Origin of the sequence: Polaromonas sp., from assembly GCF_012927485.1 — a bacterium.
Classification (GTDB): Bacteria; Pseudomonadota; Gammaproteobacteria; order Burkholderiales; family Burkholderiaceae_C; genus Polaromonas.
This window is the reverse complement of the sequence record NZ_JABBPC010000031.1, coordinates 1-53,706: the sequence shown is the minus strand read 5'-3', so window position 1 is coordinate 53,706 and position 53,706 is coordinate 1. Positions and strand designations below refer to the sequence as shown.

The window sequence follows — 53,706 nt, the reverse complement described above, 5'->3', positions numbered from 1 at the left end:
CACGCGTGCACCTGAAGGCCTGTCCAATCTCGAATACGCGCCTTTGTGCGAAATCATGGGCCGCGTACCGTTTGCGGCCGAGGTGTTCAACTGCTCGGCACCCGACACCGGAAACATGGAAACCATCGAACGCTATGGCTCCGAAGCCAACAAAGACCAGTGGCTGGAGCCGCTGCTCAAAGGTGAGATCCGCTCTGCCTTCCTGATGACCGAACCGGAAGTGGCTTCGTCGGACGCGACCAACATTCAATGCCGTATTGAGCGCGATGGCGATGACTACGTTCTCAACGGTCTCAAGTGGTGGTCGTCCGGCGCCGGCGATCCACGCTGCGCCATTTACATCGTGATGGGGAAAACCAATCCCGATGCCGGTCGCCATGAACAGCAATCCATGATTCTGGTGCCTGCCAATGCGGCCGGCGTCAAGGTGATTCGACCACTTTCGGTCTTTGGCTACGACGATGCACCGCACGGTCACATGGAAGTGCGCCTGACGAACGTGCGCGTACCTGTCGGCAACCTGCTGCTCGGGGAAGGTCGCGGCTTTGAAATCGCCCAGGGGCGGCTTGGCCCCGGACGCATTCACCACTGCATGCGCAGTATCGGAATTGCCGAGCGGGCTGTCGAACTGATGTGCAAACGCCTCAACACCCGCGTTGCATTTGGCAAGCCGATTGCACTCCAAACCGTCTGGCATGAGCGCATCGCCCAAGCCCGTTGCATGATCGAGCAGGCCCGCCTGCTGACGCTGAAGGCGGCTTACATGATGGACACCGTGGGCAACAAAGTGGCCAAGGCCGAGATTGCCATGATCAAGGTGGTCGCGCCCAGCATGGCATGCCAAATCATTGACTGGGCCATTCAAGCCCATGGTGGCGGTGGCGTTTCGGACGATTTTCCACTTGCCTACGCCTACGCCAGCCAGCGCACCTTGCGCCTGGCCGACGGTCCGGACGAAGTGCATCGGGCTTCACTGGCCAAGCTGGAGCTGGCCAAGCACTTGCTGAATCCCCGAGTGGTCAACATGCCAATAACGCGCGGCTCCTAAATTATCTGCGACGTTTTTGAACCGCGGGCGCTATTAAAATAATAGCTGCCTGCGCTATTTCTCTAGGGGCACTAAGCATTTGTAGGAGCGCGGTCAGAGTGATGACGATGGGGAAAACCTTCAGCAGCTGATTCGCAAGGATCGAGACAGATCGAAGCGGTATGCCCCGTCGCTGGCGGTTCCGTAGGGTGTATTCATGAAGTGTTTCAACGGTTGAGGCACCCCTGCGCCCGCCTCGCCCACGACCATCCTTTTTTGGAGCCGCTCCAACAGGTTTCGCACTTTTCTCGTACAGTACGATGACCAGAATGTACTAAAGGAAGCGTCCATGATTCAGCTTTACTCATGGGCTACGCCCAATGGCCACAAGGTTCACATCATGCTGGAGGAATGCGGCCTGCGCTTGGGCCGCGACTGGGAGGTCTTCCCGGTGAACATCGGCACAGGCGATCAATTCAAGCCCGACTTTCTTGCCATCAGTCCCAACAACAAGATTCCGGCATTGCTTGATCCAAACGGCCCGGACGGCAAGCCCATTTCCTTGTTCGAGTCCGGCGCCATCTTGCTCTACCTGGCTTCCAAAACCGGCAAACTACTACCCAAAAGCGACCGGCTTCGATTTCAGGTCCTTCAATGGCTGATGTTCCAGATGGGCAGTGTTGGCCCCATGCTCGGGCAAACCCACCATTTTCGCGTCTACGCGCCCGAGAAGATCGACTACGCCATCAACCGCTACACCAACGAGACCAAGCGGCTTTACGGGGTGATGGACAAGCAGCTGGCCTCCAGCAAATTCATCGCGTGCAACCAATATACGATTGCCGATGTGGCCATTTTCCCGTGGCTGCGTAGCTGGGAAAACCAAGGAATTGACTGGGCCGACTATCCCCACCTCAAAAAATGGTTTGATCTCATCAACGCCCGCCCGGCCGTACAGCGCGGCGTGAAAGTGCTCGCGGATCTGCGCCACCCCCTAACCGGCGACAAGGAGCGGGAGATTCTGTTTGGAAAGATGCAGTATCAAAAACGCTGACATCAGCAGGCAGATCGGGCGCCCCCCGAGATACAGCGAACGCAGCCAGTGGGCAACTTGATCGTCTTTTGCCGACTAAGAAATTTGGCCTCGGATCATGTGCCGAAAACGTCATGGAAAAGTCCAAGTCGCACTGAGGCGACCGGACGGTGCGCATTGTCCAGAAATTCGTTAGTCCTTGATCCCAGTTTGAGATTACAAAAAACTCGCCTTGCCGACGAGCAAGCGGGTTTAAAGTGTCTATGAGACGATGTGAAGGGCTGTCTTGGTCTGCCCGGAGGGGATCGAACCCCCGACCCTCAGCTTAGAAGGCTGATGCTCTATCCGACTGAGCTACGGGCAGTAAGCCTTGCGGCGATAGTGTTTGATAAAAAAATTCGGAGCGCTCCGAATTTCCGTTTCAAGCATCTTTATTATCGCAGGATATAAGCTGGTCGACTCCTGTCCCACAGCAGCATAAATGTGTCGCTTCAGCAGGCTTACCTTTCAATGCCTGATTCAAAATCCGGATCCTGCATCAGAACACCAAAGCCTGGCGACCTCAAGGCCGGTGACACCCGCCGAATTGATTCATACAGGCACGGACTACGTCGTTTCGACGCTGAAGTAACGCTGGAAGCGCCAGGCGGCGAACGGGCCCGCCTCCAACGCTAGCGCGGCGCGCCTGAAGTAGTCGCCGGCCCAGGCGGAGCCTGTTTTTATTTCAAGCTGACAAGCTCGCAATGACGTCAAGCAAGCGCGCAGCGATTTTGAAGATGACGGGCGGCAAAACCAACATCTGCAGTATCGGTATGACGCCGATACCGGAGCCCAGCAACAGTGGCATAGCCACCGTATAGCTCCAGCGGCCGAGGATATACACCGCAACCCATTCAATAAATACCGCCAAAGTGAACCCGGACAGAAGCATCAACATGTAGCCTGAAACTCTCGGCCGATCCGACCAATCTGATCGGCGCAGAAAAACCCGGCCAACGCCGAAAATCATCAAGACAATAATGCCGTCGCCAAGACTCGGGGCAATGCAATGCACGGCAACATTGGCAATACTGCCCTGCCCCGCATAAAGAGGCATCTGCGTCACTTCCCAAAAAAAATTGATTGCTACGGCAACCGCGAACGTGAGTGCGATTCTCAGTGCGGTTTTTGTCATAGCGCGATTCGTCATCTTTCGGATCTAAACATGAAAAGCGGGCAGCCAGCGCAAATTCGTGATGAAACTCCTGGGGACGGTAAGCCAAGCGCCGTAACGATCGCGTTTTGCGTCCGTTGAAATCCCGCCACGCCAGCTGGTGCGAAGGAATGGCCTTTATCTGTAAACCAGGCAGCGCAAATAATTACCGAGCAGCTACGCACTTCATGGTTTCAATACTTCAACCTGTGTTGCATAGTCATCTTAGGGGAAAAAGTGCTGACAGCTCGATTTTTAAATCGCGCTCACCACGCGTACGGCTCAATGTGTTTCGGCTCCTGGTCAAGAAAGGTCCCGAGGGCATGGTCGCAGGCGAAATTGCTACGGCGCTTGATGCGCCGCCCGGCAATTTGTCATTTCACTTTAAGGCGCTGGCACAAGCGCGCCTGCTCAGCGTCGAGCAAGAAGGCCGCTTTCGCCGCTATCGGGCCGACAGTCGGCGGCCGCTGTTGCTGAACCAAGGAGACGGCTGCATGAAATTTCTCGATCACCCTCCCCTGACATATTAGTTTTGAAGCGATCCTGCATAGTGAAGGGCTCCATTGGGAAGCACGATAAGAGCTGGGCTAAACCTCAATTTTTGAACACGAAACATGTTTCCAGCGACTGCGGTAGACCAATTTCATAGCGCGCCGAGCTTAACGCCATACTAAACGGGACACTCAGTACGTCTGTAGTTTCAGCGGCCGTTCTGGTGGCACTGCCAAGCCAGCAGCAGGAAATGCGGAGACGTTAAATCGATACATCGTGTACCCTCGGCTTGATTGCGCAAAGCATTCATTAAGGTCAATGATTCATGTGTGAACTTTTTGCGCTCTCAAGCGACAAGCCTGCCAACGTGACGTTTTCCCTGGGCGTTCTGGGCGGGCGCGGAGGACGACTGGGTCCGCACAAGGACGGCTGGGGCGTTGCGTTCAAGGAAGGTGCCGATTTTCGCTTGATCAAGGAAGCGGCGCCCGCGTCAAAAAGTGCCTGCCTGCGCTTCATCGAATCGCACGAATTTCGCAGCGAAATAGTGATCTCGCATATTCGTCTGGCCAGCCTGCCGCGCGTGAACGCCTACACCAACACACACCCGTTTGCGCGCGAGTTGTACGGGGCTTGCCATGTGTTTGCACACAACGGCAACTTGCCGGGCGTGATGGGCGATAGCCGCCTGACGCCGACCTGGAACTTTCCGCTGGGCGAGACTGACTCGGAACGGGCCTTTTGTGCCTTGATGGACCGCCTGCGTCATGCGCTGGCACCTCACGAGGTAATCACTCTCAACCAGAAGTTGCCAGTGATTCAAGACTGGGCGAATGAGCTTGCGCGGCACGGCGTGGCCAACTTCGTGCTGTCCGACAGCCAATACCTGTATGCGCACTGTTCGACCCGGCTGTTCTACATTGAAAGGAAATGTGCGGCGCCCCACGAGACGTTCGGCAGTCCCACTTTGCAAATTGCATTGAAACCGGTGCAGGACGGCGCCCAGCAAGTAAGCTTGGTCGCCACCCAGCCCCTGACTACAGACGAAGCATGGATCGCGCTGCCTGTCGGAGAAGTGGTGGTCTTTCAGCACGGCCGACGCCTGTTTGAAACCTAAAATCCGACTGGAGACGGACATGTCCACACTTATTCCGCATCTGTTTCATGATCACGCGCCTTCGCTTTCAACGCTGCCGGCGCTGGCAGAACGCATGCACCAGGTCCAGAACGGCAGTGACGCAGCGCTGTGGGTTTATATAGTAGGACCCGCCGAAGGCGCGCTGGTCCCGCAAATCGACAGTCTGGTCAAACAAGGTGTGCGCCTGACAACGTACATTGGACTGGCGCAAAAGTCCGGCTCCGAAGCGGCTCTTCGTGCGCGCGGCATCACGCTGGAATCGGCGGCGCTCGGCTTCCCTCGCTTCGCTGCCGAAGCGGCAACCGCGATCAGTTTTTGATTTATCAATAAACAAAATCTTCCAATGGCCGATTTGATGAGCTCCCTCCCAGCGACACCATTGGTAGTTGCTTCACGCCACGGTGTGTCGATCCAAGCCCTTAACAGCGACGCGCTTCGGCGCGCATTGCAGTCGGAAATTGGCGCGCCGGATCTCTTTGACCTGGCGCGCGAGCGCCGTCGCCTTGTCTTCAAGCCGTTTGCCGGCTTCGGCGGCCGGGCGGCTTACCGGGGGGGCAGCCTGACCCAGCGGATCTGGCAGAAAATCCTTGTCGAGGACTCTATCGCGCAGGCATTGGTCACACCGGGCGAACGCGTCATTTCAGACCAGAACCCGGCACCGGTACTAAAGTTTGACTTGTGCGACTACAGCTGTGACGGCCAGGTGCAATCGGTGACAGCCCGCCTGTACCAGGGCCAGACGTCCACCGTTCGAACCCCTGGCGGCGGCTTCGTGCCGATGCATGAAGGACCCGCATGATGTCAACGATTCTCGAAGGCGACTATGCGCACACTGCCGCTGCCGCAGACCATGAAAACCGCCTGTTCCTGGTTGGTGACGACAGCCACGTGCAGCCGCTGGCGTATGACCGCTACCTCGCGCTCGCCCGCAACGAGACCGCTATTCCCGAGTTCGCTCGTCGTCGCTTCATTCTGATTGACTGGAATCTGCGCGTCGTTGGCGGTCAAGCGCAGGATGTCGTCAAGGAGATCTGTACCTGGCTGGTGTTCGATGCGCAAGGTCGGCTGGACCTCCCTGCGGCGCTGGCAATCCACGGCGAAGCGGTACCGCACGAGGCGCAGCGGATGCAGGTCCGCGCACTCGTGTTCGGCGACGCCGTCAAGTCCCCGGGCGCCTCGGCGTCATCCTCTGGCGCATTGCCAGCGCCGCAAGGCTTGAGCACTGCCGAAGCAGCGCAACGGCTGGCCACCGAAGGACCTAACCTGCTGCCCGGCAGCAAGCCGAAGTCCACGGCTGCGATTGTGCGCGAGGTACTTACCGAGCCCATGTTCCTGATGCTCCTGGCTGCCGGTGGTATCTACCTCGCGCTGGGCGACCGCGCCGAAGCCCTGTTCCTGCTCGGCTTCGTGTTCGTCGTCATCGGCATTACGCTGATGCAGGAGCGCAAGACGCAACGTGCGCTGGAGTCGCTGCGCGACCTGTCGGCACCGCGCGCGCTGGTGATCCGGGACGGGCAGGAACTGCGGATCGCGGGGCGCGACGTCGTGCGCGGCGATCTGCTGGTGCTGCGCGAGGGCGACCGCATTGCCGCCGATGCACTGCTGCTGGACGGTCAGCTGGAGGTGGACGAATCGCTGCTCACCGGCGAGGCCGTTCCGGTGACAAAGCTGCCATCCACCAGCAATGTGGATAAACCCGTTGCAAAGGCCGCCGAGTTTGCAGTGACTGGGAGTAACGGCGCGGCAGCCTTGTTTGCCAGCACCGTCGTGACGCGCGGCCTGGGTATGGCCGAGGCGAGCGCCATTGCAAGCGCGACGGCGGTAGGACGCATTGGCGCCGACCTGGCGGCCACCCTGGAGCCACCCTCCGCATTGCAGCAAGCCTCGCGCAAGCTGGTGCGGCGGCTTGGCCTGGGCGCGCTGGTTCTGGCCAGCCTCCAGGTCCTGCTGGGATGGTGGTGGGACGGCCGGCCGATACTGGACAGCCTGCTGTCGGGCATCGCGTTTGCGATGGCCATCCTGCCCGAGGAGATCCCAGTCATCCTCACCGTATTCCTGGCGCTGGGCGCCTGGCGTATTTCAAAGCAGAAGGTCCTGACGCGCCGCGCCACGGCCGTCGAGGCGCTGGGCGCCATCACTATCTTGGCGGTGGACAAGACGGGCACACTGACCGTTAACCGCATGGCAGTGGCTGAGCTGGCAACCGTTGATGCGCACTTCACGCCGGACAGCGCCAGCGATCTGCCTGAACCCTTTCACGAACTGGCCGAGTTCGCGATGCTGGCCACGCCGGGCGACCCCTTCGATCCGATGGAAAAGGCGCTCCAGCAGTTCGGCCACCGCTGGCTGGCGGGCACTGAGCATGTACATGAGGGCCGACTCCCCGAGTTTGAATACGCGCTGTCGGGCGAGATCCTGGCAATGACGCGGGTGTTCGCCAGCGCCGATCCGACCCAACACCTACTGGCTACCAAGGGCGCACCCGAAGCGGTCGCCGACCTGTGCCACCTGAGCGCGGAGCGGCGCGAGCCGATCCAGCACCAGATTGAAGCGATGGCTGAGCGGGGCTTGCGCGTTCTGGGCGTCGCGCGAGGGCGCTGGTCCAACGCAGCAGTTGCCTCGGGTGCTGATCCGTCATGGCCGAAAAGCCAGCATGATTTTGACTTCGAATTCCTCGGTCTGGTGGGTTTGGCCGACCCAGCGCGTCCCGAGGTACCTGACGCGCTGGCCGAATGTCGACGCGCCGGTGTACGCGTGATCATGATGACCGGCGATCACCCGGCCACCGCCCGCGCGATTGCGCGTCAGGTGGGATTGTCCGAGCGACCTGAGGTGATCACCGGAGTCGAGATCGCGGCACTGGATGACACGGCGTTGCGCGAGCGGCTTAAACAAGTGGACCTGTGCGCCCGGTTGCAGCCCGTGCACAAGCTGCGGCTGGTGCAGGTGCTGCGCGCCGCCGGCGAGGTGGTGGCGATGACCGGCGACGGCGTCAATGATGCACCTGCGCTGAAAGCCGCCGACGTGGGTATCGCCATGGGTGAGCGCGGCACCGACGTGGCCCGGGAAGCCGCCGCCCTGGTGCTGCTGGACGACAGCTTTGCCCGTATCGTGGCTGCCATTCGCCAGGGTCGGCGCATCGATGACAACATTCGAAAGGCCACGCGCTTCGTCTTTGCCGTGCATGTGCCGATCATCGGGTTGGCGCTGGTGCCCGCACTACTGCAGTGGCCAGTGCTGCTGCTGCCGGTGCACATCGTGCTGCTGGAACTGTTGATCGACCCGGCCTGTTCCATCGTTTTCGAGGCCGAACCAGAAGACCGCGGCCTGATGGAGCGTCCGCCGCGCCCGGTATCCAGTTCGCCCTTTGCCGCGGCGCCGGTGGGTTATGCGGTACTGCAGGGTTTGGGCATCGCGGCGGTCCTCCTGCTGGGCTTCAGCTGGCTCGCAGGTCGGGACTGGAGCGCTGCGCAGGGCCGCAGCACGGTGTTCCTCGCGCTGGTGCTAAGCGTGCTGCTGCTTATCCTGGCCAATCGCGACCTGACACGCCCGGCACTGATGGGCGTCACCGCCGCCAATCCGTGGCTTGGGCGCATGGCGGCCGCAGTCGGTCTGCTCCTGGTCGCCGTGCTGGGCATGCCCTGGCTGCGCAACGTCATGGGTTTGGAGTGGCCCGGCACGGAAGGGCTGGCCGTGGCTATCCTGCTGCTGGCACTGTGCGGAATCTGGCTGGAAGGGGTTCGACGCGTCGGAGGGCGGTGGCTCGCAGCCCGGCCGGACCTGAAAACCTGAGGCCTTTGCGCGCATCACCATGCAGCGCCGAGACGAGGAACTGAAGCAAATGCCGCCTGACCAGAAACCAGCCTTCCTGGTCCCCGGCACGGCGGCGGCCTAAGCGCAAAAGGAATTGAACGATGACTGAAAATACCTTAAAAATGACTTTTGAAGTGACCGCCCATCGGCTTGACGCCCACGGCAGCCAAGCCGACTGCAAGGACGCGAAGATCACGCTCGACACCGACCTGGCCGGCCGGCGTGACGCCTTCAACCCCGCTGAACTGCTGCTGGCTGCGTTGTCGGCCTGCATGATTAAAAGCATTGAGCGCGTCACGCCGTTGCTGAAGTTCAACTTGCGCGGCGTTGAGGTCCGCATGCACGGGGTGCGCCAGGATGTGCCGCCGAAGATGGCGTCCATCCGCTACGAGATCGTGGTGGACACCGATGAATCCGACCAGCGCCTCAACCTGCTGCACGACAACGTCAAAAAATACGGCACGGTCTTCAACACCGTCGCACCCGGCACTGAACTGGACGGCGTGCTGCGCCGCCAGTCAAGCCGTGATGCAGGGGCAACGCAATGAGCGCTGCGCACGACCATGGGCACAGCCATGCGGCCGCAGAATTCAGCCGTGCCTTTGCCATCGGCATTGTGCTGAACTTCGCCTTCGTAGCCATTGAGGGTTTTTATGGCTGGAAGATCAATTCCCTGGCGCTACTGGCCGACGCTGGCCACAACCTGAGCGATGTGGCCGGCCTGGTGCTGGCCTGGGGCGGCGCGCTGGCCGGCAAGCTACGACCCACTGACCGCCACACCTATGGCTGGAAAAGGGCCTCGATTTTGGCGGCGTTCTTTAACGCCATGCTGTTGCTGGTGGCCATGGGTTCACTGGCCTGGGAAGCCTTTAATCGCCTGGGTGTGCCCGAAGCCACTGAAGGCTGGACCGTCATGGCCGTGGCCGGAGTCGGCATCGTGATCAACACCGCTACCGCCCTACTGTTTATGCGCGGCCCGAAGAACGATCTGAATATTCGCGGCGCCTTTTTGCACATGGCGGCCGACGCGCTGGTGTCACTCGGCGTGGTGATTGGCGGCGCGCTCTACCTATGGCAGGGCTGGACCTGGATCGACCCGGTAATGAGCTTGGCGATTGTCGTGGTGATCGTGCTGGGCACCTGGGGACTGTTTAAACAATCGCTGCATATGCTGTTTGACGGCGTTCCCGAAAGCATTGACATGGCGGTGGTGCGCGCGCTGCTGCTGCAGCTGCCGGGCGTTGCCGAAGTGCATGACCTGCATGTCTGGGCCATGGGCACCTCTGAAGTCGCCCTCACGGCTCACATGGTGTTGAAAGACCAGGGCACCGACACCAGCGCGGTATTACAGGAGGCCGAGCACGAATTGCACGAGCACTTTGAGATTCGCCATGTCACGCTGCAGCTGGAGTTGCCCGCTTATGCGGAGTTGTGCGGGTTGCGAGCGGGCGAAGGTTGCAGTTGAAAGCGCGGTATTTTTGAGCGCCATTTACGCAAGCTATACAAACGCCAAAGCTTCTTTTATATTTGAAAATTTATACAGTCACGGCCAACCTGCACCGGAGAAAGCCGACGCGTTCCAATTTTCGGATCGGGTCGCAGCGCAGTTCAACACCCAGCACCTGACCCGGATAAAAGAGGCCCTGATCCGCTTGGCGCCAGAGCGGTCCTGGTCAGCCGCCCAACGACCGCGGCCGGCACCTTCCTGAGTCTGTTTTATCTGCCGATGTTTTATATCTGGGTAGTGGACAGGAAAAAGCATGAACGGGGCGAGCGAACCAGGGCCGCGCCAGGAGCCGACGACTGGAACCGGCGCTGTACGCAATTTCATGTCTCGCCAATCCACCCTAATATTCTGTCGCTTGAGTACCTGCACACGCATTCCGCATAAGAACCAGCGAGCTATTTGATGTAAATTTCTCGGCATACTGCGTCTTTTGGCGCGGTTGTCCGTCTTCACCAGTATGAACACCCTTGCGACTCCTCTGAAATCCTGGCCGTTGCGGCAGCCGATTGCTTTCTTGATCCTGGCTGCGATCGTCTGGTTCGGCTTGTACCAAACGCTTGATCCTGCTGCTGAAGCCCTGGTCGCCGCTTTGCCGGTGGACCGCGCCAGCCATCTGGGCGGCGCCCTGCAATTCTTCTTCTACGACACGCCCAAGGTGCTGATGCTGCTGACAGGCGTGGTGTTTGTCATGGGCATGATCAACAGTTATTTCACGCCAGAACGCACGCGGGCGCTGCTGGCGGGCAAGACCGAGGGCGTGGCCAATGTGATGGCCGCCTCGCTAGGGATCGTGACTCCGTTTTGCTCCTGCTCGGCCGTGCCGCTGTTTATTGGCTTCGTGCAGGCCGGGGTGCCGCTCGGCGTGACCTTCTCTTTTCTGATTTCTGCTCCCATGGTCAACGAAGTGGCGCTGACGCTGCTGTTTGGCATGTTCGGCTGGAAGGTGGCCTTGCTCTACATGAGCTTGGGACTGGGTGTCGCCATCGTGGCAGGCTGGATCATTGGGCGTCTCAACATGGAAGCCCATTTGGAAGACTGGGTGCGCGACATGCCCAGGATAGCCGCTGAATTTGAAGACACGGGCATCTCGCTCGGAGAGCGCATTCAGAGTGGTTTCAATTCCGTGCGCGAGATTGTCGGCAGAGTCTGGCCGTATATTTTGGTCGGCATCGCCGTCGGTGCGGGCATCCACAGCTACGTTCCGGAAGACTTCATGGCCAGTTTCATGGGCAAGGAAGCCTGGTGGTCGGTGCCGCTGGCGGTAGTGATCGGCGTGCCCCTGTATTCCAACGCGGCTGGCGTGATACCCATCGTGCAAGCCTTGCTGGCCAAGGGTGCCGCATTAGGGACGGTGCTGGCATTCATGATGAGCGTGATTGCGCTGTCCTTGCCGGAAATGATCATTCTTCGCAAGGTGCTGAAAGTGCGGCTGATCGTCGTCTTTGTAGGCGTAGTGGCGACCGGAATTTTGCTGGTCGGCTATGTTTTCAACGCAGTGCTTTGAGCTCAAGCAACCCCATCTTAAAATTAAACAGGAGTCATCATGAACATCAAAGTTCTCGGAACCGGCTGCGCTAACTGTAAAAACACCATCGCCCTGATTGACCAGGTGGCGCAAGCCAAGGGCATTTCAGTGACGCTGGAAAAGGTCGAAGATCTGCGCCAGATCATGCGCTACGGCGTGATGAGCACGCCCGGCGTGGTCATCGACGGCAAGGTGGTGCATGCCGGCGGCGTGCCCAGCCGCGACAAAATCGAAAAGTGGCTGTCAGCCTAAACGAACCGAAGGAGATTGCCCCACCGCCTTGCGCCGCATGCGTGGCGAGGGCGCAACGATGATCGACGTTCGCGAGAGCGCTGAAGTCGCCGCCTTCGCTCGATGTTCCCGGCCTGATCAACATTCCGTTAACCCCGCTTGAGCCGCTTCAACGCCACGTATTACCTGCAGTACGCCGGGTATTCAAACGTCAGCAACAGTCCGCACTGTGCTCAATTAGGAAAGATATCCGTGGCCGGCTAGCGCGTTGACGGCGCAGGCGGCTGTGCTCCGGTGGGGCTGCCGAGCAACCTCAAAGCTCTTGGCGGTAGATAAAGTTCCGGATTTATCGGCTTGCCCTGTCGGCGGATCTCAAAATGCAGGTTTACGCGATCGGTGTCGCTGTTACCCATTTCGGCAATCTGCTGGCCTTTTTTTACTGTCTGATTTTCCTTGACCAGCAGTGTCCGATTGTGTGCGTAGGCAGTGATAAAGTTTTTGCTGTGCTTGAGAATCAACAAGTTGCCATAGCCGGGAAGGGTTGATCCGGAATAAACGACCAGACCATCGGCGGCTGCCACGACCGGGTCACCAGACCGCCCCGAAATATTAATCCCTTTGCCGCGCCCATCAAATTTGGCAATCATCGGTCCGTTGGCGGGCCAAACGAAGCCAATGGAATCGGCGGGCGCGTTCGACGCGGGCGGGAGAGGAGTGCTTGCCGACGGTGAAGCCAGCTGGGAATTGTCAACTGCGCGTTGGACCGGAGAGGTGCAAGCGATCTGACTGCCCATCAGCAAAGAAATTGAGACCGCGCGATAGCCAGCGCGCGTTGATGGCCAGCATTTAAATTGAAGCGACGCAGCAAACCTCATGGTCGTCCTCGTTGGGGTGTCAATGACCCGACTATATCGACTCGGATTACCGCATCATGACGCATCTGGGCCGCCGCGTCCCGACCCTGGCTGGCGAACCGTGAAAATCCGTAAGCTTGATGAGCCCGCATGACGACTTGGACACCGTCGTACTGTGCACGAACGCTCGCTCACTGGCCTGTTTTTGGCCGAGCGGTGCAAATCCGGCAGCAAGCTGATGTCTTCTTCAGGCACCGATTTAGATTTTTCAGCCTGTTGTGTCACCGGTCTTTAAGGCAACAATGCGCGGCCATTTTGGATGGATCTCGACACAAAGGGTGAAATTGCCAGTGTGCAGCGCGGGATTAGCGCGCCATGACGCGCCGCGACAGGTAGCTCAGGGCGTCGACCAGCGTCACCAGCGCGATCATCGCCAGCAAAATGGAACTGGTCTCGTCCATCTGGAAAAGGCCCATGTAAAACGCCAGCATCTGCCCCAATCCGCCCGCCCCCACCACCCCCAGGATGGCGGCTGCGCGAATGTTGTTTTCCCAACGGTACAGCGTGTAGCTGAGCAGTTGCGGCAGCACCTGGAAAAATGTGGCGTAGCAAAACACTCTGCCTTCACCGATACCGCGTAGCCGGAGCGCGAAGCCTGGGCCCTCGGGAACGTTTTCAATCGCCTCGGCAAACAGCCGTCCAAGCACGCCGGTCGTGTGCAAGGCCAGCGCCAGGGTGCCGGCCATGGGTCCTAGCCCCGCGGCAATAAGCAGCAGCGCCGCCCATACCAGTTCGGGGATGCTGCGCAGCGCATTGAGCAGCAAGCGGGTGAGTCCTTTGTAGGGCGCCCTGTCCTGGGCATGAGTTTGGCTTGCGGGCAAAGCCAGCAGAAGGCCGAGTATTGCCGCGATCAAGGTCCCAAGCGCCGACATGGCCAGCGTTTCCAGCGTGGCGCCTAGCAGCTTGCGAAGGAAAACGACTTCGCCGGTGGGATGCATCAATTCGCCGGCAAAGCGCCCCATTTTGCGCAGCGCACCGACCGAAAAAAATTGCGCCCACTGTAAATCCAGCGACCAGAAACTCAGCGCCACCAACGCAGCCACTCCGCTCACCAGCCAGCATACTTTGCAACGTGCACCAAACAGAGCCGGTGGCATGCGATACACCTCGTTGCCTGCTGGTGCAGAAGGACGCAAGTCATTCATGGCGGTGTCCTGCTTCAACCCAAAGCCTTGCGCAGCCAGGCGCTGGCTTTGTCCGCAAACCCGACCAGTGCCATGAATACGAGCAGCATCGTACTGACTTCGGCGCCGTTAAACATTTTCATAGAGGCGTCCATCTGTTGCCCCAAGCCACCTGCGCCCACAAAGCCCAGCACCGCCGACGAGCGGATGGCGCACTCCCAGCGATAGACGCTGTAGCTGGTCAACTCGGGCGCGTTCTGCGGCAACAAACCATAAAAGAAAGCCTGCAGCCGACCCGAGCCATTGCGTAGCAGCGTCACGGTGGCGTGACTTTCCCCACTCTCCAGAATTTCGCCGTAGACCTTGCCGAGCATGCCGCTGTAGGTCAGCGCAATGGCCAATACACCTGCGGTTGGCCCGAGCCCGACCACGCGTACAAAGACCAGTGCCCAGATCAACTCGGGTACGCTGCGCAGCAGGATCAGGATCCATCGCACCAACTGGCGCACTGCAGCTGGCATGAGCGCCATGCGTCCGCTCAAGGCCGATACCGACAAGGCGCGTACCGACAACAGCGTCAGTGGCACAGCCAGCAGCAGCGCCAATGCCATGCCAGCGGTCGCAATCGCCACCGTGCGCCACGTTTCGCGCGCAACGAGCCACAAGAATTCCGGTTCTACCTTGGGCGGCACAAAATCGCTGAGAAACCTGAGGGTGGACTTGAGCGTGCCCGGCTCGATCATTAGCCAGGGCTTGAATTCGGTCAGCACCAGCGCGGGCCAGAGCAACAACAGTGCGGCCAGTGTCCAGAACACGCGCCCGCGCCAAGCCGGGTCGCGCCGTTCGGGGCGCGAGGGTAAGCGAGCAACCGTGCTGGTCATGGTGAAAGGGGATGCCGCAGGCCCGTCAGCGGCAGTTCATGACCCTAGGCGGCAGAACGGCAACGGGCAGATCCGGTGCGGCGGGGCCGGGGCCGGTAAGCTCGTGCAAATGCTGGGCATAGAGCGCCCTCAGACGCTCGGGCGTCACCTCGGCCGCCGACAGATCAAACGCCAGTGCTCCGTCACGTAAACCGACAATGCGCGGAAAATGCTGCAACGCCATCTCGACGTGATGCAAGGTGCAGACCAGCGTGGCACCGCGCTCTTGCGCGGCCTGTGTTAAAGACACAAGGGCCTGCAACCCGCGCGTCGGGTCCAGCGCGGAAAGCGGCTCATCGACCAGCAGCAAGGTCGCCTGCGTGACCAGCGCACGGGCCAGACCGACGCGCTGACGCTCGCCGCCGGAGAGCCGGTCGACCCGGGCGAATAGTTTGTCGCTCAGATCGAAGCGCGCCAGCGCGGCATCGGCCTGCGTTATTGCCGTCGGATAAAAAAGGCTGCGAAGGCTTTGCCATAGTCCGATCTGCGGCAGGCGTCCGGCCAGTACGGCGGTCACAACACGTTGACGCGGCGGCAAGGGTGGCACCTGTGGCGCCAGAAAAAGCTCGCCCCGCAGCCGCTGCAACTGGCCGCGCGGCAGTTTCCAAGGGTCGCGCGCGTTCAGCTCCAGACAGCCGGTCGAAGGCGGCAGTGCACAGCACAGCAGATGCAACAGCGTGGTCTTGCCTGCACCCGACGGTCCGATAACGGCGACCTGCTCGCCAGAGGCCATCTGCAGCGACAGGCCACGCAGCGCGGCAGCGGTAGTAGCCTTTGCGGCGGGATGCCGGGCAGACACGTCCCGAAGACTAATTTTCATAACTAAACAGGCCCGCGTCCGATGACCAAGCTAGGAAACAAGCCACTTACTTCAGCAAGCCCGCACTGCGGGCAGCGGCCTCGATGCCCTGGTAATTCTCCGCCTTGGTCGGGATATAGCGCGTGGCACGGTTAAGGTCGAGAATTTCCTTGCCCTGTGGCGTTGCCGGGTCGATATCTATCAGCGCCTTGGTGACTTTCTCACGCAGGGCCACCGGCATGTCGGCATGCACGGCCCAGTTGTAATTGTAGTAACCGGGGGTGGTGTAGAAGACATTCACCTCTTGGGTATCGACCCTCTTTTCCTGAACGAACTTGTTCCACACCGTGATGTCCAGCGCAGCCGCTTCGACCTTGCCGTTGACGACGGAGGCAATCGTGGCGTCGTGCGCGCCCGAGTAAGCCACGCGCTTGAAGTCCCGTTCCGGGTCGATATGCGCCTGGAGTAAAAAGCTGCGCGGCATCAGGTGGCCGGAGGTGCTGGATTGCGAGCCGAAGCTGACCTGTTTACCTTTCAGGTCGGCCAGCGTCTTGATGCCGGAATTGGTTTTGGCAATAAATACCGACCGGAATTTAGTGTCTTCTTCGCGTTGGGCAATCGGAATGATCTTGCCGCCCGACCGGTGCTGCGCCTGGATGAAGGTAAAGCCGCCGAGCCAAGCCATATCGACGTTCTTGTTAACCAGCGTTTCAACGGCTGCCGGGTAGTCGCTCACGGGGGTGAATTCAACCTTCATGCCAAGCTTTTGCTCCAGATATTTGACGATCGGGCCGAACTTCCGCGCCTGCTCGGTCGCCGCCTCTTCAGGAATCGTTGTAATCCGAAAAACCTGCTGGGCCTGAGAGACTCCGGTAATAGCCAGCACAGTGCAGGCAGCCCAAATTCTGAAGGCTTTACAACGGGAAAATCGGATCATGAAAGGCTCCTGCCAAAGCGGCAAAAATGTGATGGGCGATGTTAACCCGACAACGAAAGTCCTTGTGCGCAGCACAACGGGAGCCCCTGCTACAGTAGCCGGTAGCTTGCTTGATCTACGCCATCCAGACCAGGGGCCGGGCCAAGTTGCGGGTCCCTTCAGGCTGAATGCTCCATGCGCCGCGCTGTTGTAATTAGTCGTTGAACCATCGCATCCGCTCCACACCGCGTTACACGGGCCGGCACAAACCAACTTATGAATTAAGACTGAAATGCAATCACAGGAACAACCGGTCCTCAGGGATATCGTGCTAGTCGGTGGCGGCCACAGCCATGTCGGTGTGCTCAAAAGCTTTGGCATGAACCCCTTGCCGGGTGTCCGCCTGACCGTAATCTGCCGGGACACAGACACGCCCTACTCGGGCATGTTGCCGGGCTATATTGCGGGGCACTACAGCTACGACGAGGTCCACATCGACCTGAATACGCTGGCTGCATTTGCCGGCGCGCGTTTTTTTCGCGACGAAGTGATCGGGCTGGACCGGGCTGCCGGCAAGGTGTTGTGCCGGAATCGGCCCCCGGTCGCGTACGACCGACTGTCCATCAACATCGGGTCGACGCCGCGGATGAACCAGGTTCCGGGCGCGGCCGAACACGCGGTCGCGGTCAAGCCGATTCACCTTTTTAATGACCGCTGGCTGGCCTTGCTGCAGCGCGTGCAGCAACATGCGGGCAAAACCCGCATTGCCATCGTCGGCGCGGGCGCTGGTGGAGTCGAACTGACGCTGGCCATGCAACACCGCTTGCAACACGAATTGCGCGCGCTCGGCCGCGCTCCCAGTGACCTGAATTTTCACCTTTTCAGCAGTGGTTCAGAAATTCTGCCTACGCACAACCGCCGGGTGCGCCATACCTTCGAGCGCGTGCTGGCTGAACGTCAGGTGGTACTTCACCTCAATAGTGAAGTGACCCAGGTTTCCGCCCGGGGCCTGCAAACAGGCGACGGAACCGTGCTGGAGATGGATGAAATCGTTTGGGTCACGCAAGCCAGCGGCGCACCGTGGTTGCGCGAAACCGGGCTGGCGCTTGACAGCGCGGGGTTCATCCAGGTCAACGACCACCTGCAAAGTCTGAGCGATCCGTCTGTCTTTGCAGCGGGCGACATCGCCACGTTGATGAGCCGCCCGCTGGAAAAGGCCGGCGTGTTTGCGGTACGGCAAGCCAAACCACTGGCGGCCAACCTACGCCGATCGGTGCAAGGCGCACCCTTGGTCAGCTATCGGCCGCAGCACCAGTGGCTGGCGCTGATCAGTACCGGCGACCGCCGCGCCGTGGCCTCGCGGGGGGCTTTAAGCTGGAGTCTGGGCGGGGCCTTGGTCTGGCGCTGGAAAGACTGGATCGACCGCCGCTTCATGGACAAGTTCCAGTCCTTTCCCGCCATGGACGAAACGGTGATGGGGAAGGCCGTGGCGTCAGACGTAAAGCTCGATCAGGAAGAAGCCGCGCAGGCGATTTCTGCGATTGCCATGCGCTGCGGCGGCTGCGGCGCCAAGGTCGGTGCGACGGTACTTTCGCGCGCTCTGGGTGCCCTGCGGCCGATAGAGCGCGACGATGTGCTGATTGGCCTGCACGCACCGGACGACGCCGCCATCGTGCGGGTTCCTCCGGGCAAGGCCATGGTGCATACGGTGGATTTTTTCCGCGCCTTTATTGACGACCCCTACCTCTTCGGCAAGGTGGCCGCCAACCATGCGCTGGGCGATATTTTTGCGATGGGCGGCGAGGCACAATCCGCGACCGCCATTGCTACCGTGCCCTCCGGACTGGAAGCCAAGGTCGAAGACGTGCTGTTTCAAATGATGACGGGCGCGGTCGAAGTGCTCAATGAAGCTGGCTGCGCCCTCGTGGGCGGTCACACTGGTGAGGGCAAAGAGCTGGCGCTGGGTTTTGCCATCAACGGGCTGGTCGATGAAGACCTGCACACGGTGATGAAAAAGGGCGGCATGCGAGTCGGCGATGTGCTGATTTTGACCAAGCCCATAGGCACCGGCACGCTGTTCGCCGCGCACGCCCGGCTGCAAACCCGGGGCCGCTGGATTGATGCAGCGCTGGCCTCCATGATCCAGTCCAACCGGCTCGGCGCGCAATGCCTGCAAGCCCACGGCGCGACCGCCTGCACCGACCTGACCGGCTTTGGCCTGCTCGGTCATCTGGTCGAGATGACCCGGCCCTCCGGCGTGGACGCCGAGCTCGACCTGACCGCGCTGCCGCTTCTGGAAGGCGCTGCCCAGACCAGCGCGGCCGGCATTTTAAGCTCGCTGCAGCCGGCCAATGTGCGCCTGCGCCGGGCCTTGCGCAATCAGGCGGAAGCGATGCACCACCCCAACTACCCGCTTATTTTTGACCCACAAACCGCAGGCGGCCTGCTGGCCACAGTGCCCGCTGACCGGGTCGATGCCTGCATTGCCGCGCTACACCAACTTGGCTATGGCAAAACAGTCGCCATTGGCCGAGTGCTGGCGCAAGGCGATGCGCTGGAGCCCATTGTTCTCAGGTGCTGACCGGAATGCATGGGGTTTCGCTCGCAACGAACCGTCGCACTCCCCATCACCTTCACCGGGTGTGAACCGCTAACCCCCGCCGCGGGCGCGGAATTCAGGATCAAGAGGAAATTGGCTGGCGCTGCGCCAAAGCAGACTGCCCTTCGATTTGAAAAGCCTACTGCGTCAGGCGGAGCCGATTGACCTTGTAAGGTATCCATGAATCAGGCGGCCGGCACCACCACACAAAGCCGATTACCCATATGGGCTACCCGACATTACCCTTTACGGTGATAGACGCACCGTGACCCCTATTCAAAAATCAGTGTGAACGGCAGACACGCTGGCTACGGCGTAACAACGGCTGGGCTTGCCCCCAAATTGCCGGCTGCAATCAGTCAACCAACGGAGACACGACATGGAATTCAACAAGGAATTTGACGCGACTGGCATGGCCTGCCCACTGCCCATCGTAAAAACCAAGAAGGCGCTGTCCGACATGACCTCTGGGCAGGTGTTGCGCGTCATTTCCACCGACCCGGGCTCGGTGTGCGACATGGCGGCCTTCGCTGAGCAGACCGGCAACGCGTTGCTGGAACAAGGCAGCGAAAGCAGCAAGTTCGTGTTCTATCTCAAGAAGGCCTGAGACACCGACCATCCACTTACCCCGGAGCACACGCATGGCAACAAAAAAAATGGCGCTTATCGCCACCAAGGGCACGCTGGACATGGCCTATCCGCCATTCATCCTGGCTTCAACGGCGGCAGCGCTGGGCTGGGAGGTCCAGATTTTCTTTACTTTCTATGGTCTGCAACTGCTGCGCAAGAGTTTGAACGGTGTCAAGATCAGCCCGCTGGCCAATCCCGCGATGCCGATGCCGGTACCCATGCCGGTCATGGTGCAAATGATGCCCGGCATGGAATCCATGGCGACGATGATGATGAAGAACAAGATGAAATCCAAGGGCGTGGCATCGCTGCAGGAGTTGCGTGACATCTGTCTGGAGGCGGAGGTCAAGTTCGTCGCTTGCCAGATGACGGTGGATCTGTTTGAGTTTGAGACCAGCGAGTTCATCGAGGAGGTGGAGTATGGCGGGGCTGCCACCTTCATGAAATTTGCGGGTGAATCCGATGTCTGCCTGTTCATCTGACAGTGGCAGCCGAATCAGTCGTCGCCTCTAGGCCCTGGCGTGCGAACCTGGCACAGCAGATCTTCAGCCTGGAGTTCATTGTCCGCAAACATGATTTTGATTTTTCCAGGGGATTCCGCCATCTGGGCCGCACGCAGCGACTTGGCCTGTTCTGATGCTTGCGTAAAAGCCTCGCATTCGGACAGTTTTTCCAACTGGGCGAATGGTTTTACGCGGTAAATGTAATAGGGCATGGATAACTCCGTCGGGTTGAGAGCGAGATTTCAGATGTAATGTTTGGAAGCGCGCCGACGCCCCGGCAATGCTTTCTGAATAATGACGCCGCGCACGGCGCTCAGATCGACCAGCGGCGCATCCGCAAACGCCGGGTTCAGCGGGTGCAGCACCCAGCCTGTGCCAGCCTGTACGAGTTGCCTGAAGGTCCATTCTTCCCGATGCCAAGCCAGCACATAGGAGCCGTCCCGGGCCAGTCCGTCGGGCTCGATGATGATGATCTCGCCTTCGTTGAACTCTGGCACCATGCTGTGCCCCAGTACCCTCAACGCAAACGATTCGCCGCCGGCGCAGTCCGGCACGGCCGCATTTTGCGCTGCGGATGACGCATCGGCGTAGGTAGTGCCCGGCGCTGCCGCTGGAAGCGTAGGTCGGAGCTTGTCAAACGGGTTGAGTGGCATGGCTTTACAACAACTGGATGGCTATTTGCGCCGCCGCCACGCCGGCCGAGCGCAGTTCTTCGTGCAATGGGTTGATAAACTCCGGCGGCCCGGCCAGATAAAAGTCGCAGTCAATGTCAAACAAATCCGCCCGCATGGCCTGGGCGATCTGCCGGGCTCCGACGCTGGCATCCGCATGCGACACCAGTTCGTATTCAAACTGGTCCAGGGCTTCAGACCAGGCACGGCACTGATTGCTGCAGAAATGTCCGTCGCTGGTCGTGGCCAGCCAGAACAGTGAAACCGAAGGCGCAACGTCCAACGACAGCGCATGTTCGATCAGGCTTTTGATTGGCGCAAATCCGGTGTCGCAAGCAGCAAACACCAGCGAGCGGTGTCCGTCGGCCAGAACAAAATCACCGGTCGGCCCCAACACTGTGACGGCAGCACCGGGCTGGATGTCGCCCGCGAACAGATGCCGCGCCAGTGCATCAGACGCATCGCGCGCAATGAAAAAGTGCAGATTGCGGTCGTCACAGGGGCAACTGGCCAGCGGGTAAGCGGTCTGCACAGTGTCGTGGCCCGGCAAGGTCCAGCCCAGCAGCACCGATTGTCCGGCCAGAAAGCGCAGCCGGTAGCTACTCGGGGTTTTCAAGTGCAGCAGTCGCGTATCGGGTGCCAGTTCGGTGACCGCGCGCACCTGGGTCACGATGTGTTGTTCAGGGATATCGTGCGGGTCGCTGGCCTCCAGCATCTCGAGCGTGAGTTCGCTGCTGGCGGCGGTGTGGCAGCACATCAGGGTGTAGCCCTGGGCTTTTTCTGCTTCCGACAGGGTGTAGTCCGAGTGCTGCGTTTTAACCACTTCACCAGAAATCACGCGCACCTTGCACATGCCGCAACTGCCGTTGCCGCAACCGTAGTTGAGCTTCAGTCCCGCGTGCAGACCGGCCTGCAGCAGATTGGCGTGCCCCTCCACCGAGAATTCGTGCCCGCTCGGGCGAACCGTGACCTGTGCCGTCATGACTTTAAGCGAGGTGCCCATCACCTCCCGCAAATCGACTGGCTCGGTCGCCAGCACCTGCGTCAAACCCTGGGTGACCTGCTGTTCCAGCGCCCGCCAGGCGGCGTCGCCAGGATGCTGTACGGCCAGATCTCGAATACGTTTTTGCAGTGCGATCACCAGGCTGCGGTAGCGCTGCACGTGTTTGCGCAGGTCGGCGAGATCCTGGCTTTGCGCAGCCAGCCGCCGCGTTGGAACTTCCTGACTGGGCAGCCTGACGTCGCGCACTTGTTGCGGCAAAACCCCGCGCGCCAAACCGAGTAATTGGGCGGCGCGCGAAACGTCAAACGGATGGGCCATAGTGCTTTTATGCTAATTATTTAAGAGCTAGCGACGCCATTTTTTAAGGACAAGAGGCCTGGTTGCCCTGTAAAGCGGAGAAAGTACCGGGTTTGACAAGCGTGGCGCACGAAGCCGTTCCAGATAGCGGGCGCGGTACAGCAGTCGAGGCTGCAAGGGATCGTCAACAAAGCCTGAACGGTCATGCAGCACGTTGTTGCACACCAGCCCCATGCCAGGTTCAAGCGTCACGCGAAACATGTGCGGTCCGTCACGCTCAAGCAACCGCGCCAGAAACGCTGCGGCCGCGCGCGTGAGCGCATCGTCTTTCCACTGCACGCTGCGCGTGCGCGCCGTGTAACGCATGTGCAATTCGCCGCTGTGCGGATCTATAGAAAACACCGGCCCCGTCTGCTCGGCACGCGCCACCCCGTCTTCATCCAGCCGTTCTGGAATGGTCATGGCGTCGGGTTCCATCAACGCGTGCACCCAGTCCGGATTGGCTTCGCGCACGGCGATGTAGGCCATTTCATGATCCATCAGCGCGTTCTCACCACCTGTACTGGCGCAACGCACGCAATGCAGCACCATGGCCCGGATGTGACGGGATTGCGGGCGGTAATAGCCATCGGTATGCCATTTGATGGGTCGATTGGTATAGGGAATAAAGGCGGCGCGATCACCCACCGGGGCGGCTACCTCGATTTGCGAAATGCCGTCTTCGTCGGCCAGCCAGTTGCCATCGAGTCGGAGCAGCCCCAACTGCTGCGCCAGCCGGCGCGGGATGTTTTTGTCCTGGGCACGCACCGGGCTGCGGTAGACCGCCATATTGGCCGTGGCGCAGCGCTGCAACAGCGCTTGCAGTTCGGCATCGCTGAGGGCACGGGGGTCGGCCACGTCCACCACCAGGTCCTCTGCCCTAAACGGATGGCTAGCGCGTTTGGAATCACGCCAGCGTTGGTAGGTGGCTTGCGCATCCAGCTCGAAGGGAGTATCCACCATGGCTGGGGACTCAGTCGCCGGATGCGCCGGCACGCGCGGCGCGCGGCGCACGCACTTCGGTGGACAACACGTCCTGCATGGCGTGTTGAATCATGTGCAATGCCTCAGGCACTTCGGTGGCCATGATTTGATCAAGCACCCAGCGTTGGTCCTTTTGGGGCATGAGCGCCTCGATCCGATGGCCGAGATAGCGCACAAAGCCAAAGTCCGGCCCTTGCGCGTCAAAACCGAAGTCGGCGTAATGGTCTGCCAGCGCATTGAACAGATCAATGAACACCTCGTAATGACTGGGCTGGCCTGCCGGCGGTTGGCCCAGCAGGTCATCCTCGTTCTCCTGCAACACCTCGGCCACGCGCCGGACCAACGCGGTGATGAACTCGGCTCGTTCCTCAGGCCCCATGCGCTCGAAAGCCATGCGGTCCACTACCTGGGTCAGGAACACCAACACTTCACGCGTGAAGGCAAAGTACTGCAGCCCGATGTCAATATCAAAGTGCGCCGAGCGCATCTGCTTGAGCATGTTCTGGGACACGCGCCAGACGATAAAAGCCATCGCACTGGCGGTTTGCTGCGCACTTTTGGCGGTTCCAGTGCGGAACCACTGACTCTTGATTCTGATGTTGGCCATATCAAACCAGCGAACGTGGGGGAGTCCGTCCGCCGCGCTGGGCCGCCCCAAGCAAGGCCAGCCCCCTTGGGGGGCAGCGCAGCACACGCAGTGATAAGCGTGAGGGCTGGCCGCCGCGCCGGGCCGCCCCAAGCAAGGCCAGCCCCCTTGGGGGGCAGCGCAGTACACGCAGTGACAAGCGTGGGGGCATCAATATCCACCCTTGCCCAGCGGTTGTGGCAAGGCGGCCACCTTGGGCCCCTGTTTGGCGGGACCGATGGGAAACAGGTCGTACAGGTATTTGCTGTCCACTTCAGGGCGGATGTCGGTCATGCCCTTGAGCATGTTGCGAAAGCTCGGCGTGTGGCCGTGTTCCCGGTATTGGTCGCGCAGGTAGTTCACGACCTCCCAGTGCGCATCGGTCAGCTCGATGTTTTCTGCCAGCGCGATGACGCGTACCGCCTCGTCTTCAAAAACGGGCTCCAGCAAATAGCCCTGATCGTCGGTCTCAAGTTCCAAGCCGTTGATGTGATAGCCCATTTTTTGTTTCCTTTTTTCCCAGTTCCCAAGAAGTCCCTACACCGCAGCGGCCGACTTGTGCGGCACAAATAGGCCGCAGCCCAGCAAGCGATACGGTCCCAGGCCGCACTGTTGCAGACGCAGCGATTGATCCGCGGGCAGCGCGTGCAGCATCAGGCTGAAAGTGTCCAGCACGCGGCCCGACACCCGCATCCGCTGGTGCTTGCCGCACACCCGCTCGCCGCCGATCGCCAGTTCGGCCAGTTCATGGTCCATCGCGGCCATGAATGTCATTTCGTCTGCACTTTCCGCTGCCACCCTGTAGGCATACAAGGTGGCATGGGGCTGCAGTTCGCGCCGGTGCGGAACGCCCAGATGCAGCGGATGGCCCTCTACGCTGAGGTCAAGACCTGGCAACGCGATCAGCGCATCCAAACGTCGCGCTCCCACCCGCAGCAACAAACGCGCGCGCCCGGACAACAGGGCTGGCTCGTCGCTACCGGGTACCAGCTTGATAGGGTGTATCCCTGCCAGTGCGTCGGTTTCCAGCCAGGGCAATTGTGCGCACAGGGCCTGCTGCAGTGCCTGTGCATGGTCACGCGGCAATGACTTCCCGTCGATGGGAAACACCGCGTCCGTTACCGCACCACTGGCGCTATTCCAATCCGTCATACCGGGTCGCCTGCAGCGCCGGCCTGGGGCTGCGTCTGCGCCCACCGCAGCAAGGCTTCCCCCCAAAAGCGGGCCGTTTGAGGGTCGATCTCAAACACCGTAAAACGGCTCTTTTCGCGAATGCGCGTGCGCAGCAGGCTCATGCCGCCGGCTGCATAGTCCAGCTGCTGCAATTCGATAACCTGCCCACCCAGCGGAACGGTCAACTTTTCAAGCGGTGTGATGGTCGTCATGGTTCTATTTGGCGCAATGACTGCGTTGCCGTCTATTACCGGCATGGGTGGGGGCCTATAGCCCCAATGGGTAGCACTCACTACTCAACGAGGGTGATAGCGCGCGCAGCATTGCGAAACGTACTATTTGTCTCAGCGCTGGCCGAGAAGTGAGCCCCGAAGAGGCAACCCGTCAACCAGCCCCTTGACCAATCGGCGCCCCCATTCGCCCCTGACAGGAGACACACCATGAGCAAAAAACCGCACGACACTCCCATGCTCGACCAACTGGAGGCCGGCCCATGGCCGAGCTTCGTCACCGGTCTGAAACGTCTGGCAAAAGACAGCGACTACATGACCGACCTGTTGGGTCAACTCGAACACTCCTACAAAACCCGCAAGGGCTACTGGAAGGGCGGCACAGTGGGCGTATTTGGCTACGGCGGCGGCGTCATTCCGCGTTTTTCCGAAGTCGCCGAGATGTTCCCTGCCTCCAAGGAGTTCCACACGCTGCGCATTCAACCACCGGCGGGCATGCACTACAACACCGATGTACTGCGCAAGATGTGTGACATCTGGGAGCGACACGGCTCCGGCCTGATTGCTTTTCACGGCCAGTCCGGCGACATCATGTTTCAGGGTGCCAGCACGGCCAACGTGCAGGGCGCTTTCGATGAGCTGAATGAACTCGGATTTGATCTGGGTGGCGCCGGCCCGGCGGTGCGTACCTCCATGTCCTGCGTCGGTGCCGCGCGCTGCGAACAGTCGTGCTTTGATGAAGCACGGGCGCATCGTCAGGTCGTCAATACCTTTCTGGACGACATGCATCGCCCGGCGCTGCCGTACAAGTTCAAGTTCAAGTTTTCGGGTTGTCCGAACGATTGCATGAATTCGATCCAGCGCGCGGACATGGCCGTAATTGGCACCTGGCGTGACAACATGCGCACCGATGAAGTCCTGGCACGCAAGTGGTTCGTCAAGCATGGCTTGACTGAACTGGTGAACGATGTGGTCAGCCGCTGCCCGACCAAGGCCATCCTGCTCAAGGAGACCAAGGAGGTCTCCAACTGTCCCAAGATTTCCAGCGTCGCCCTGAACGACACGCAGTCGCTGGAAATCGACAACGCCAATTGCGTGCGTTGCATGCACTGCATCAACGTCATGACCGGCGCGCTGGCCACCGGCATCGACAAGGGCGTGACGATCTTGATGGGCGGCAAGCGCACGCTCAAGATCGGCGACTTGATGGGCACGGTGGTGACACCCTTCATGCCGATGAAAACCGATGAGGATTACCAGGCACTGGTCAAGCTGGGCCAGAAATCGATCGACTTTTTTGCTGAAAACGCGCTGGAACATGAGCGCACCGGCGAGATGATCGAGCGCATCGGACTGGTCAACTTCCTGGAAGGCATCGGGCTGGAGATTGATCCCAACATGGTTTCCACACCGCGCACCAACCCCTATGTCCGCACGGACGGCTGGGACGATGAAGTGGCAAAAATCAATGCCCGCAAAGTAGCGGCCTGAGATCGACTCACAGTCTCTGACAAACACAGGAAGACCCACATGGCAACCATGCGCACCCCCATCGAAAGCGGCGTCCCGGACAACAAGCAGTACCTGCATCCGCTGATGCTCAAGAATTACGGCAACTGGAAATACCACGACCGGCCCCGACCCGGCGTGCTGCACCATGTCTCATATACCGGCGACGAAATCTGGACGGTACGCGCCGGCACGCAGCGCCAGTTGGACCTGTACAGCGTGCGCAAGCTGTGCGACATCGCCGACACCTTTGCCGACGGGCACGTGCGCTTCACGATCCGCAGCAACATCGAGTACATGGTGTCCGACCCACTGCGCGTGGCCCCGCTGGTCGAAGCTCTCACCCACAGCGGCTTTCCGGTAGGCGGCACCGGCAACTCGGTATCTGCCATCGCGCACACCCAGGGTTGGTTGCACTGCGACATTCCCGGCACTGACGCCTCGGGGGCGGTCAAGGCCCTGATGGACGACCTGCACGCCGAATTCATTCAGGAAGAAATGCCCAATCGGGTGCATCTGTCCACCTCCTGCTGCGAGATCAATTGCGGCGGCCAGGCCGACATTGCCATCATCATCCAGCACACCAAGCCGCCCAAGATCAATCACGACCTGGTGGCCAATATGTGCGAGCGGCCCACCGTGGTGGCGCGTTGCCCGGTGGCTGCCATCCGGCCCGCGATGGTGAACGGCAAACCGTCACTGGAAATTGATGAGGCGAAGTGCATGTGCTGCGGCGCCTGCTACCCCCCCTGCCCTCCGATGCAGATCAACGACCCCGAGCACAGCAAGCTGGCGATCTGGGTCGGCGGCAAGAATTCCAATGCGCGCGGCAAACCCACCTTCATGAAGATGGTGGCCTCGGGAATACCCAACAACCCACCGCGCTGGCCAGAGGTGTCGGCCATGGTCAAGAAGATTTTGTACACCTACAAAGAAGACGCCCGTTCCTGGGAGCGGGTGTCGGACTGGATCGAACGCATTGGCTGGCCGCAATTTTTCGAAAAATGCGACCTGCCGTTTACCAAATACCTGATAGACGACTGGCGTGGCTCGCGCGCCAGCCTGAACGCCTCGACCCATATCCGTTTTTAACCAACACCGGAATTGATGCCACCATGAAATTCGGTTTACTTGTCAGTGAAGGTCCGTACACGCACCAGGCATCCGACAGTGCCTACCAGTTTGTCATCGCGGCATTGGACAAAGGGCACGAGATCCAGCGCGTGTTTTTCTACCACGATGGCGTCAATAACGCGACCCGACTCACCGAGCCGCCGCAGGATGACCGCCACGTGGTGAACCGCTGGTCGGCACTGGCTGCCGCGCACAAGGTCGACCTGGTGGTGTGCGTCGCGGCGGCATTGCGCCGTGGCATCACGGAAGAGGTTCTGGCGCCGGGTTTTCGGATCTCTGGCCTGGGCCAGTTGGTGGACAGCGGCATCAAGGCGGATCGCCTGGTCACGTTCGGCGACTAATCGACTACCGAAAGATACTCAAAATGAGCGAACAGGAATCTGGTCAGCCTCGCAAACCCAAAGTGAAGAAATTCATGTTTGTGAACCGTAAGGCGCCGTACGGCACCATCTATGCGCTGGAAAGCCTGGAGGTGGTGTTGATCACCGCCACCTTCGACCAGGACGTGAGCCTGGTTTTTATCGACGATGGCGTCTATGAATTGCTCAAGGGCCAGCAAACCCAGGGCATCGGCGTCAAGAACTTCTCGCCCAGCTACCGTGCGCTGGACGGCTATGACGTGGAAAAACTCTATGTCGATCAGGCCTCACTGGATCAGCGCGGCCTGACTGAAAAAGACCTATTGGTGCCGGTAGAAGTGCTCACTGTCCAGCAAATGGGTCAGCTCATGCAGCAACAAGACGTGATCCTGAGCTTTTGAAGACGAGGAAATTCCATGTTGCACATCATTAATAAATCCCCTTTCCAAACCACCACCCTGGACAGCTGTTTGCGGATGGCGCAACCCGGCAACGCGCTACTGCTCATCGAAGACGGGATTTACGCCGCCACCGAGGGAAGCGCAGCGGAGTCCCGCGTGCGCCAGGCCTGCACCACCCTCAAGGTCTACGCCCTGCAACCCGACATGGATGCGCGTGGCGTAACCGGCAAGCTGATCGACGGCGTCACGCTGGTCGATTACCGCGGCTTTGTGGAATTGGCGCTGGAACACAGCACCTCGCATTCCTGGCTGTGAGGCGGACGCAGTCTGCAACCAATTTTTTATCTGGAGAACACCATGAGTTTTGAAATCAACGGCACGAACTACGACACCGACGAAGAGGGTTACCTTCTGAACCTGTCTGAATGGACCACCGAGGCGGCCGAGCATCTGGCGGAAGAAGAAAAGGTACCGCTCACCGCCAACCACTGGGAAGTCATCAACTTCCTGCGCGAGTACTACAACGAGTACCAGATCGCGCCCGCCGTGCGTGTGCTGACCAAGGCCATTGGCAAGCAGTTCGGGGAGGAAAAAGGCAACAGCAAATACCTCTATGACTTGTTTCCCTACGGCCCGGCCAAGCAAGCCTGCAAGATTGCGGGTCTGCCCAAACCCACCGGCTGTATCTAAGCCAATCGGTCGCCGCCCGCCCCTCCTGAAACGACGTTCAACCGCCGCTCCTGCTCATGTCACTCCTGACAATCTTCTATGCGGTATTGTTTTACGGTGCCAGCGGGGTGTTCGTCATCGGCGTGGCGCTGAAAATTCGCAGTTACGCCAAAACCCCGGCACCGCTGAAGATACCCACCACGCCGGCACCAATGACAGCCGCCGGTGTGGGCTGGCGTATGGCGCGGGAAGTTGTATTTTTCGAGAGCCTGTTCAAGTCCAGTAAGTGGACCTGGATCTTCGGCTGGACCTTTCATGTGGCGCTGCTGCTGGTGGTGTTGCGCCACCTGCGCTATTTTCAGGAACCCGTGTGGCTGCCGGTTGTTTTGATTCAGCCCTTTGGCACCTACGCGGGTTTTGCCATGGTGGCAGCCCTGAGCGGCCTTTGGGCGCGGCGTTGGCTGGTAGACCGCGTGCGCTACATCTCCACCCCGTCCGACCATCTCATGCTGGCGCTTTTGTTAGCCATCGGCCTGAGCGGTCTGGCGATGCGCTTTTGGGCACATACCGACATCGTGGCCTTGAAAGCCTTTGCGCTCGGGTTAATGCGGCTTGACTGGCAGCCCCTACCCTCCGACCCGGTTTTACTGGTGCATCTGGCGCTGGTGGCACTGCTCATGATCATCTTCCCCATCAGCAAGTTGCTGCATGCACCGGGCCTGTTTTTCAGCCCCACCCGGAACCAGGCCGACAACGCCCGCGAGGTGCGGCACCTCTCGGCCTGGGCCTCCGCGCTGGACCAGCAACCTTAATCACACCCCCACCATGGCCACCGCTGCATTCGACACCCCCAAGCTCAAAAGCTATCCGGTCATCCCGCTGGTGCAGGTGGGGGCTATGTCGCACCTCAAGCCTTTTATCGCGTCTGCGCCGATTCAAAAGGCGCTCGGATTTCCGGAAGAACTTGTAGAAGACTGGCAGTCCAAGGCGATTGCCAAGATGGGCGAGTTGCTTGGCAAGTACCGCTCGCTGCAGGTCTATATGGACGCCTGCGTGCATTGCGGGGCTTGCTCTGATAAATGCCACTATTTTCTGGGCACGGGAGACCCCAAAAACATGCCGGTGGCGCGGCAGGACCTGATGCGGAAAATCTATCGCCGCTACTTCACTTTTGCCGGCAAGTATTTTCCCAAGCTGGTGGGCGCGGTAGACCTCACCCGCGAAGTACTCGACGAGTGGTACACCTATTACCATCAGTGTTCGGAATGCCGTCGCTGCTCCGTGTTTTGTCCCTACGGCATCGACACCGCCGAGGTCACCATGGCGGCCCGCGAAATCATGGCCTCAATCGGCATGGGGCAAAAGTACGCCAACGAAATTATTGGCAAGGTGCACCGCATCGGCAACAACCTCGGCATCCCCGGGCCAGCACTGGAAAACACGCTCGAAGGCCTGGAAGAAGACACCAAGGCTGAGACTGGACTGGACATCAAGTTCCCGCTCAACGTCAAGGGTGCTGAAGTCCTGCTGATCACCCCCTCCGCCGACTTCTTTTCCGAACCCCATGTGGAGAGCCTGATCGGCTATGCCAAGGTGTTCCACGCAGCGGGGATCAGCTGGACGCTGAGTTCACACGCCTCGGAGGCCGGCAATTTCGGTATGTTCATCGGCAACTACGAGCAGATGCGCACTATCTCACTGCGCGTGCGTGAGGCCGCGCTGGAATTGGGCGTCAAGCGCATCGTGGTCGGCGAATGCGGCCACGCCTGGCGTGTCGCCTACAGTTTCTGGAACACCTTGATCGGCCCGTTTGATTATCTCGATCAACGCTACCCGGTACCGCAGCACATCTGCGAGTTCACCGACGACCTGATTCAGCGCGGCGCGCTGCGCTTCGACAAGGATGCCAACGACGAACGCATCATCACTTTCCATGATTCCTGCAATGTCGCACGGGCTTCGCGCATGGGCAATATGCCGGGTGGGCAGTTCGTCATTCCACGCCGGATCATCACGTCGGTGGCCAACCATTTTTATGACATGGCGCCGCAAACCATTTATGAAAACACCTTCTGCTGCGGCGGTGGCGGGGGGGTGCTAACGGACGATTTGATGGAGTTACGCGTCAAGGGTGCCTTGCCCCGCATGGAAGCCTTGAAGAACGTGGTGGACGAAAACGGCGTCAATTTTATGGCCACCATCTGCGCCATTTGCAAAGCGCAATTCACCAAGGTATTGCCCTACTACGGCTTCAACATGAGCATGGTCGGCGGCGTACACCAGTTGGTCAGCAAGGCGATCCGCCTGGGCGACAAATAGCCCGCCCGCTCGCTGGCTGGCTGCAATTAAAAAATATCAGGAGACCCCCATGACTGCATCCACAGCATCCGCTTCCGTCAAACCGCTTACGTTCCGTCGCTACAAGGATGGCGACGACAAGGTGAGCTCATGGCAAAAAGAAATCTTTGATGCAGGCCACTCGCACAAGTGCCCGACCTACATTCAAAGCACCCCCCCCTGCCAGGGTAGTTGTCCGGCGGGCGAAGACATTCGCGGTTATCTCAATATCGTGCGCGGCATCGAGAAGCCGCCGGCGGGAATGGTGTGGCAGGAATACGCCTTTCGCCGACTGACCGAAGCCAACCCCTTCCCCTCTGTGATGGGCCGCGTTTGCCCGGCGCCCTGCGAATCGGGCTGCAACCGCAACCAGGTGGAAGACTTTGTCGGCATCAATTCGGTGGAGCATTTCCTGGGTGACTACGCGATTGCTAACAAGCTGGCCTACCCCAAGCCGACCAGCTTGACCGGTAAAAGCATTGCGGTGATCGGGGGCGGCCCAGCAGGTTTGTCAACAGCCTACCAACTGGCGCTCAAGGGCCACGAAGTCACATTGTTTGACGAGCGCGCAGAGCTCGGCGGCATGATGCGCTATGGCATTCCGGGTTTTCGTACGCCGCGTGACGTGCTGGACGCCGAGATTCAGCGCATCCTCGATTTGGGCGTCAAAACCCGCCTGAACTGCCGCATTGGCACCGACATCAGCATGCCGCAGATTCGCGCAGAATTCGACGCCGTCTTTCTGGGGCTGGGCGCGCAAGCCGGGCGGGCTCTGCCCGTTGAAGGCGCTGACGCACCCAACTGCGTCACAGCCACTTCATTCCTCGAAGCCTTCAACGACGGTCGTTTGCGCCATGTCGGCAAGCGCGTGGTGGTGGTCGGCGGCGGTGACACCTCCATCGACGTCGCCACGGTGGCACGTCGCCTGGGTCACATCGACAAGGTTCATGAATCAGATCGTCCGGAGCACGCGATAGCGGGCCAGGTAGCGCACGACGTGGCGGAGGCCTCGGCGCGTCAAGGTGCTGAAGTGACCTTGACCACTATTTTTGCCATCGACAAGATGCAGGCTACCCGGCACGAGGTGGAACATGCCCTGTCCGAAGGCATTGCCATTCGTGGCGGCATGGCCCCGGTGGCGGTAGTTTGCGGACCGGATGGTCGCGCCATCGCCTTGCGCGTCATGCGCTGCGAGGCCAGGATCGTGGGCGGTCGCCTGGAGATCAAGAACATCGAAGGCACGGAAGAAGACATTCCCGCTGACCTGATCGTCTCCGCCATTGGTCAGTCGGTGGATTTCACTGGACTGGAGGAGTTCAACAACGGCAAAGGTGCCATCAACAGCGACAAGAACTACCAAGTGCAGGGGCAGCCCGGCTTCTTCGTGGGCGGCGACGTGGTGCGCCCGCATCTTTTGACCACCGCCATCGGCCACGGTGCCATTGCGGCGGACGGCATCGATCGCTTTTTGCACAGCGAAGCGCTGGAAAAACGCCCCAAGATCGACGTCCATGCCTTCGATCTGAAACGCAAGATGCTGGAAAAGGGCTACACCTTCAGCGAAGTGCATGAACCCATTCGCGGCACGGACAAGAACACTGCGGCCATCCACAATTTTGACAACCGCTCGGACCGCTATGTGATTTCTCACAAGGAGTTGTTCCTGGGGCACTTTCCGTTTGTGGCGCGCAACCGGCGTGGCATCGTCTTGCTGACTGCCGAGCAGGCATTGAACAACTTTGAGGAGCGCCTGCAACCGCTGCTGGAGGCTCAGGCGATGGCCGAGGCCAAGCGCTGCATGAGCTGCGGCCAGTGCTTCGAGTGTGACAACTGCGTGGTCTATTGCCCGCAGGTGGCGGTGTTCAAGGTCCCCAAATCCAAGGCCACCATCGGGCGCTACGTGGACACCGACTACAGCAAGTGCATTGGTTGCCATATCTGCGCCGACGTGTGCCCCACCGGCTACATCCAGATGGGGCTGGGGGACTAGCGCCATGCACGGATTTGGCATAACTCGACTCACCATGGCCTGTCGTTGCTACGGTGTGGCTTTGTTGCTGGTAGCCGGTCCCGCAGCGTGGGCGGAGGCATCGGCACCGCATGCCGCTTCAGGGCGTGTGCCGCAACCCGTGATCGAACCCGCCCGTGGCGGCCAGTGCGTGGGAGACCCGGCTTTCATGCGACGCAACCACATGACTCTTCTCAAACATCAGCGCGACGACACGCTTCGCGGCGGGATTCGCACGGAAAAGTACAGTCTGAAAGCCTGCATTGCCTGCCATGCCAGTCAAACCAGTGGCAGTGTAAATCTGGCAAGCAGTAATTTTTGCCAAAGTTGTCATGCTTACGCCGCGGTAAAAATTGACTGTTTTGAGTGCCATGCCAACAAACCACCCGCAAACTCCTTCCCTTCGCTGGTGTCCCATGGAATGCCAGGCGGCAATCCTTTGAGTCTGCAATTGCGACAGCTGGTGGTGCAGCAACAGGTCAAGCCATGAAACCAGACCTGACGCTTCCATCCAGCGAACTGACGGAGACGAAGACCGAAAGCAGCCGACGTGGTTTTCTCGGCGTAGCCGCTGCCGGTCTGGCCGGCGTCTTGATCGCTCCAGGCGTTCGGCTGATCGAGATTGCGCAGGCCGCCCCCAAAGCCAGCGCTAGCGCCATCAGCGCCGGTGCCAGTAGCAAGGTCCGCTGGGGCATGCTGATTGACAGCGGCAAATGCGCCAGTGGTTGCAACGACTGCGTCACCGCTTGCAGCACCGAGAACGGTCTCTCGGGAGGCACCGGCACGACCGATTCGCAATGGATTCGCAAGATCGAAATCAAGGAAGTACGCACCGGCAAAATCCAATCCCTGCCGATGATGTGCCAGCATTGCGCCGAGCCCCCTTGCGTCGATGTATGCCCCACGGGCGCCTCCTTCAAGCGTGCCGACGGCATTGTGCTGGTTGACAAACATACTTGCATAGGGTGCCGCTACTGCATGATGGCCTGCCCCTACAAGGCCCGCTCCTTCGTACACGCGCCCCAAAACAACCAGAAGCCGGATGTACCGCGTGGCATGGGGACCGTCGAAGCCTGCACCCTGTGTGTGCACAAGGTCGATCGCGGTGAGCAACCGGCCTGCGTCAGCGCCTGCTCAGCCGCAGGTCACGGCGCGATTCTTTTCGGAGACCTCAACAATCCGGAGAGTGACATTTCAAAGCGGGTTGCCAGTTACCCGACGCGCCAGATCCGCGAAAACCTGAATCTGAATACCGGTGTGCGTTACAGCGGAATTTGAAGGCAAAGGGTCTTATTCATGAAAATCACACTGCGTGAATTGCACGGCACCAGCCCCGGCTACTACCTGCTGCTGACCGTCCTGTCGCTGGTGACGCTACTCGGCCTGGGCGCCGCCTGGTTCATGGAACACCATGGCCACATCGTCACTGGCATGAACAACCAGACAGTCTGGGGTCTGCCGCATGTGTTCGCGGTGTTTCTGGTGGTGGCCGCATCGGGTGCGTTGAACGTCGCTTCGATGGCCTCGGTATTTGGGAAAACCGAATTCAAGCCCCTGGCGCCCTTGTCCGGACTACTCGCGCTCGCGCTACTGCTGGGCGGCTTGACCGTGTTGATGCTTGATCTGGGGCGACCGGACCGGCTGATCGTGGCCATGACTTACTACAACTTCAAGTCCATCTTTGCCCTGAACATTTTTTTGTACTCAGGCTTTATGGGTTTTGTCATCGTTTACCTGTGGACCATGATGGAACGTCGAATGAACCGCTTCACCTCTCTTGCGGGGCTTCTCGCCTTTGTCTGGCGCATGGCGCTGACCACCGGTACCGGCTCGATTTTTGGTTTTCTGGTGGCTCGGCAGGCGTATGACTCGGCGCTGCTAGCGCCCCTGTTCATCGCACTGTCGTTGAGTTATGGCCTGGCTGTTTTTCTGCTGGTGATGATGCTGGCTTGCCGGGGCAGTGGTCGCCCCCTGGGCGATGCACTGATGGCGCGGTTTGCGCGGCTGCAGGTGATATTTATTGCGGCCGGGCTTTATTTTGTGCTGGTCTATTACCTGACCAATCTGTATTTCACCAAGCACCATGATTTTGACCGTTTCATCCTGCTCGATGGCGGCATTTACACCTTCCTGTTCTGGCTTGGCCCAGTACTGCTGGGCGGTGTATTGCCGCTGGTGTTGCTGCTGCACCCGCGCATTGGGCAGATGCGTTTGCGCATCGCGGCTTGTGCTGCGTTGGTCGTAGGGGGTGGATTTGCGCAGTTGTATGTCACGATCATCGGCGGACAAGCCTTCCCGCTGGTGCTGTTCCCAGGTCGGCAAGTGAGCAGCAGTTTTTATGATGGCGTGGTGAACAACTACTCGCCCAGCTTGCCGGAATGGCTGCTGGGCTTTGGCGGCGTCGCCATCGCGGGCGTGATCGTCATGCTGGCGCTCAAAGTGATGGGTTTTCTACCCGAGCGGCTGGGCGACGCTGCGCTGCAGTCCGGCGCTACCAGGCACGCCGTGACCAGCGCCTGAACCGGCTCCCGCATGTCCCGCCTTCTGCTTTCTGCTGCACACAAGTCTTCGGGCAAAACCACGATCAGCGTGGGCCTGTGCGCAGCCTTGTCCTTACGAGGTCTGGCCGTGCAGACCTTCAAGAAGGGACCTGACTACATCGACCCAATGTGGTTAAGCCAGGCCAGCGGGCGCGACTGCTTCAACCTCGACCCGTACCTGATGACGCCTGAGCAGATGACCCGCTGCTTCACGCGCTACGCAGGCCAGGCGGACATTAGTATCGTGGAGGGTAATAAAGGTTTGTACGACGGACTGGCACTGGATGGCAGCAACAGCAACGCCGCGCTGGCCCAGTTGCTGGATTTGCCTGTTGTACTGGTGCTGGATGCGCGCGGCATGACGCGCGGCATCGCGCCGCTGATTCTGGGCTACCAGGCGTTTGATTCGCGCATCCACATTGTCGGCGTCATTCTGAACCAATTGGGCGGTGCTCGACACGAATCGAAGCTACGCGCGGTGATTGAGCATTACACCGATGTGCCGGTACTCGGTGCCATCGCCCACGACCCGCGTCTGGCCGTGGCGGAACGCCATTTAGGCCTCATGCCCAACCACGAGCTGGACGACGCCGCGCAACGTGTGCGCGCCATGGGCGAACTGATTGCAGCCCAGGTTGATGTGCCTCGCGTGTTGCGCCTGGCTGCCGACGCCACAGCATTGCCTTCGCCACCCCCTCAAGAAATCTCTGCGATAGTGTCACGCCTACCAACGCAGCCACGCGTTCGCATCGGGCTGGTGCGCGACAAGGCCTTCGGCTTTTACTACCCGGACGACCTGCTGGCCCTGGAGCAGGCGGGGACCGAAATTGTCCTGATCGACACATTGCGCGATGCCGCCCTGCCTGCGGTAGATGGTTTGATCATCGGCGGCGGCTTTCCGGAAATGTTCATGCCTGAGCTGCAAGCCAACACCTCGATGCGCAGCAGCGTTCAAAACGCCATCGAAGCCGACCTGCCGGTCTATGCCGAATGCGGCGGCCTGATGTACTTGGCGCGCACGCTTCGCTGGAAGGACCGTGTTTGCGACATGGTCGGTGCGTTGCCGGTTGATGCCGTGATGCATGAGCGCCCGGTGGGTCGCGGCTATGTGGAGCTGCAAACCACCGCCGAGGCGCCCTGGCCACGCCGTACGGATGCAGCGCCGCAAACCCTGCGCGGGCACGAGTTTCACTATTCCAGCCTGGAAAACCTGGCACCCGAGCTGAAATTCGCCTATCGCGTGCTGCGCGGGCATGGTGTCGATGGACAGCGCGATGGCATCGTCTATCGCAACGTACTCGCCTCCTACGCCCATCTGCGCAGCGGGGCAGGCTCAGCCTGGACAGAACAGTTCGTGACCTTTGTTCGTGCGCGGAAAATCGCGGCGAAACAAAAAGGCGCCACCGTGATGCGAACCGTGCAGGTCAATGGCGCACCCGTCGTCACCGACGTTGAGGGCTATTTAAAAAACCTGGACGATTGGTCCGAAGACTTTGCACGGGCACAAGCCGAGGCGGAAAGCCTGGAGCTGACAGAAGCCCATTGGCAGGTCATTGCCTTTTTGCGGGCCTATTTCGAAGAACATCGGGTGCAGGCGCAGGTGCGCGCCATGATTTGGCACTTCGCCAAAACATGGGGGCCAGAGCATGGAAACAATCACTATCTTCACACGCTTTTTCCGATCGGTGGGCCGCAAAAGCAAGGCAACCGTTTGGCTGGACTTTTGAAGACCAAGGGTGAACATTAATTCACTACAGGAGGACGGTCTGTTTACATTAACCAGCGCCGCTGCACGGCAAATTCAGCAGGCAGCAAACGCCAGCGGAGCCCAGACGATGGCTCTGCGCATCGCCGCCAGGGTCGATGCCGACGGCTCGATGCAATACGGCATGGGCTTTGACGACCCGAAAGAAGAAGACATGAAGCTTGACCTGGACGGTGTCGCAGTCATCATCGCCGACGAATCCCAGCAATTGCTGATGGACACTGTATTGGACTATGTCGAGTTGCAACCGGGTGAATTCAACTTCATTTTTATGGATGGCAGCCAATCCCCATGCGCGAGCGAACAGGTGCCAGCTAGTGGCGGCTGCGCCAGCGGAGGCTGTAGCAAGGGTGGCTGCGGCAATACCGGGCGCACACATTGAAAGCCGAGATGATGCCCCCCTTTCCCGCTGCCGGGCGCGTCTATCTGGTGGGCGCTGGCCCAGGTGATCCGGAGTTATTGACGCTGCGCGCCGTGCGCTTGCTGCAGCAGGCGGAAGTGATCGTCTATGACCACCTGGTTTCCAGCGCCGTACTGGAATTTGTCTCGCCCGCCGCCGAGCGCATCTATGCAGGCAAGCGCCGCAACGAGCACACCATGCGGCAAGAACAAATCAACGCGCTGCTGATCAAGCTGGCCACCGAGGGCAAGCAGGTGGTTCGCCTCAAGGGCGGCGACCCGTTTATTTTCGGGCGCGGCGGCGAGGAACTGCAAGCACTGGCGGCGCATGGCGTTGCCTTTGAAGTGGTGCCCGGTGTGACGGCGGCCTCTGGCGTCGCCAGCTACGCCGGCATCCCGCTGACGCACCGCGACTATGCGCAAAGCTGCCTGTTTGTGACCGGCCACCTCAAGGACGGCACAGCCGGTCTGGACTGGCCGAACCTGGTCAGGCCACACCAGACCGTCGTCATCTATATGGGACTGGGCGGACTGCCCGAAATTTGCCGCCAGATGATGGCGCATGGTGCGGCCCCCACCCGTCCCATCGCCGTCGTGCAGGACGGCAGCATTGCGACTCAGAAAGTCGTCACCGGTACACTGGCCGACATGCCTGAGCGCGTGGCACAAGCGGGCCTGAAATCACCCTGCCTGACGATCATCGGCGAGGTGGTCAAGCTGCATCATTCGCTGGCCTGGTTCAAACCATTGTTGCTGCACACGGTCCGTTGACCGGTCCCGTCGAGGGCGCTATTTCAGCTGTCGGCTTTTTGAGCGGCGGCACCTGCCGCCTTGATTCCGTCCGGAGAACTGCGGTACTCAAACGCAAACACAGCCGCTTCGACGCGCGAGCGCAAATTGAGTTTATCCATGATGTGGCGTACGTGCAGTTTGACGGTGTTGTGGCTGATATCCAGCGCCTTGGCGATGACTTTGTTGCTCTGGCAGCGCGCCACGTGATCCAGCACCTCCCGCTCGCGCTCAGTGAGCAACGCCACCAGGTCGCCCTTGACCGATCCCTTGGGGCCGGATTGCAGTATTTGCGCTAGTTTCAGCGTCATGGCCGAAGCCACGACCATCTCGCCGCGTGCCGCCCGGCTGATCGCCTCGATCACCGCCTCGGGTTCCATGTCCTTGAGCAGGTAGCCCAGTACGCCAGCGCGTAGCGCCGCAGACATGTCGTCTTCGCTATCGCTCATCGTCAGGATGACGACCGGCGTATCGATACCTTCGGCGCGAACCATGCGAAGCAAGCTCAAGCCATCGGTCGTGGCCAGGCGCAAATCCAGCACCATCAGGTCGGGCTGTTGTTCACGCAGCATCGAGACCACCTGTGCCGGGTCGCCCGTGGCGCCCACCACCGTCATGTCACCCCGGTGCTCCATGAGCTCGGTCAGGCCGCTTCGGCACAGCGCGTGGTCGTCCACCAGCAGCACTCGCGTCCTGGACGTCATGTAGTGCACTCCGCCATGGAAGAACTTGTTGGTAGCACCAAGCGAACCCGCGTGCCACCACCGTCATTCGTACTCACCTCAAGAAAGCCACCCAGGCGGAGCGCACGGCTCTGCATGATTTCCAGCCCGAAATGGGTGGCGGGCGCCATCCCTTTCGCCATGGTCACAATCGTCGCCACGGACGGTACGGACATTCCCAAGCCATCGTCTTCAATCAGGAACTCCAATTGCTGGGCTGTTTTGTCAATCGCCACGACGGCATGTCCGGCCATGGAATGCTTCGCGATATTAGCCAATGCTTCCTGAACAATGTGGAACACCTGAACCTCCTGTTCGTCGGTCAGGTTCAGCTTTGCTGCGGAATTCCTGATTTCCAGTGTGATGCCGGTGCGGCCAAAAAAACCGTCTGCGATGCCCTGGAGCGCATGCAGCAGACCCAGCGGGTCCATGCGAGTGCGAAAGTAGGTCATGACCTCACGCAAGTTGTCGTGCACCTCACCGATAGATTTTTTAACATCCGAGAAATACTTGAGCGAGCGCTGGTCGTCGTGAGCCAGCATGGCGTCGCTTAACAGGGGCAGGCGCATCCTGACGTAGGCCAGCGTTTGTGCAATGGCGTCATGAACTTCGTTAACCATTTCCTGACGCTCTTTCATCACGGTCACGCGTAGCCGCTCGCGCTCAATCCGAACATTGTGCAGTGCCATTCCCAATAGCTGGCCAATCAGGCGCAAGATCATCTCCGTCTGCGCATCGAGGTGCGCTTTTGTCTCAAAAAACAGGTTATAGATACCCAGTATTTGATTCTTATGAAGCAGCGATATGGCCAGTATGCTCTTGCACTGCAGGCCGAAGTAGGTTTCGGTACTTTGTCGGGTACAGGATCGCACATCGTCCACCCAGACCAGCACGTCGGTCGCGGCGGCAATACCGCAAATGCCGCATTCGCGCGCCACCAGCTGTTCGGCGCTCAACACGTGCAGCGGCAAGCCTTGCTGCGCCACCAGCCGCATGTATTGCCCGTCGTCGGTCAGGACTCGCACGGCGCCGGCCTGCGCACCTGCCAGCGCAACAATGGACACCAGGAAGCGTTCCAGTAGCGGCTCCAGATCGCTGCTGGCAGCCAGTTCCAGCGTCAATCCGGAGACGACAGAACCGCCGTCCAGAGAGGTTGCGGGGGCGAACAGGGTATGGGTAGGGGTCATGTGAGGTCGCGAGCGAACCATGCTAATACATTCCGCGCAGCTTATGAATCGTAAAAACCCGAAGTTCAGTTCGAATTTATAACCCTTACCCATTTGGGCTACACCGAATTACCCGTGTCGGCTATAGACGAGGCTGGGTGCCCTTGTCTTTAATAGGGTCACTCTGTACACCCCTCCTTGAACGGCGTTCATGGAAAGTTTGCACGGCTTTATTGTTGACCCGCCAGCGAGAAGAGTTCCCCGCATGTCTGACACACCGCTTCACGATCCCACCGTCGCGCCGATGCCCGAGGCCACCACCGAGACGCGTAACACCACCTGCTACATGTGCGCCTGTCGCTGTGGTATCCGGGTGCACTTGCGCAACGGCGAAGTCCGCTATATCGAGGGCAATCCGGATCATCCGCTGAACCAGGGCGTGATTTGTGCCAAGGGTTCGTCGGGCATCATGAAGCAGTATTCCCCAGCGCGCCTGACCAAGCCGCTGATCCGCAAACCCGGCAGCGAACGAGGTGATGGCGAGTTTGAAGAGATCGAATGGGAAGAAGCCTTCTCGATGCTGGAACAGCGTCTGAAAAAGATTCGCGCCACGGACCCTAAACAATTCGCGCTCTTCACGGGGCGCGACCAGATGCAGGCACTCACGGGACTGTTTGCACGCCAGTTCGGCACGCCCAACTACGCTGCGCACGGTGGCTTTTGCTCGGTCAATATGGCGGCCGGAATGATCTACACCATCGGTGGCTCCTTCTGGGAGTTTGGCGGCCCTGATCTGGAACGCGCCAAGCTGTTTGTGATGATAGGCACGGCCGAGGACCATCATTCCAACCCGATGAAAGCGGCGTTGTCCAAATTCAAGCGCGACGGCGGGCGGTTTGTATCCATCAATCCGGTGCGCACCGGTTACTCGGCCATTGCCGATGAATGGGTGCCGATCAAGCCGGGAACCGATGGTGCACTCCTGTTGGCGCTGATTCACGAACTGATCAAGCAGGGCTTGTATGACCGGGAGTTTTTGGCGCGCTACACCAATGCCGGTCAATTGGTGAATCAGGATGCCGATAGCGACGACTTCGGAATGATGCTGCGCAACCCCGAGGGGGATGTCGTCAACCCGCTTCGTCCCGCCAACTTTTACTGGTGGGATCGCCTCACCGACCAAGAGGTGGCCGACCACGCTGACCATGCCGACCCGGCCTTGCTCGGGCATTTCCGACTGCCTGACGGGACTCCTGCAGTGCCCGCCTTTCAATTGCTCGAAGAACGCGTCAAGCCCTACACAGCGGAGTGGGCGGAAGGCATTACCGGCATTGCAGCGGCCACGATCCGACGCTTGGCCCATGAAATGGGGATCACCGCGCGTGACCAGAAGATTGAGTTGCCGATCGCCTGGACCGACTGCTGGGGCAAGCGCCATGAGTCGGTCACTGGCAACCCGGTGGCTTTTCATGCCATGCGTGGCTTGGCCGCACACTCCAACGGTTTTCAAACTATTCGCTCGCTGTCGATTCTGATGTCGTTATTGGGAACCATCGACCGCCCCGGTGGTTTCCGGCACAAAGCGCCCTATCCACGTGCCGTGCCGCCCAATGCGCGTCCGCCAAAAGGCCCGCAGGCGGTCAAACCCGATACCCCACTGGACGGTGCGCCATTGGGCTGGCCTGAGAGCCCGGACGATCTCTTTGTTGACGACAAGGGGGAGCCGGTGCGCATCGACAAAGGCTTCTCCTGGGAACATCCCTTGTCGGCACATGGCTTGATGCACAACGTCATCACCAACGCCTGGCGCGGTGACCCCTACCGCATCGACACCTTGCTGATTTTCATGGCGAACATGGCGTGGAACTCCACCATGAACGCCTCTGAAGTACGCAACATGCTCAACGACAAGCACACCGAGGGGGAACGCACTGGCGAGTACAAGATTCCCTTCTTGGTCGTCTGCGATGCTTTCCAGTCGGAGATGACCGCGTTCGCCGATCTGGTCCTGCCAGACACCACCTACCTGGAACGCAACGACTGCATGTCGATGCTGGACCGTCCCATCTCCGAGTTCGATGGCCCGGCTGATTCGGTACGCATCCCGGTGGTGGCCCCCAAAGGCCAGTGCAAACCGTTTCAGGAGGTACTGGTCGAGCTCGCCGGACGACTCAAACTACCCGCCTTCACGCACACGGACGGCTCGCGCAAGTTCAAGGGCTACACCGATTTCATCGTCAACTACGAAACGGCGCCCGGTTCAGGTATTGGCTTTTTGGCGGGCTGGCGCGGCAAGGGTGGCGAAAAATCCATGCGCGGCGAGCCCAATCCCAAGCAGTGGGAAATGTACGAAAAGAACAACTGCGTATTCCATCACGCGATGCCGCTGGAATACCAGTACATGCGCAACTGGAACCGTGGCTATATGGAGTGGGCGCAACAGGTGGGCATCCGGCGCGACAAAGACCCGATAGTCATTCACATTTACTCCGAGTTCTTGCAGGGCTTCCGCCGCGCAGCGCAGGGCAAGCGCCCTGGCAAGCAGCCGCCTGACCACCTGCGTAAACGGGTGGAGACCTACTTCGATCCGCTGCCGTTCTACTACGTTCCGCTTGAAGAACAGGCGACCGACACGGCCAAATATCCGCTCAATGCCATCACCCAGCGCCCAATGGCGATGTACCACTCGTGGGACTCTCAAAATGCCTGGCTGCGCCAAATTCATACGCACAACTACCTGTTCGTCAGCCCCAAGACCGCCAGCGCCGAAGGCATTGCCGATGGCGGCTGGATGTGGGTGGAATCGCAATGGGGCAAGGTGCGCTGCATGTGCCGCTATTCCGAAGCGGTGGAGCCCGGCACCGTCTGGACCTGGAACGCCATCGGCAAATCTGCTGGTGCATGGAACCTGACGCCCGACGCCAACGAATCGCAGCGCGGCTTTTTGCTCAACCACCTGATCTCGGAGGTTTTGCCACCGTCCAGCGCCGGGGCAGCGATTTCCAACTCCGACCCAATCACCGGCCAGGCCGCTTGGTACGACGTGCGCGTACGCATTTACAAGGCGCAAGACGACGAACCGGAGCAAACCTGGCCCCAGTTCAAAGCGGTGCCTGCCGCGCCCGGAATGCTTCAGGTGCTGCCGCGTTGGCAGGCCTATTTTGCTGGCCGAGGCGCGCGTAAATGACCCAGCTTGCCTTGGTCATCGACCTCAACGTATGCGTCGGTTGCCATGCCTGCGTGACCAGTTGCAAGCAGTGGAATACGTCCGGCTCGGCGGGTTCACTGGTGGACCTCAACCCCTACGGCGCCGACCCCAACGGCACCTTCTTCAACCGGGTGCAGACCTTTGAAGTGGGTGAATTTCCAAACACGCAAACAGTGCACTTTCCCAAATCCTGCCTGCACTGTGAGGACCCGCCTTGCGTGCCAGTCTGTCCCACCGGTGCCAGCTACAAGCGCGCCGAAGACGGCATTGTGCTGGTGGATTACGACAAGTGCATCGGCTGCAAGTACTGCGCCTGGGCCTGCCCCTACGGCGCGCGTGAGTTTGACGAGCAGCGCAAGGTCATGACCAAATGCACGCTGTGTGTGGACCGCGTTACCGATACGAAACTACCGGAACGCGAGCGCAAGCCGGCCTGCGTGCTGGCCTGCCCGACGAATGCGCGGCTGTTTGGCGATGTGCATGACCCGGAGTCCGTCGTCTCCATCGCCATTGCCGAGCGCGGCGGCTACCAGCTCATGCCCGAATGGGGCACGCGCCCAGCCAACCATTACCTGCCCCGGCGCAAAACCGAAATTCGCATTCACCCTGAAGATCTTCAACGGGTAGACAACCCGCTGAAGATCGACGGTCAGCAGCCCGAAAACGCGCACCGGGATCCGGGACACGAAGATTTCGCCACCTGAAACTCAGCACGACACACTATGCAACCCGCTTTTTCAGTTATCTTTTTGACCACGCTCATCGGTGTCGCGCAAGGACTGTTTCTCGCGCTCTACGGCACTGAAATCTTCGGCATGGGAGGACTCACCCCAGCAGACAGCCAGCGTTTTTTGTTCGCAGGAACTCTGGTCGCGTTAATGCTGACCGCGCTCGGGCTGTTGGCTTCCATTTTTCACTTAGGTCGCCCAGAGCGCGCCTGGCGCTCAGCGACCATGTGGCGAACCTCCTGGCTGTCGCGGGAAGTCATTGTCCTGCCCTTGTTCATGGTAGGGCTGTGTCTTTATGGCGCGGCCCAATTTCTGGGTACGAACTACACCGCGCTTATCGGTGCCTTGGTTAGCCTGATCTGCCTGGCGCTATTTGTCTGCACCGCCATGATCTACGCCTCGGTTCGCTTCTTGCAGGAGTGGGCCAGTCCGCTGACTTTTGTGAACTACCTGCTGTTGGGGTGCGCCTCAGGTCTGACTTTGGCCACGATGTTGGCAGCTGTTTTAGACGTGCCAGGTCTGATCCTGCCTTATGCGTTTGCCGCAATCGTGTTGACTTTACTGGCCTGGGTCACACGCACTGCGTCATTAGTGCGAAACGCCGCGCTCAAGCCCAAATCGACACTGCAAAGCGCCATCGGCGTCAAGCACCCGCGTATCGCGCAAAAAGCACAAGGCTTCATGGGCGGGTCATTCAACACGCGGGAATTCTTCCACGGGCGAGATGCCTTGTTGTTGCGTTCGGTCAAATGGGCTTTTTTGCTGTTGGTCTTTCCGCTGCCGCTGCTGTGTTTGGCCGTTGGCGTCAATGCTTCGTCACCGGCGATGCTCTGCGCAGCATTCGCATTGCAATATATGGGATTGCTGGCGGAGCGCTGGTTCTTTTTCGCGCAAGCCAAGCATCCTCAAAACTTGTACTACCAAACCATCTCCTGAGATCTGTTTTCATGTACAAATTGCTCATACCGTCTATGGCGACCGTGCGTCAGACCTGGGTGTCGGCAGCGATATTTTTGATGCTGACCGTTCCGGCACACGCCGCTGAGAGCGTGGTACCGGCCAGCAGCCTGCCTTGGTGGTTCTGGCCACTGGCGTTGTTTGTTACCTGCTTCTTCATCGGCATTGTGGCGGTGCCGGCCGGCATTGGCGGCGGTACGTTATTTGTACCGATCATCGGCGGATTTTTTCCGTTTCATCTGGACTTCGTGCGCGGTGCCGGGCTGCTGGTGGCCTTGGCCAGTGCGCTGGCGGCCGGGCCAATGCTGCTGCGCGGCGGCCTGGCCAACCTGCGCTTGGCGCTACCGCTGGCACTGCTCGCCTCCATAAGCTCCATCGCGGGCGCACTGCTGGGTTTAGCGCTTCCCGCCTCAGCGGTCGAGACGGCACTGGGCGTGATCGTATTGGGCATCGTGGCGCTTATGCTGGTGTCCCGGAAGTCCGAATTTCCGCATGTGGCGACGCCTGATCGACTGTCCTCGGCGCTGGGTATTCACGGCATCTTTATCGACGGCGCTTCAGGTCGCAGCATTGACTGGCAGGTCCATCACACGCCTATGGGCTTGTTTCTGTTTCTGCTTATTGGCGTCATCGGTGGCATGTTTGGCATTGGCGCCGGTTGGGCCAATATGCCGGTGCTCAATTTGCTGATGGGGGTACCTTTGAAAGTGGCGGCGGGCACGTCTGGGTTGGTGCTGTCGCTGGCAAGTTCCTCCGCCGCGTGGGTGTACCTGAATCGCGGCGCAGTATTGCCGATGATCGCCGTTCCGTCAGTGGTGGGCATGATGCTGGGAGCCCGCATCGGCGCCCGATTGCTCCATGTACTCAAAGGATCGGACATTCGAAAAATGGTCATCACCTTGTTGCTATTTGCGGGACTCCGCGCCTTGCTCAAGGGATTGGGCGTGTGGCTATGAAAACGAATACTTAATGAGCGCCATAAAAACCATATCGCGTCAACAGCAGCAAGCCGAGGCTTCTCGTTATGCCCTCTTTGTGCATTGGGGTACGCGCGTCGGTGAAGTCGCCCTCGTCCTCAGTTTCGCGGCCTATCTGTTCGGGTTACTCAAGCCGCATGTACCTTTGGAGCAACTGCCCAGTGTCTGGAGCCTGCCGCTGACGGACTACCTGCAACGCACCGGTACACCCACGGGCTGGGGTTGGCTGGCTTTGGCCTATGAAGGAGATTTGTCCAACCTGATTGGCATTGCCCTGCTGGCGGGCTGTTCGCTGCCGCCGTTGTTGAGCCTGATTTTTCTCTACGTGAAACAGCGGGACTATATCTTCGCGGGAATTTGTGCCTTGATCGTGGCGGTACTGTTACTGGCCGCATCGGGTATTTTGACGGGAGGACATTAAACATGGGTCAACTGTTTACCCGTCTGTTGCTGGCAACCGAGCATACCGAGTTTGATACCGGAGCCGAAACGGTGGCCATGGACCTGGCGCAGCGCTGCCAGCTGCCGCTAGCCACGATAGTGCCCCTGGTGAGTAATTCGGAATACGAGGCGCTGGCACCGCAGATTGCGGCGCGGGCGGAGCAGGAAGCAGCCGTCAAGATCGCCCAGTTGCGCGCGCAAGCGGACGCCGTGGGCGTGGCGATCAACCTGCACCTGCGCCGGGGTGAAGAACCCTTCCGTGAGATCGTAGAGGAAGCGCGGACGCAAGCTAGCGACTTGATCATCATTCGCCGCCGCGGCAAGCGGGGCTTTCTGGCGCATCTGCTGGTCGGCGAGATGGTGACTAAAGTGGTGGCGCATGCGCCGTGTCATGTTTTGATCGTGCCCCGGCAAGCACGCATGTGGAGCCAGCGCGTGCTGGCGGCGGCGGAGCCTACGGCGCGGGGGCGTCAGGTTGTCGCTACAGCGGTCGCAGTAGCCGCCCAGTGTGGGCTGCCGCTGCATCTGGTGAGCGTCATTTCCGCCGAAGGAGTGCGTCCGCAGGCGGATGCTTTCATCACCGACATGGTGAACCAGGCGCGGCTTGGTGGCGTGGTGGCCCAGGGTAAGGTGCGAGCCGGCAAACCATTCACTGAAATTCTGGACTCGGCGGCCACAAGTCAGTCCGACCTGATCGTCATGGGTAGCCGCAGCGACCGCCGAATTGGCCGTGCTCTGGTCGGTGGGGTGGCGCAAAAGGTGATGGGACTTTCAGAACATCCCGTGCTGGTTCTGCACTTTCAATAATCGAAGGTTTCCCCCATGAGTGACGCACTGAACTACCTGCTTCAAGCCCGCCCCGAGGCACTGGGCCACTACTTTTCGTTCCTGAAGGATGCGGGCAAACACCTGGACCCGAAGACCAGAAACCTGATCTCCGTCATTACCAAAGTTCATGCGCAAACTGATCGCGGCTTTCGCCAATACCTGCGGCGCGCGCTACGGGAAGGTTGCACTGCGACAGAAGTTCTGGACGCGCTGCTGATGGCATTTCCGGCACTGGGTTTGGCCAAAATAATTTGGGCCGTGGACATCATTCTGGCCATGAATATCCCCGAGTTCCAGCCAGAAACGTTGACCAGTCCCGCCCAGTGGCACGATGTGACGGCCACCGCCGATGTCCAAAACGGCGAAGTCACACGCACCGAGTTCGAAGGTCGTGGCCTTTTTGTCTATCGCGACAAACACGCTTTTCGTGTTTACGACAGTCGATGCCCGCACCAAGGCACCGACCTACCCCAGCTAGCGCTGCAGGGCAGCATTTTGACCTGCCCCAAGCACCAATGGGAGTTCGATGTGAAAAGCGGCGACTGCATCAAAAAGGGGAACAGCCCGCTCAAACGTATCGAGTCCAAAGTCGTCAAAGGCCGCTTGCTTGGTTTTTGGTAGCCCTCCGCAGCAGTTCCGACCTTCCTCTCCCACCGATCACCGTTCCAATAAGAAAAAATCGCGCGTCCCTTCATCACAACTATCGGAGACAACCATGAGAGCATCCATAAAAATCCCTTGTTCGACACATCTTTGTGCGCTGCTTGCTGCTGGCTCGGCATTTGCCGCCAATCGTCCGAAAGTTCCCGAGGGTTCCCGATCGACTCAAGCTGGTCATCCGGTGTGGGCAGAAGGCGCCACTCTGGCCGGCATGGTTTGACCTTGCCTTTAAGCGTTATTTAAAAGTTTCACAACAAGCGAGTACTCCTCATGGCACACATCATCATCATGGGCGCTGGCATCGGCGGCATGCCGGCCGCCTACGAAATGCGGGCATCGCTCCCCAAAGAGCATCGCATCACGGTCGTCAGCGCCGTCGACTACTTTCAGTTCACCCCTTCCAATCCCTGGGTTGCGGTAGGCTGGCGTGACCGTGAGGCCGTCACCCTGCCGATCGCCCCTTTGCTGGAGAAAAAGGGCATTGGGTTCATCGCCAAAGCGGTAACAGCGATTGACCCTCAGGCCAACCGCCTGACGCTCGAAGGGGGTGAAATACTGGACTATGACTATCTGATCATCACCACCGGCCCCAAGCTATTCTTTGACGAAGTGCCGGGTTCCGGGCCACACGGCGGTCACACGCACTCCGTCTGTACAGTGAACCATGCGGAGATGTTTTTTAAGGACTATGAAACCTTCTTGCAAAACCCCGGCCCGGTCGTGATCGGTGCGATGCCGTTTGCCAGTTGCTTTGGTCCAGCCTACGAATTTGCTTTCATCCTCGATGCTGACCTGCGTAAACGCAAGATGCGCCACAAGGTGCCTATTACCTTCGTGACGAGCGAACCTTACATCGGGCACCTGGGACTGGGCGGCGTGGGCGACTCCAAATCCATGCTGGAGTCGGAGCTGCGTGCTCACGACATGAAGTGGATCACCAACGCGAAAACCACCAAGGTTGAAGCAGGCAAGCTATTCGTGACGCAGCTCGATGACCTCGGTAACGTATTTAAGGAACATGAGGTTCCCTTCCAGCTATCGATGATGTTGCCCTCCTTCAAGGGCGTGGATGCGGTCGCCGCCGTACCCAATCTGTGCAACCCGCGCGGCTTTGTGCTGATTGACGAATTTCAACGAAGCAAGGCCTACCGCAACATCTTTTCCGCCGGCGTGTGTGTGGCCATTCCGCCGGTGGAGGTCACCGTGGTGCCCACGGGTGCACCCAAAACCGGCTACATGATCGAAACCATGGTCAGCGCCATCGTACATAACATTGTCGATGAGTTAGCCGGGCAACCCGTGGTGACCAAAGCCACCTGGAATGCCATCTGTCTGGCCGACTTTGGCGACACCGGGGCCGCTTTTGTCGCGCTACCCCAAATTCCGCCGCGCAACGTCAACTGGTTTAAGAAAGGCAAGTGGGTCCACCTCGCCAAGATTGCTTTTGAAAAGTACTTCATGCGCAAGATGAAGAACGGAAGCACCGAGCCTATTTATGAAAAATATGTGCTCAAGGCCCTGGGGATTGTGCGCTTGATGCGTTAAACCTGGCCGTTAACCCTTTACAGGAAAACCCATGGCAATAGATTTGATTACAGCCATCAACGTTGCGGCCATTGCGGTCATGCTGGCATGTCTGTATCTGGTGTTCACACTGCGCAGCAAGATTCCCGGCGGGGTGGTGGGAACGCAGTGGCGGGTGCTGACTAGTTTGGTGACGCTATTCGCGTTGGGCTACTTCGTTACCCCATTTTTTTCACTATTACCGACTGAGGTCATTAAACTGATTGTGGCCTTGATATTCTTTTTTGGAGCGATCTACGTGCTAATTACGGTCCGTCTCATTTATCGCGTCATCGAAGAACTCACCAGCTAATCCCTCATGGATAGCGCTACCGTCCTGAGCAAAAGCCCCCGTGGTGTGGATGAATTGGTACAACGCACGGGGGCTGTGCCACAGAAACTGCGGTCAGTGCTGATCCTGGTAGACGGGAAGACGTGCTATTCCGATTTGCTGCGCAAATGCTCGTTCATGCCGCAAATCGCTGAGCATTTAACATGGTTGTTGCAGCACGGATTTATCGAACCCGTGCCTACCCTCTCCGCTGCACTTCCCTCCACGAACGCAGCCACGGCCACAAGCACTGAGGTGCGTTCATTGTTATCCCCACCCCGCACACTGTCACCAAAAAATGCCTTGCTGGAACTCGCCCATGAACTACTGGGGGTTCACGCCGATGCGGTGGTGCAGCGACTGCAAGACACGGCAGACACGCACGATGCGTTGGCACAAACGATTGAGCGTTGCTACCGGCTCATTCGGCTATCGATTGACGAAACAAAGGCGGAACAGTTTCGCAAACTCGGTTCCACGCTATTGGTACCCAGCGTCTGAGGGTCTATTCGCTTAACACCACGCTGCGAGCAACTAGCGGAGCCTGGCGGGTGCCAGTAGTGATTTAAAAAGTCTTTCCGAATTCTTCGCGAATAGATTTGACGACGGTACGAACAGCGGCCGAACTTCTCATGTCGGTATGGAAGACGAGCCAAACATCTCGTATCACTGGCTGCTGGTCAGCTGCCGCCGCAACGAAGGCTGAATCGCTTTCAACCATGAAATCCGGCAGCATCGCCACGCCGCCGCCCTCACGCACCAATGCGTGCTGGATCTCCAGCGTGCTCGCCCGAATGCAGAAGGATCGACCAGCCATCTGCTGAATGAGGGCAGCTTGCTGCGAGGCCGCGTCCATATTCTCGAGATACCCAATGAAGGCCCAGTCCTCCGGCTGTGTTAGGTTGAGATAAGCAGGGCTGCCATACAGGCGCAACGTAAGCTCAGTGAGCTTCACGATCATGAGATCACCATCGACAGGTCGGGCGAGCCGGATGGCAATGTCGGCTTCCCGTCGGTCCAGCGAGGCGTGATGTGTTTCACCCAGAATGCAAATCTTGAGACCGGGGTGTTGCTTGCGCAAAGCCACAAGCGGTCGCACCAACGTCGCTGCGGCCAAGGCTGGCGGCGCACTGATGGTGACATCCCCTGTCAACTCAGAACGTGCGCTTTCGGCTGCGCGGTCGATCGCCTGAGCGTCCTTCTCCATGTGCTCAACCAAGGCTGCGATGCGCTCACCGTCTGCCGTAAGAGACAACCTGCGGCCACGTCGATCTACAAGCTTGAGGTTCAGTTCAGTTTCCAGCGCGGCAATGCGGCGCGCTATGGTCGCATGTTCGACATGGAGCTGCCGAGCCGCACCGGACAAGGTGCCCGCCTGCGCCAGCGCAGCAAAATACCGAAGATTTTCCCAATCTGCCATTGTCAATATTTTCACATAGGATGGCAAATATTAGGGAATTTCCAAACAAAGTGCAATGAATGAACATGCTTCCAACTTAATGGAGGAAACACAATGGACCAAATGATCAGAATGATGGATGTAGGCGGGGTAGATCAACTGGAAGTCGTTTCTTGCGAGCCGCAGGCGCCTGGCGCAGGCGAAGTGCGTATTCGGCACGAGGCAATTGGTGTCAATTTCATCGATATCTACCACCGCATCGGTCTCTATCCGCTTGCGCAGTTGCCAGCGGTCCTTGGAGTTGAAGGTGCTGGGGTGATCGAAGCCGTTGGAGAAGGCGTCGTAGATCTCGCTATTGGAGATCGCATCGCCTACGCAGGCGCGCCAGTTGGGGCCTATGCTGCGACACGGCTGCTACCACGGGCACGGGCGATTCCTTTGCCCAAGGACATCAGCTTGCGCGTTGCGGCGGCCTCGATGCTTCGAGGCTTGACGGCGCATATGCTGCTAACGCGCACTTACCCAGTCAATGCAAAAAGCACCATTCTCATCCACGCTGCAGCCGGTGGCCTTGGCGCGATGCTAGTGCGTTGGGCCAAGCACCTTGGCGCTACGGTGATCGGCACCACGGGGTCGGTCGAGAAGGGGCTAATTGCAAAAGCATATGGCGCCGACCATGTAATCGTCGGCCGTGATAGCGATATCGTATCGGAGATTGCGGCCCTGACCGATGGCCGAGGCGTAGATTTTGCGATTGACGGCATCGGCGGTGGCATGCTCCTGAAAACGCTTGCCTGTGTTCGCCCTTTCGGCACGGTCGCCAGCATCGGCCAAGCGGCGGGGCCGATACCGCCGATTAGCGTCGAACAATTGGGTCCTCGTCGCTCATTGTCGTTCGCCCGCCCTAGCGTCATGGCCTATTCGGCGGACCCGCATACTTATTTAGCTGCATCCGAGGCACTCATAGCCGTTATGCAAGCTGGAGTAGTGGCCGAAATTGGCGGCGAATATTCCCTGGTTGAAGCGGCTAGAGCACACACCGACCTCGAAGGGGGGGCGCACCACCGGCACCCTGCTGCTGATTTCCTGATAATCGAAGAAATTTGGGCTATTCAAGCAAACGCACAAGGCAATGAAGGCACAAAAGTTGGCTGGAGCGCCAGAACCACTGTAAATCAGTGCGTGCAAGGGGCCGTTACGGCGATGCCCTACGCGGCACCCGGCCCACAGGATTTAGATGAAAAGAAGAGCTTCAAAAACCGGTTGGATTCAACTTCCGAATTACAAAATTTACGGAATCCGACAAGAGCGCCCGAAAGTTATTTCAGACGAAAAAAAGCCCATTTGATCGGAGACCAAATGGGCGTTTTTCGCTATAAGAGCCTGACGATGTCCTACTTTCACACGGGAATCCGCACTATCATCGGCGCTAAG

The 53,706-nt window shown here is 59.5% G+C and carries 57 protein-coding genes, 1 tRNA gene and 1 pseudogene; 41 read left to right on the top strand and 18 right to left on the bottom strand.

Annotated features, from left to right (window positions below; all coding sequences use genetic code 11):
- Positions 1 to 1,048: acyl-CoA dehydrogenase family protein (locus HHJ16_RS12190; protein WP_296900901.1), on the top strand; the 1,048-nt coding region annotated here is incomplete at its 5' end.
- 328 nt (positions 1,049 to 1,376) lie between these two features.
- On the top strand, positions 1,377 to 2,081 hold the full coding sequence (locus HHJ16_RS12185) for a glutathione binding-like protein (protein ID WP_296900898.1): 705 nt from the start codon (positions 1,377 to 1,379) through the stop codon (positions 2,079 to 2,081).
- Positions 2,082 to 2,347: 266 nt separating this feature from the next.
- Here HHJ16_RS12185 and HHJ16_RS12180 read toward each other — a convergent pair.
- A tRNA-Arg gene (locus tag HHJ16_RS12180) sits at positions 2,348 to 2,424 on the bottom strand.
- A 360-nt stretch (positions 2,425 to 2,784) separates the two neighbouring features.
- The gene (locus HHJ16_RS12175; protein WP_296900896.1) at positions 2,785 to 3,249 is read right to left on the bottom strand and encodes a hypothetical protein; all 465 of its coding nucleotides are present in this window, start codon (positions 3,247 to 3,249) and stop codon (positions 2,785 to 2,787) included.
- 212 nt (positions 3,250 to 3,461) lie between these two features.
- On the opposite strand from HHJ16_RS12175, the gene HHJ16_RS12170 reads away from it, so the two are divergent.
- The 9 genes from HHJ16_RS12170 to HHJ16_RS12130 all read left to right on the top strand — a co-directional run bounded on the left by HHJ16_RS12170 (position 3,462) and on the right by HHJ16_RS12130 (position 11,976).
- The gene (locus HHJ16_RS12170; RefSeq protein ID WP_366557491.1) at positions 3,462 to 3,782 is read left to right on the top strand and encodes a helix-turn-helix domain-containing protein; all 321 of its coding nucleotides are present in this window, start codon (positions 3,462 to 3,464) and stop codon (positions 3,780 to 3,782) included.
- Positions 3,783 to 4,069: 287 nt separating this feature from the next.
- Positions 4,070 to 4,858, top strand: a complete 789-nt coding sequence (locus tag HHJ16_RS12165; protein ID WP_296900895.1) for a class II glutamine amidotransferase — start codon at positions 4,070 to 4,072, stop codon at positions 4,856 to 4,858.
- Between the two features lie 19 nt (positions 4,859 to 4,877).
- A complete protein-coding gene (locus HHJ16_RS12160; RefSeq protein ID WP_296900893.1) occupies positions 4,878 to 5,198 on the top strand; it encodes a hypothetical protein in 321 nt (106 codons plus the stop codon).
- Positions 5,199 to 5,234: 36 nt separating this feature from the next.
- Complete coding sequence (locus HHJ16_RS12155; RefSeq protein WP_296900891.1) at positions 5,235 to 5,678, top strand: hypothetical protein; 444 nt, start codon at positions 5,235 to 5,237, stop codon at positions 5,676 to 5,678.
- A gap of 326 nt (positions 5,679 to 6,004) precedes the next feature.
- Positions 6,005 to 8,671 carry a cation-translocating P-type ATPase gene (locus tag HHJ16_RS12150; protein WP_296900907.1) on the top strand — a complete coding sequence of 889 codons (2,667 nt, stop codon included), beginning with the start codon at positions 6,005 to 6,007 and terminating at the stop codon, positions 8,669 to 8,671.
- A 122-nt stretch (positions 8,672 to 8,793) separates the two neighbouring features.
- The gene (locus tag HHJ16_RS12145; RefSeq protein WP_296900890.1) at positions 8,794 to 9,240 is read left to right on the top strand and encodes an OsmC family protein; all 447 of its coding nucleotides are present in this window, start codon (positions 8,794 to 8,796) and stop codon (positions 9,238 to 9,240) included.
- Positions 9,237 to 10,157: a cation diffusion facilitator family transporter gene (locus tag HHJ16_RS12140; protein WP_296900889.1), complete on the top strand. Its 921-nt coding sequence runs from the start codon at positions 9,237 to 9,239 to the stop codon at positions 10,155 to 10,157. Before HHJ16_RS12145 ends, HHJ16_RS12140 begins: the two co-directional genes overlap by 4 nt.
- A 499-nt stretch (positions 10,158 to 10,656) precedes the next feature.
- Positions 10,657 to 11,703, top strand: coding sequence for a permease (locus HHJ16_RS12135; protein WP_296900887.1), 1,047 nt, complete (start codon positions 10,657 to 10,659; stop codon positions 11,701 to 11,703).
- 39 nt (positions 11,704 to 11,742) lie between these two features.
- Positions 11,743 to 11,976 (top strand): thioredoxin family protein, encoded by a 234-nt coding sequence (locus HHJ16_RS12130; RefSeq protein ID WP_296900886.1) that lies wholly within the window; start codon positions 11,743 to 11,745, stop codon positions 11,974 to 11,976.
- 299 nt (positions 11,977 to 12,275) lie between these two features.
- On the opposite strand, the pseudogene HHJ16_RS12125 reads toward HHJ16_RS12130, so the two are convergent.
- The 5 genes and pseudogenes from HHJ16_RS12125 to HHJ16_RS12105 form a co-directional block, all read right to left on the bottom strand.
- Positions 12,276 to 12,689, bottom strand: a pseudogene (locus tag HHJ16_RS12125) (peptidoglycan DD-metalloendopeptidase family protein); the annotation flags it as partial.
- A gap of 485 nt (positions 12,690 to 13,174) precedes the next feature.
- Positions 13,175 to 14,014: a phosphonate ABC transporter, permease protein PhnE gene (gene phnE, locus HHJ16_RS12120; protein WP_296900884.1), complete on the bottom strand. Its 840-nt coding sequence runs from the start codon at positions 14,012 to 14,014 to the stop codon at positions 13,175 to 13,177.
- A 14-nt stretch (positions 14,015 to 14,028) separates the two neighbouring features.
- Positions 14,029 to 14,874, bottom strand: a complete 846-nt coding sequence (locus HHJ16_RS12115) for an ABC transporter permease subunit (RefSeq protein WP_296900883.1) — start codon at positions 14,872 to 14,874, stop codon at positions 14,029 to 14,031.
- 25 nt (positions 14,875 to 14,899) lie between these two features.
- Positions 14,900 to 15,733 (bottom strand): ATP-binding cassette domain-containing protein, encoded by an 834-nt coding sequence (locus tag HHJ16_RS12110; protein ID WP_296900881.1) that lies wholly within the window; start codon positions 15,731 to 15,733, stop codon positions 14,900 to 14,902.
- Positions 15,734 to 15,779: 46 nt separating this feature from the next.
- Positions 15,780 to 16,649, bottom strand: a complete 870-nt coding sequence (locus HHJ16_RS12105; RefSeq protein WP_296900880.1) for a putative selenate ABC transporter substrate-binding protein — start codon at positions 16,647 to 16,649, stop codon at positions 15,780 to 15,782.
- 271 nt (positions 16,650 to 16,920) lie between these two features.
- Between HHJ16_RS12105 and selD the strand changes: the two genes are divergently transcribed.
- From selD to HHJ16_RS12090, 3 genes are all read left to right on the top strand, one after another.
- The gene (selD, locus tag HHJ16_RS12100) at positions 16,921 to 19,209 is read left to right on the top strand and encodes a selenide, water dikinase SelD (RefSeq protein ID WP_296900878.1); all 2,289 of its coding nucleotides are present in this window, start codon (positions 16,921 to 16,923) and stop codon (positions 19,207 to 19,209) included.
- A gap of 397 nt (positions 19,210 to 19,606) precedes the next feature.
- The gene (locus tag HHJ16_RS12095) at positions 19,607 to 19,834 is read left to right on the top strand and encodes a sulfurtransferase TusA family protein (protein ID WP_296900877.1); all 228 of its coding nucleotides are present in this window, start codon (positions 19,607 to 19,609) and stop codon (positions 19,832 to 19,834) included.
- Between the two features lie 34 nt (positions 19,835 to 19,868).
- Entirely contained in the window at positions 19,869 to 20,339 is a 471-nt protein-coding gene (locus HHJ16_RS12090; RefSeq protein ID WP_296900875.1) for a DsrE/DsrF/DrsH-like family protein, read from the top strand.
- Between the two features lie 14 nt (positions 20,340 to 20,353).
- Here the strand turns inward: HHJ16_RS12090 and HHJ16_RS12085 are convergent, their stop codons facing one another.
- The 8 genes from HHJ16_RS12085 to HHJ16_RS12050 form a co-directional block, all read right to left on the bottom strand.
- The gene (locus tag HHJ16_RS12085) at positions 20,354 to 20,572 is read right to left on the bottom strand and encodes a hypothetical protein (RefSeq protein ID WP_296900874.1); all 219 of its coding nucleotides are present in this window, start codon (positions 20,570 to 20,572) and stop codon (positions 20,354 to 20,356) included.
- Between the two features lie 30 nt (positions 20,573 to 20,602).
- Positions 20,603 to 21,013, bottom strand: coding sequence for a S24 family peptidase (locus HHJ16_RS12080; protein WP_296900873.1), 411 nt, complete (start codon positions 21,011 to 21,013; stop codon positions 20,603 to 20,605).
- 4 nt (positions 21,014 to 21,017) lie between these two features.
- Positions 21,018 to 22,352, bottom strand: a complete 1,335-nt coding sequence (locus HHJ16_RS12075) for a 2Fe-2S iron-sulfur cluster-binding protein (protein WP_296900871.1) — start codon at positions 22,350 to 22,352, stop codon at positions 21,018 to 21,020.
- Between the two features lie 27 nt (positions 22,353 to 22,379).
- Entirely contained in the window at positions 22,380 to 23,333 is a 954-nt protein-coding gene (locus HHJ16_RS12070; RefSeq protein WP_296900870.1) for a TauD/TfdA family dioxygenase, read from the bottom strand.
- A gap of 10 nt (positions 23,334 to 23,343) precedes the next feature.
- Positions 23,344 to 23,961, bottom strand: a complete 618-nt coding sequence (locus HHJ16_RS12065; protein WP_296900868.1) for a hypothetical protein — start codon at positions 23,959 to 23,961, stop codon at positions 23,344 to 23,346.
- Between the two features lie 189 nt (positions 23,962 to 24,150).
- Positions 24,151 to 24,480: a TusE/DsrC/DsvC family sulfur relay protein gene (locus tag HHJ16_RS12060; RefSeq protein ID WP_296900867.1), complete on the bottom strand. Its 330-nt coding sequence runs from the start codon at positions 24,478 to 24,480 to the stop codon at positions 24,151 to 24,153.
- Between the two features lie 36 nt (positions 24,481 to 24,516).
- Entirely contained in the window at positions 24,517 to 25,131 is a 615-nt protein-coding gene (gene cas6 / locus HHJ16_RS12055; RefSeq protein ID WP_296900865.1) for a type I-MYXAN CRISPR-associated protein Cas6/Cmx6, read from the bottom strand.
- Complete coding sequence (locus tag HHJ16_RS12050) at positions 25,128 to 25,409, bottom strand: hypothetical protein (RefSeq protein ID WP_296900864.1); 282 nt, start codon at positions 25,407 to 25,409, stop codon at positions 25,128 to 25,130. The genes cas6 and HHJ16_RS12050 overlap by 4 nt, the downstream gene beginning before the upstream one ends.
- Positions 25,410 to 25,592: 183 nt before the next feature.
- On the opposite strand from HHJ16_RS12050, the gene dsrA reads away from it, so the two are divergent.
- Genes dsrA through cobA form a run of 15 tightly spaced genes read left to right on the top strand, consistent with a single transcriptional unit; the run spans position 25,593 to position 39,274 of the window.
- A complete protein-coding gene (gene dsrA, locus HHJ16_RS12045; RefSeq protein WP_296900863.1) occupies positions 25,593 to 26,873 on the top strand; it encodes a dissimilatory-type sulfite reductase subunit alpha in 1,281 nt (426 codons plus the stop codon).
- Positions 26,874 to 26,912: 39 nt separating this feature from the next.
- On the top strand, positions 26,913 to 27,983 hold the full coding sequence (dsrB, locus tag HHJ16_RS12040) for a dissimilatory-type sulfite reductase subunit beta (RefSeq protein ID WP_296900861.1): 1,071 nt from the start codon (positions 26,913 to 26,915) through the stop codon (positions 27,981 to 27,983).
- A gap of 23 nt (positions 27,984 to 28,006) precedes the next feature.
- Positions 28,007 to 28,366, top strand: coding sequence for a sulfurtransferase complex subunit TusD (tusD, locus tag HHJ16_RS12035; RefSeq protein ID WP_296900859.1), 360 nt, complete (start codon positions 28,007 to 28,009; stop codon positions 28,364 to 28,366).
- Between the two features lie 23 nt (positions 28,367 to 28,389).
- A complete protein-coding gene (gene tusC / locus HHJ16_RS12030; protein WP_296900857.1) occupies positions 28,390 to 28,785 on the top strand; it encodes a sulfurtransferase complex subunit TusC in 396 nt (131 codons plus the stop codon).
- A 15-nt stretch (positions 28,786 to 28,800) separates the two neighbouring features.
- Positions 28,801 to 29,100 carry a sulfurtransferase complex subunit TusB gene (gene tusB, locus HHJ16_RS12025; protein ID WP_296900855.1) on the top strand — a complete coding sequence of 100 codons (300 nt, stop codon included), beginning with the start codon at positions 28,801 to 28,803 and terminating at the stop codon, positions 29,098 to 29,100.
- 42 nt (positions 29,101 to 29,142) lie between these two features.
- Positions 29,143 to 29,475 carry a TusE/DsrC/DsvC family sulfur relay protein gene (locus HHJ16_RS12020; protein ID WP_296900853.1) on the top strand — a complete coding sequence of 111 codons (333 nt, stop codon included), beginning with the start codon at positions 29,143 to 29,145 and terminating at the stop codon, positions 29,473 to 29,475.
- Between the two features lie 56 nt (positions 29,476 to 29,531).
- A complete protein-coding gene (locus tag HHJ16_RS12015; RefSeq protein WP_296900851.1) occupies positions 29,532 to 30,266 on the top strand; it encodes a respiratory nitrate reductase subunit gamma in 735 nt (244 codons plus the stop codon).
- 13 nt (positions 30,267 to 30,279) lie between these two features.
- Positions 30,280 to 31,773 carry a sulfate reduction electron transfer complex DsrMKJOP subunit DsrK gene (gene dsrK, locus HHJ16_RS12010; RefSeq protein WP_296900849.1) on the top strand — a complete coding sequence of 498 codons (1,494 nt, stop codon included), beginning with the start codon at positions 30,280 to 30,282 and terminating at the stop codon, positions 31,771 to 31,773.
- A 49-nt stretch (positions 31,774 to 31,822) separates the two neighbouring features.
- Complete coding sequence (locus tag HHJ16_RS12005; RefSeq protein WP_296900847.1) at positions 31,823 to 33,781, top strand: NAD(P)-binding protein; 1,959 nt, start codon at positions 31,823 to 31,825, stop codon at positions 33,779 to 33,781.
- A gap of 34 nt (positions 33,782 to 33,815) precedes the next feature.
- Positions 33,816 to 34,289 (top strand): hypothetical protein, encoded by a 474-nt coding sequence (locus HHJ16_RS12000; protein ID WP_296900845.1) that lies wholly within the window; start codon positions 33,816 to 33,818, stop codon positions 34,287 to 34,289.
- Entirely contained in the window at positions 34,286 to 35,077 is a 792-nt protein-coding gene (gene dsrO / locus HHJ16_RS11995; RefSeq protein WP_296900843.1) for a sulfate reduction electron transfer complex DsrMKJOP subunit DsrO, read from the top strand. Before HHJ16_RS12000 ends, dsrO begins: the two co-directional genes overlap by 4 nt.
- 18 nt (positions 35,078 to 35,095) lie before the next feature.
- Positions 35,096 to 36,319, top strand: coding sequence for an NrfD/PsrC family molybdoenzyme membrane anchor subunit (gene nrfD / locus HHJ16_RS11990; protein WP_296900841.1), 1,224 nt, complete (start codon positions 35,096 to 35,098; stop codon positions 36,317 to 36,319).
- Positions 36,320 to 36,331: 12 nt separating this feature from the next.
- Positions 36,332 to 38,086, top strand: coding sequence for a cobyrinate a,c-diamide synthase (locus tag HHJ16_RS11985; RefSeq protein WP_296900839.1), 1,755 nt, complete (start codon positions 36,332 to 36,334; stop codon positions 38,084 to 38,086).
- Positions 38,076 to 38,486 carry an iron-sulfur cluster biosynthesis family protein gene (locus tag HHJ16_RS11980; RefSeq protein WP_296900837.1) on the top strand — a complete coding sequence of 137 codons (411 nt, stop codon included), beginning with the start codon at positions 38,076 to 38,078 and terminating at the stop codon, positions 38,484 to 38,486. Before HHJ16_RS11985 ends, HHJ16_RS11980 begins: the two co-directional genes overlap by 11 nt.
- A gap of 8 nt (positions 38,487 to 38,494) precedes the next feature.
- Positions 38,495 to 39,274, top strand: coding sequence for a uroporphyrinogen-III C-methyltransferase (gene cobA / locus HHJ16_RS11975; protein ID WP_296900835.1), 780 nt, complete (start codon positions 38,495 to 38,497; stop codon positions 39,272 to 39,274).
- Positions 39,275 to 39,297: 23 nt separating this feature from the next.
- Here the strand turns inward: cobA and HHJ16_RS11970 are convergent, their stop codons facing one another.
- Both HHJ16_RS11970 and HHJ16_RS11965 read right to left on the bottom strand, forming a co-directional pair.
- Positions 39,298 to 39,996, bottom strand: a complete 699-nt coding sequence (locus HHJ16_RS11970) for a response regulator (RefSeq protein WP_296900833.1) — start codon at positions 39,994 to 39,996, stop codon at positions 39,298 to 39,300.
- Positions 39,993 to 41,201 (bottom strand): ATP-binding protein, encoded by a 1,209-nt coding sequence (locus HHJ16_RS11965; RefSeq protein WP_296900831.1) that lies wholly within the window; start codon positions 41,199 to 41,201, stop codon positions 39,993 to 39,995. Before HHJ16_RS11965 ends, HHJ16_RS11970 begins: the two co-directional genes overlap by 4 nt.
- A gap of 283 nt (positions 41,202 to 41,484) precedes the next feature.
- Here HHJ16_RS11965 and HHJ16_RS11960 point away from each other — a divergent pair, with 283 nt between their 5' ends.
- The 11 genes from HHJ16_RS11960 (at position 41,485) to HHJ16_RS11910 (ending at position 51,374) form a co-directional block, all read left to right on the top strand.
- Positions 41,485 to 44,367, top strand: coding sequence for a molybdopterin oxidoreductase family protein (locus HHJ16_RS11960; RefSeq protein WP_296900905.1), 2,883 nt, complete (start codon positions 41,485 to 41,487; stop codon positions 44,365 to 44,367).
- Positions 44,364 to 45,092, top strand: a complete 729-nt coding sequence (gene soeB / locus HHJ16_RS11955) for a sulfite dehydrogenase subunit SoeB (protein WP_296900829.1) — start codon at positions 44,364 to 44,366, stop codon at positions 45,090 to 45,092. Before HHJ16_RS11960 ends, soeB begins: the two co-directional genes overlap by 4 nt.
- Positions 45,093 to 45,110: 18 nt before the next feature.
- Positions 45,111 to 46,052 (top strand): DmsC/YnfH family molybdoenzyme membrane anchor subunit, encoded by a 942-nt coding sequence (locus tag HHJ16_RS11950; RefSeq protein WP_296900827.1) that lies wholly within the window; start codon positions 45,111 to 45,113, stop codon positions 46,050 to 46,052.
- Between the two features lie 11 nt (positions 46,053 to 46,063).
- On the top strand, positions 46,064 to 47,029 hold the full coding sequence (locus HHJ16_RS11945) for a sulfite exporter TauE/SafE family protein (RefSeq protein WP_296900826.1): 966 nt from the start codon (positions 46,064 to 46,066) through the stop codon (positions 47,027 to 47,029).
- A gap of 13 nt (positions 47,030 to 47,042) precedes the next feature.
- Positions 47,043 to 47,471, top strand: a complete 429-nt coding sequence (locus HHJ16_RS11940) for a hypothetical protein (RefSeq protein WP_296900824.1) — start codon at positions 47,043 to 47,045, stop codon at positions 47,469 to 47,471.
- A gap of 2 nt (positions 47,472 to 47,473) precedes the next feature.
- Positions 47,474 to 48,298: a universal stress protein gene (locus tag HHJ16_RS11935; RefSeq protein WP_296900822.1), complete on the top strand. Its 825-nt coding sequence runs from the start codon at positions 47,474 to 47,476 to the stop codon at positions 48,296 to 48,298.
- A gap of 15 nt (positions 48,299 to 48,313) precedes the next feature.
- The gene (locus HHJ16_RS11930) at positions 48,314 to 48,940 is read left to right on the top strand and encodes a Rieske 2Fe-2S domain-containing protein (RefSeq protein ID WP_296900820.1); all 627 of its coding nucleotides are present in this window, start codon (positions 48,314 to 48,316) and stop codon (positions 48,938 to 48,940) included.
- Positions 48,941 to 49,034: 94 nt separating this feature from the next.
- A complete protein-coding gene (locus HHJ16_RS11925; protein ID WP_296900818.1) occupies positions 49,035 to 49,199 on the top strand; it encodes a hypothetical protein in 165 nt (54 codons plus the stop codon).
- A 50-nt stretch (positions 49,200 to 49,249) separates the two neighbouring features.
- Positions 49,250 to 50,524, top strand: coding sequence for an FAD/NAD(P)-binding oxidoreductase (locus HHJ16_RS11920; RefSeq protein ID WP_296900816.1), 1,275 nt, complete (start codon positions 49,250 to 49,252; stop codon positions 50,522 to 50,524).
- 31 nt (positions 50,525 to 50,555) lie between these two features.
- The gene (locus tag HHJ16_RS11915) at positions 50,556 to 50,855 is read left to right on the top strand and encodes a hypothetical protein (protein ID WP_296900814.1); all 300 of its coding nucleotides are present in this window, start codon (positions 50,556 to 50,558) and stop codon (positions 50,853 to 50,855) included.
- A 6-nt stretch (positions 50,856 to 50,861) separates the two neighbouring features.
- Positions 50,862 to 51,374, top strand: coding sequence for a hypothetical protein (locus HHJ16_RS11910; RefSeq protein WP_296900812.1), 513 nt, complete (start codon positions 50,862 to 50,864; stop codon positions 51,372 to 51,374).
- A gap of 64 nt (positions 51,375 to 51,438) precedes the next feature.
- Here HHJ16_RS11910 and HHJ16_RS11905 read toward each other — a convergent pair whose 3' ends face one another.
- Positions 51,439 to 52,293: a LysR family transcriptional regulator gene (locus HHJ16_RS11905; RefSeq protein WP_296900810.1), complete on the bottom strand. Its 855-nt coding sequence runs from the start codon at positions 52,291 to 52,293 to the stop codon at positions 51,439 to 51,441.
- A 93-nt stretch (positions 52,294 to 52,386) separates the two neighbouring features.
- On the opposite strand from HHJ16_RS11905, the gene HHJ16_RS11900 reads away from it, so the two are divergent.
- Positions 52,387 to 53,706, top strand: a 1,320-nt coding sequence (locus HHJ16_RS11900; RefSeq protein ID WP_296900808.1) for a quinone oxidoreductase, incomplete at its 3' end; no start/stop codon positions are given.

Coding starts and splice junctions, on each gene's coding strand:
- dsrK (WP_296900849.1), top strand. CDS start 30,280: ATGGCCACCGCTGCATTCGACACCCCCAAGCTCAAAAGCTATCCGGTC.
- HHJ16_RS11960 (WP_296900905.1), top strand. CDS start 41,485: ATGCCCGAGGCCACCACCGAGACGCGTAACACCACCTGCTACATGTGC.
- dsrB (WP_296900861.1), top strand. CDS start 26,913: ATGGCAACCATGCGCACCCCCATCGAAAGCGGCGTCCCGGACAACAAG.
- HHJ16_RS12140 (WP_296900889.1), top strand. CDS start 9,237: ATGAGCGCTGCGCACGACCATGGGCACAGCCATGCGGCCGCAGAATTC.
- HHJ16_RS12005 (WP_296900847.1), top strand. CDS start 31,823: ATGACTGCATCCACAGCATCCGCTTCCGTCAAACCGCTTACGTTCCGT.
- HHJ16_RS12000 (WP_296900845.1), top strand. CDS start 33,816: ATGGCCTGTCGTTGCTACGGTGTGGCTTTGTTGCTGGTAGCCGGTCCC.
- HHJ16_RS12085 (WP_296900874.1), bottom strand. CDS start 20,572: ATGCCCTATTACATTTACCGCGTAAAACCATTCGCCCAGTTGGAAAAA.
- HHJ16_RS11985 (WP_296900839.1), top strand. CDS start 36,332: ATGTCCCGCCTTCTGCTTTCTGCTGCACACAAGTCTTCGGGCAAAACC.
- HHJ16_RS11925 (WP_296900818.1), top strand. CDS start 49,035: ATGAGAGCATCCATAAAAATCCCTTGTTCGACACATCTTTGTGCGCTG.
- HHJ16_RS12050 (WP_296900864.1), bottom strand. CDS start 25,409: ATGCCGGTAATAGACGGCAACGCAGTCATTGCGCCAAATAGAACCATG.
- HHJ16_RS12155 (WP_296900891.1), top strand. CDS start 5,235: ATGAGCTCCCTCCCAGCGACACCATTGGTAGTTGCTTCACGCCACGGT.
- soeB (WP_296900829.1), top strand. CDS start 44,364: ATGACCCAGCTTGCCTTGGTCATCGACCTCAACGTATGCGTCGGTTGC.
- HHJ16_RS12020 (WP_296900853.1), top strand. CDS start 29,143: ATGAGTTTTGAAATCAACGGCACGAACTACGACACCGACGAAGAGGGT.
- HHJ16_RS12080 (WP_296900873.1), bottom strand. CDS start 21,013: ATGCCACTCAACCCGTTTGACAAGCTCCGACCTACGCTTCCAGCGGCA.
- HHJ16_RS12015 (WP_296900851.1), top strand. CDS start 29,532: ATGTCACTCCTGACAATCTTCTATGCGGTATTGTTTTACGGTGCCAGC.
- HHJ16_RS11930 (WP_296900820.1), top strand. CDS start 48,314: ATGAGTGACGCACTGAACTACCTGCTTCAAGCCCGCCCCGAGGCACTG.
- dsrO (WP_296900843.1), top strand. CDS start 34,286: ATGAAACCAGACCTGACGCTTCCATCCAGCGAACTGACGGAGACGAAG.
- nrfD (WP_296900841.1), top strand. CDS start 35,096: ATGAAAATCACACTGCGTGAATTGCACGGCACCAGCCCCGGCTACTAC.
- HHJ16_RS12090 (WP_296900875.1), top strand. CDS start 19,869: ATGGCAACAAAAAAAATGGCGCTTATCGCCACCAAGGGCACGCTGGAC.
- tusD (WP_296900859.1), top strand. CDS start 28,007: ATGAAATTCGGTTTACTTGTCAGTGAAGGTCCGTACACGCACCAGGCA.
- HHJ16_RS11940 (WP_296900824.1), top strand. CDS start 47,043: ATGAGCGCCATAAAAACCATATCGCGTCAACAGCAGCAAGCCGAGGCT.
- HHJ16_RS12130 (WP_296900886.1), top strand. CDS start 11,743: ATGAACATCAAAGTTCTCGGAACCGGCTGCGCTAACTGTAAAAACACC.
- HHJ16_RS12115 (WP_296900883.1), bottom strand. CDS start 14,874: ATGACCAGCACGGTTGCTCGCTTACCCTCGCGCCCCGAACGGCGCGAC.
- dsrA (WP_296900863.1), top strand. CDS start 25,593: ATGAGCAAAAAACCGCACGACACTCCCATGCTCGACCAACTGGAGGCC.
- HHJ16_RS11915 (WP_296900814.1), top strand. CDS start 50,556: ATGGCAATAGATTTGATTACAGCCATCAACGTTGCGGCCATTGCGGTC.
- HHJ16_RS12165 (WP_296900895.1), top strand. CDS start 4,070: ATGTGTGAACTTTTTGCGCTCTCAAGCGACAAGCCTGCCAACGTGACG.
- cas6 (WP_296900865.1), bottom strand. CDS start 25,131: ATGACGGATTGGAATAGCGCCAGTGGTGCGGTAACGGACGCGGTGTTT.
- HHJ16_RS12185 (WP_296900898.1), top strand. CDS start 1,377: ATGATTCAGCTTTACTCATGGGCTACGCCCAATGGCCACAAGGTTCAC.
- HHJ16_RS11905 (WP_296900810.1), bottom strand. CDS start 52,293: ATGGCAGATTGGGAAAATCTTCGGTATTTTGCTGCGCTGGCGCAGGCG.
- cobA (WP_296900835.1), top strand. CDS start 38,495: ATGATGCCCCCCTTTCCCGCTGCCGGGCGCGTCTATCTGGTGGGCGCT.
- HHJ16_RS12145 (WP_296900890.1), top strand. CDS start 8,794: ATGACTGAAAATACCTTAAAAATGACTTTTGAAGTGACCGCCCATCGG.
- HHJ16_RS12070 (WP_296900870.1), bottom strand. CDS start 23,333: ATGGTGGATACTCCCTTCGAGCTGGATGCGCAAGCCACCTACCAACGC.
- HHJ16_RS12060 (WP_296900867.1), bottom strand. CDS start 24,480: ATGGGCTATCACATCAACGGCTTGGAACTTGAGACCGACGATCAGGGC.
- HHJ16_RS12105 (WP_296900880.1), bottom strand. CDS start 16,649: ATGATCCGATTTTCCCGTTGTAAAGCCTTCAGAATTTGGGCTGCCTGC.
- tusC (WP_296900857.1), top strand. CDS start 28,390: ATGAGCGAACAGGAATCTGGTCAGCCTCGCAAACCCAAAGTGAAGAAA.
- HHJ16_RS12175 (WP_296900896.1), bottom strand. CDS start 3,249: ATGACGAATCGCGCTATGACAAAAACCGCACTGAGAATCGCACTCACG.
- HHJ16_RS11920 (WP_296900816.1), top strand. CDS start 49,250: ATGGCACACATCATCATCATGGGCGCTGGCATCGGCGGCATGCCGGCC.
- HHJ16_RS12150 (WP_296900907.1), top strand. CDS start 6,005: ATGCAGGTCCGCGCACTCGTGTTCGGCGACGCCGTCAAGTCCCCGGGC.
- HHJ16_RS12135 (WP_296900887.1), top strand. CDS start 10,657: ATGAACACCCTTGCGACTCCTCTGAAATCCTGGCCGTTGCGGCAGCCG.
- HHJ16_RS12065 (WP_296900868.1), bottom strand. CDS start 23,961: ATGGCCAACATCAGAATCAAGAGTCAGTGGTTCCGCACTGGAACCGCC.
- HHJ16_RS12075 (WP_296900871.1), bottom strand. CDS start 22,352: ATGGCCCATCCGTTTGACGTTTCGCGCGCCGCCCAATTACTCGGTTTG.
- HHJ16_RS12095 (WP_296900877.1), top strand. CDS start 19,607: ATGGAATTCAACAAGGAATTTGACGCGACTGGCATGGCCTGCCCACTG.
- HHJ16_RS11935 (WP_296900822.1), top strand. CDS start 47,474: ATGGGTCAACTGTTTACCCGTCTGTTGCTGGCAACCGAGCATACCGAG.
- HHJ16_RS11950 (WP_296900827.1), top strand. CDS start 45,111: ATGCAACCCGCTTTTTCAGTTATCTTTTTGACCACGCTCATCGGTGTC.
- tusB (WP_296900855.1), top strand. CDS start 28,801: ATGTTGCACATCATTAATAAATCCCCTTTCCAAACCACCACCCTGGAC.
- HHJ16_RS11910 (WP_296900812.1), top strand. CDS start 50,862: ATGGATAGCGCTACCGTCCTGAGCAAAAGCCCCCGTGGTGTGGATGAA.
- phnE (WP_296900884.1), bottom strand. CDS start 14,014: ATGAATGACTTGCGTCCTTCTGCACCAGCAGGCAACGAGGTGTATCGC.
- HHJ16_RS11965 (WP_296900831.1), bottom strand. CDS start 41,201: ATGACCCCTACCCATACCCTGTTCGCCCCCGCAACCTCTCTGGACGGC.
- HHJ16_RS12110 (WP_296900881.1), bottom strand. CDS start 15,733: ATGAAAATTAGTCTTCGGGACGTGTCTGCCCGGCATCCCGCCGCAAAG.
- HHJ16_RS11970 (WP_296900833.1), bottom strand. CDS start 39,996: ATGACGTCCAGGACGCGAGTGCTGCTGGTGGACGACCACGCGCTGTGC.
- HHJ16_RS12160 (WP_296900893.1), top strand. CDS start 4,878: ATGTCCACACTTATTCCGCATCTGTTTCATGATCACGCGCCTTCGCTT.
- HHJ16_RS11945 (WP_296900826.1), top strand. CDS start 46,064: ATGTACAAATTGCTCATACCGTCTATGGCGACCGTGCGTCAGACCTGG.
- selD (WP_296900878.1), top strand. CDS start 16,921: ATGCAATCACAGGAACAACCGGTCCTCAGGGATATCGTGCTAGTCGGT.